The 56,356-nt window shown below is 69.1% G+C and carries 54 protein-coding genes (1 of these 54 running past the window's edge); 31 read left to right on the top strand and 23 right to left on the bottom strand.

The window, feature by feature from the left end:
* The first annotated feature begins 12 nt into the window (after nt 1–12).
* A complete protein-coding gene (locus ACXC9Q_RS13695) occupies nt 13–882 on the top strand; it encodes an exodeoxyribonuclease III (protein ID WP_457056874.1) in 870 nt (289 codons plus the stop codon).
* Entirely contained in the window at nt 882–2,000 is a 1,119-nt protein-coding gene (locus ACXC9Q_RS13690) for a hypothetical protein (RefSeq protein WP_457056872.1), read from the top strand. Before ACXC9Q_RS13695 ends, ACXC9Q_RS13690 begins: the two co-directional genes overlap by 1 nt.
* Here ACXC9Q_RS13690 and ACXC9Q_RS13685 read toward each other — a convergent pair.
* A complete protein-coding gene (locus tag ACXC9Q_RS13685; protein ID WP_457056870.1) occupies nt 1,993–2,493 on the bottom strand; it encodes a mycothiol transferase in 501 nt (166 codons plus the stop codon). The genes ACXC9Q_RS13690 and ACXC9Q_RS13685 overlap by 8 nt on opposite strands.
* Between ACXC9Q_RS13685 and ACXC9Q_RS13680 the strand changes: the two genes are divergently transcribed.
* Nucleotides 2,492–3,574 carry an aldo/keto reductase gene (locus ACXC9Q_RS13680; RefSeq protein ID WP_457056868.1) on the top strand — a complete coding sequence of 361 codons (1,083 nt, stop codon included), beginning with the start codon at nt 2,492–2,494 and terminating at the stop codon, nt 3,572–3,574. The genes ACXC9Q_RS13685 and ACXC9Q_RS13680 overlap by 2 nt on opposite strands.
* A 51-nt stretch (nt 3,575–3,625) precedes the next feature.
* Here ACXC9Q_RS13680 and ACXC9Q_RS13675 read toward each other — a convergent pair whose 3' ends face one another.
* Nucleotides 3,626–4,216: a hypothetical protein gene (locus tag ACXC9Q_RS13675; RefSeq protein ID WP_457056867.1), complete on the bottom strand. Its 591-nt coding sequence runs from the start codon at nt 4,214–4,216 to the stop codon at nt 3,626–3,628.
* 26 nt (nt 4,217–4,242) lie between these two features.
* Here ACXC9Q_RS13675 and ACXC9Q_RS13670 point away from each other — a divergent pair, with 26 nt between their 5' ends.
* A complete protein-coding gene (locus ACXC9Q_RS13670; protein WP_457056866.1) occupies nt 4,243–5,007 on the top strand; it encodes a DUF5995 family protein in 765 nt (254 codons plus the stop codon).
* On the opposite strand, the gene ACXC9Q_RS13665 is transcribed toward ACXC9Q_RS13670, so the two are convergent.
* The gene (locus tag ACXC9Q_RS13665) at nt 5,004–5,708 is read right to left on the bottom strand and encodes a M50 family metallopeptidase (RefSeq protein ID WP_457056865.1); all 705 of its coding nucleotides are present in this window, start codon (nt 5,706–5,708) and stop codon (nt 5,004–5,006) included. The genes ACXC9Q_RS13670 and ACXC9Q_RS13665 overlap by 4 nt on opposite strands.
* A gap of 112 nt (nt 5,709–5,820) precedes the next feature.
* Between ACXC9Q_RS13665 and ACXC9Q_RS13660 the strand changes: the two genes are divergently transcribed.
* From ACXC9Q_RS13660 to ACXC9Q_RS13645, 4 genes are all read left to right on the top strand, one after another.
* Nucleotides 5,821–7,938: a S41 family peptidase gene (locus tag ACXC9Q_RS13660; RefSeq protein ID WP_457056864.1), complete on the top strand. Its 2,118-nt coding sequence runs from the start codon at nt 5,821–5,823 to the stop codon at nt 7,936–7,938.
* Nucleotides 7,939–7,947: 9 nt separating this feature from the next.
* Nucleotides 7,948–9,174, top strand: coding sequence for an aconitase X (locus tag ACXC9Q_RS13655; RefSeq protein ID WP_457056863.1), 1,227 nt, complete (start codon nt 7,948–7,950; stop codon nt 9,172–9,174).
* The gene (locus ACXC9Q_RS13650; protein ID WP_457056862.1) at nt 9,171–9,593 is read left to right on the top strand and encodes an aconitase X swivel domain-containing protein; all 423 of its coding nucleotides are present in this window, start codon (nt 9,171–9,173) and stop codon (nt 9,591–9,593) included. The genes ACXC9Q_RS13655 and ACXC9Q_RS13650 overlap by 4 nt, the downstream gene beginning before the upstream one ends.
* Before the next feature lie 254 nt (nt 9,594–9,847).
* Nucleotides 9,848–10,468, top strand: a complete 621-nt coding sequence (locus tag ACXC9Q_RS13645; RefSeq protein ID WP_457056861.1) for a neutral zinc metallopeptidase — start codon at nt 9,848–9,850, stop codon at nt 10,466–10,468.
* On the opposite strand, the gene ACXC9Q_RS13640 is transcribed toward ACXC9Q_RS13645, so the two are convergent.
* Nucleotides 10,438–11,013, bottom strand: coding sequence for a hypothetical protein (locus ACXC9Q_RS13640; protein WP_457056860.1), 576 nt, complete (start codon nt 11,011–11,013; stop codon nt 10,438–10,440). The genes ACXC9Q_RS13645 and ACXC9Q_RS13640 overlap by 31 nt on opposite strands.
* A 278-nt stretch (nt 11,014–11,291) precedes the next feature.
* On the opposite strand from ACXC9Q_RS13640, the gene ACXC9Q_RS13635 reads away from it, so the two are divergent.
* A complete protein-coding gene (locus ACXC9Q_RS13635; RefSeq protein ID WP_457056859.1) occupies nt 11,292–12,056 on the top strand; it encodes a phosphatase PAP2 family protein in 765 nt (254 codons plus the stop codon).
* Here ACXC9Q_RS13635 and ACXC9Q_RS13630 read toward each other — a convergent pair.
* Together ACXC9Q_RS13630 and ACXC9Q_RS13625 are read right to left on the bottom strand one after the other, a co-directional pair.
* Nucleotides 12,008–14,194, bottom strand: a complete 2,187-nt coding sequence (locus tag ACXC9Q_RS13630; RefSeq protein WP_457056858.1) for a bifunctional SulP family inorganic anion transporter/carbonic anhydrase — start codon at nt 14,192–14,194, stop codon at nt 12,008–12,010. The two genes, ACXC9Q_RS13635 and ACXC9Q_RS13630, sit on opposite strands and share 49 nt — an antisense overlap.
* A gap of 154 nt (nt 14,195–14,348) precedes the next feature.
* A complete protein-coding gene (locus ACXC9Q_RS13625; protein WP_457056856.1) occupies nt 14,349–15,680 on the bottom strand; it encodes a nuclear transport factor 2 family protein in 1,332 nt (443 codons plus the stop codon).
* A 93-nt stretch (nt 15,681–15,773) separates the two neighbouring features.
* Between ACXC9Q_RS13625 and ACXC9Q_RS13620 the strand changes: the two genes are divergently transcribed.
* Together ACXC9Q_RS13620 and ACXC9Q_RS13615 are read left to right on the top strand one after the other, a co-directional pair.
* Nucleotides 15,774–16,154, top strand: coding sequence for a winged helix-turn-helix transcriptional regulator (locus tag ACXC9Q_RS13620; RefSeq protein WP_457056854.1), 381 nt, complete (start codon nt 15,774–15,776; stop codon nt 16,152–16,154).
* A gap of 8 nt (nt 16,155–16,162) precedes the next feature.
* On the top strand, nt 16,163–16,936 hold the full coding sequence (locus ACXC9Q_RS13615; RefSeq protein WP_457056853.1) for an SDR family NAD(P)-dependent oxidoreductase: 774 nt from the start codon (nt 16,163–16,165) through the stop codon (nt 16,934–16,936).
* Between the two features lie 2 nt (nt 16,937–16,938).
* Here ACXC9Q_RS13615 and ACXC9Q_RS13610 read toward each other — a convergent pair whose 3' ends face one another.
* Both ACXC9Q_RS13610 and ACXC9Q_RS13605 read right to left on the bottom strand, forming a co-directional pair.
* The gene (locus ACXC9Q_RS13610; protein ID WP_457056852.1) at nt 16,939–17,694 is read right to left on the bottom strand and encodes a DUF427 domain-containing protein; all 756 of its coding nucleotides are present in this window, start codon (nt 17,692–17,694) and stop codon (nt 16,939–16,941) included.
* A gap of 63 nt (nt 17,695–17,757) precedes the next feature.
* Entirely contained in the window at nt 17,758–19,809 is a 2,052-nt protein-coding gene (locus ACXC9Q_RS13605) for a fibronectin type III domain-containing protein (protein ID WP_457056851.1), read from the bottom strand.
* 209 nt (nt 19,810–20,018) lie between these two features.
* Between ACXC9Q_RS13605 and ACXC9Q_RS13600 the strand changes: the two genes are divergently transcribed.
* Together ACXC9Q_RS13600 and ACXC9Q_RS13595 are read left to right on the top strand one after the other, a co-directional pair.
* Complete coding sequence (locus ACXC9Q_RS13600; RefSeq protein ID WP_457056849.1) at nt 20,019–21,539, top strand: lysyl oxidase family protein; 1,521 nt, start codon at nt 20,019–20,021, stop codon at nt 21,537–21,539.
* Between the two features lie 133 nt (nt 21,540–21,672).
* On the top strand, nt 21,673–23,241 hold the full coding sequence (locus ACXC9Q_RS13595; RefSeq protein WP_457056848.1) for a N,N-dimethylformamidase beta subunit family domain-containing protein: 1,569 nt from the start codon (nt 21,673–21,675) through the stop codon (nt 23,239–23,241).
* Nucleotides 23,242–23,297: 56 nt separating this feature from the next.
* Here ACXC9Q_RS13595 and ACXC9Q_RS13590 read toward each other — a convergent pair whose 3' ends face one another.
* The gene (locus ACXC9Q_RS13590) at nt 23,298–24,824 is read right to left on the bottom strand and encodes an MFS transporter (RefSeq protein ID WP_457056846.1); all 1,527 of its coding nucleotides are present in this window, start codon (nt 24,822–24,824) and stop codon (nt 23,298–23,300) included.
* A 124-nt stretch (nt 24,825–24,948) separates the two neighbouring features.
* On the opposite strand from ACXC9Q_RS13590, the gene ACXC9Q_RS13585 reads away from it, so the two are divergent.
* A complete protein-coding gene (locus ACXC9Q_RS13585) occupies nt 24,949–25,821 on the top strand; it encodes a LysR substrate-binding domain-containing protein (RefSeq protein ID WP_405065571.1) in 873 nt (290 codons plus the stop codon).
* Here ACXC9Q_RS13585 and ACXC9Q_RS13580 read toward each other — a convergent pair.
* A complete protein-coding gene (locus ACXC9Q_RS13580; RefSeq protein WP_457056844.1) occupies nt 25,818–26,630 on the bottom strand; it encodes a UbiA family prenyltransferase in 813 nt (270 codons plus the stop codon). The genes ACXC9Q_RS13585 and ACXC9Q_RS13580 overlap by 4 nt on opposite strands.
* Nucleotides 26,631–26,648: 18 nt before the next feature.
* Here ACXC9Q_RS13580 and ACXC9Q_RS13575 point away from each other — a divergent pair, with 18 nt between their 5' ends.
* From ACXC9Q_RS13575 to ACXC9Q_RS13565, 3 genes are read left to right on the top strand one after another with little or no spacing between them, the layout of a single operon-like run.
* Nucleotides 26,649–27,695, top strand: coding sequence for a type III polyketide synthase (locus ACXC9Q_RS13575; RefSeq protein ID WP_457056842.1), 1,047 nt, complete (start codon nt 26,649–26,651; stop codon nt 27,693–27,695).
* On the top strand, nt 27,695–28,213 hold the full coding sequence (locus tag ACXC9Q_RS13570) for an isoprenylcysteine carboxyl methyltransferase family protein (RefSeq protein ID WP_457056841.1): 519 nt from the start codon (nt 27,695–27,697) through the stop codon (nt 28,211–28,213). The genes ACXC9Q_RS13575 and ACXC9Q_RS13570 overlap by 1 nt, the downstream gene beginning before the upstream one ends.
* Nucleotides 28,214–28,268: 55 nt before the next feature.
* Complete coding sequence (locus ACXC9Q_RS13565; protein ID WP_457056840.1) at nt 28,269–29,366, top strand: NAD(P)/FAD-dependent oxidoreductase; 1,098 nt, start codon at nt 28,269–28,271, stop codon at nt 29,364–29,366.
* 294 nt (nt 29,367–29,660) lie between these two features.
* Here the strand turns inward: ACXC9Q_RS13565 and ACXC9Q_RS13560 are convergent, their stop codons facing one another.
* Nucleotides 29,661–31,208, bottom strand: a complete 1,548-nt coding sequence (locus ACXC9Q_RS13560) for a helix-turn-helix domain-containing protein (RefSeq protein WP_457056839.1) — start codon at nt 31,206–31,208, stop codon at nt 29,661–29,663.
* Between the two features lie 90 nt (nt 31,209–31,298).
* On the opposite strand from ACXC9Q_RS13560, the gene ACXC9Q_RS13555 reads away from it, so the two are divergent.
* The 3 genes from ACXC9Q_RS13555 (at nt 31,299) to ACXC9Q_RS13545 (ending at nt 34,337) form a co-directional block, all read left to right on the top strand.
* On the top strand, nt 31,299–32,564 hold the full coding sequence (locus tag ACXC9Q_RS13555; RefSeq protein ID WP_457056837.1) for an NAD(P)/FAD-dependent oxidoreductase: 1,266 nt from the start codon (nt 31,299–31,301) through the stop codon (nt 32,562–32,564).
* 262 nt (nt 32,565–32,826) lie between these two features.
* Entirely contained in the window at nt 32,827–33,228 is a 402-nt protein-coding gene (locus tag ACXC9Q_RS13550) for a VOC family protein (RefSeq protein ID WP_457056836.1), read from the top strand.
* Between the two features lie 374 nt (nt 33,229–33,602).
* A complete protein-coding gene (locus tag ACXC9Q_RS13545) occupies nt 33,603–34,337 on the top strand; it encodes a hypothetical protein (protein WP_457056835.1) in 735 nt (244 codons plus the stop codon).
* A gap of 27 nt (nt 34,338–34,364) precedes the next feature.
* Here ACXC9Q_RS13545 and trxA read toward each other — a convergent pair whose 3' ends face one another.
* A complete protein-coding gene (trxA, locus tag ACXC9Q_RS13540; RefSeq protein WP_457056834.1) occupies nt 34,365–34,754 on the bottom strand; it encodes a thioredoxin in 390 nt (129 codons plus the stop codon).
* Between the two features lie 149 nt (nt 34,755–34,903).
* Entirely contained in the window at nt 34,904–35,737 is an 834-nt protein-coding gene (locus tag ACXC9Q_RS13535) for an aldo/keto reductase (protein ID WP_457056833.1), read from the bottom strand.
* 832 nt (nt 35,738–36,569) lie between these two features.
* Between ACXC9Q_RS13535 and ACXC9Q_RS13530 the strand changes: the two genes are divergently transcribed.
* The 8 genes from ACXC9Q_RS13530 to ACXC9Q_RS13495 all read left to right on the top strand — a co-directional run bounded on the left by ACXC9Q_RS13530 (nt 36,570) and on the right by ACXC9Q_RS13495 (nt 43,098).
* Complete coding sequence (locus tag ACXC9Q_RS13530; RefSeq protein WP_457056832.1) at nt 36,570–37,484, top strand: conjugal transfer protein; 915 nt, start codon at nt 36,570–36,572, stop codon at nt 37,482–37,484.
* Nucleotides 37,485–37,533: 49 nt separating this feature from the next.
* A complete protein-coding gene (locus ACXC9Q_RS13525; RefSeq protein WP_457056831.1) occupies nt 37,534–37,821 on the top strand; it encodes a hypothetical protein in 288 nt (95 codons plus the stop codon).
* Nucleotides 37,822–38,385: a hypothetical protein gene (locus tag ACXC9Q_RS13520; RefSeq protein WP_457056830.1), complete on the top strand. Its 564-nt coding sequence runs from the start codon at nt 37,822–37,824 to the stop codon at nt 38,383–38,385.
* The gene (locus tag ACXC9Q_RS13515) at nt 38,382–39,428 is read left to right on the top strand and encodes a hypothetical protein (protein WP_457056829.1); all 1,047 of its coding nucleotides are present in this window, start codon (nt 38,382–38,384) and stop codon (nt 39,426–39,428) included. Before ACXC9Q_RS13520 ends, ACXC9Q_RS13515 begins: the two co-directional genes overlap by 4 nt.
* 29 nt (nt 39,429–39,457) lie before the next feature.
* Nucleotides 39,458–40,420 carry a DUF58 domain-containing protein gene (locus tag ACXC9Q_RS13510; RefSeq protein ID WP_457056828.1) on the top strand — a complete coding sequence of 321 codons (963 nt, stop codon included), beginning with the start codon at nt 39,458–39,460 and terminating at the stop codon, nt 40,418–40,420.
* A complete protein-coding gene (locus ACXC9Q_RS13505) occupies nt 40,420–41,373 on the top strand; it encodes a VWA domain-containing protein (protein WP_457056827.1) in 954 nt (317 codons plus the stop codon). The genes ACXC9Q_RS13510 and ACXC9Q_RS13505 overlap by 1 nt, the downstream gene beginning before the upstream one ends.
* A 264-nt stretch (nt 41,374–41,637) precedes the next feature.
* Nucleotides 41,638–42,135, top strand: coding sequence for a DUF3145 domain-containing protein (locus ACXC9Q_RS13500; protein ID WP_457056826.1), 498 nt, complete (start codon nt 41,638–41,640; stop codon nt 42,133–42,135).
* A gap of 255 nt (nt 42,136–42,390) precedes the next feature.
* Nucleotides 42,391–43,098 carry a hypothetical protein gene (locus ACXC9Q_RS13495; protein WP_457056825.1) on the top strand — a complete coding sequence of 236 codons (708 nt, stop codon included), beginning with the start codon at nt 42,391–42,393 and terminating at the stop codon, nt 43,096–43,098.
* A 65-nt stretch (nt 43,099–43,163) separates the two neighbouring features.
* Here ACXC9Q_RS13495 and ACXC9Q_RS13490 read toward each other — a convergent pair whose 3' ends face one another.
* The 6 genes from ACXC9Q_RS13490 to ACXC9Q_RS13465 form a co-directional block, all read right to left on the bottom strand.
* The gene (locus tag ACXC9Q_RS13490) at nt 43,164–44,603 is read right to left on the bottom strand and encodes a carboxyl transferase domain-containing protein (protein ID WP_457056824.1); all 1,440 of its coding nucleotides are present in this window, start codon (nt 44,601–44,603) and stop codon (nt 43,164–43,166) included.
* 56 nt (nt 44,604–44,659) lie between these two features.
* The gene (gene fabF, locus ACXC9Q_RS13485) at nt 44,660–45,895 is read right to left on the bottom strand and encodes a beta-ketoacyl-ACP synthase II (protein WP_457056823.1); all 1,236 of its coding nucleotides are present in this window, start codon (nt 45,893–45,895) and stop codon (nt 44,660–44,662) included.
* 115 nt (nt 45,896–46,010) lie between these two features.
* Nucleotides 46,011–46,259 (bottom strand): acyl carrier protein, encoded by a 249-nt coding sequence (locus ACXC9Q_RS13480; protein ID WP_130446978.1) that lies wholly within the window; start codon nt 46,257–46,259, stop codon nt 46,011–46,013.
* Between the two features lie 78 nt (nt 46,260–46,337).
* Nucleotides 46,338–47,333: a beta-ketoacyl-ACP synthase III gene (locus tag ACXC9Q_RS13475; RefSeq protein ID WP_457056822.1), complete on the bottom strand. Its 996-nt coding sequence runs from the start codon at nt 47,331–47,333 to the stop codon at nt 46,338–46,340.
* Entirely contained in the window at nt 47,330–48,523 is a 1,194-nt protein-coding gene (locus ACXC9Q_RS13470; RefSeq protein ID WP_457056821.1) for an acyltransferase domain-containing protein, read from the bottom strand. The genes ACXC9Q_RS13475 and ACXC9Q_RS13470 overlap by 4 nt, the downstream gene beginning before the upstream one ends.
* Nucleotides 48,524–48,601: 78 nt before the next feature.
* The gene (locus ACXC9Q_RS13465; protein WP_457056820.1) at nt 48,602–49,801 is read right to left on the bottom strand and encodes a PucR family transcriptional regulator; all 1,200 of its coding nucleotides are present in this window, start codon (nt 49,799–49,801) and stop codon (nt 48,602–48,604) included.
* Nucleotides 49,802–49,929: 128 nt separating this feature from the next.
* Between ACXC9Q_RS13465 and ACXC9Q_RS13460 the strand changes: the two genes are divergently transcribed.
* The gene (locus tag ACXC9Q_RS13460; protein ID WP_457056819.1) at nt 49,930–50,973 is read left to right on the top strand and encodes a PHP domain-containing protein; all 1,044 of its coding nucleotides are present in this window, start codon (nt 49,930–49,932) and stop codon (nt 50,971–50,973) included.
* Nucleotides 50,970–51,980: a pirin family protein gene (locus ACXC9Q_RS13455; RefSeq protein WP_457056818.1), complete on the top strand. Its 1,011-nt coding sequence runs from the start codon at nt 50,970–50,972 to the stop codon at nt 51,978–51,980. Before ACXC9Q_RS13460 ends, ACXC9Q_RS13455 begins: the two co-directional genes overlap by 4 nt.
* On the opposite strand, the gene ACXC9Q_RS13450 is transcribed toward ACXC9Q_RS13455, so the two are convergent.
* Nucleotides 51,946–52,479 carry a hypothetical protein gene (locus tag ACXC9Q_RS13450; protein ID WP_457056817.1) on the bottom strand — a complete coding sequence of 178 codons (534 nt, stop codon included), beginning with the start codon at nt 52,477–52,479 and terminating at the stop codon, nt 51,946–51,948. The genes ACXC9Q_RS13455 and ACXC9Q_RS13450 overlap by 35 nt on opposite strands.
* A 73-nt stretch (nt 52,480–52,552) precedes the next feature.
* On the bottom strand, nt 52,553–53,083 hold the full coding sequence (locus ACXC9Q_RS13445; RefSeq protein WP_457056816.1) for a MarR family winged helix-turn-helix transcriptional regulator: 531 nt from the start codon (nt 53,081–53,083) through the stop codon (nt 52,553–52,555).
* Between the two features lie 66 nt (nt 53,084–53,149).
* Between ACXC9Q_RS13445 and ACXC9Q_RS13440 the strand changes: the two genes are divergently transcribed.
* Entirely contained in the window at nt 53,150–54,172 is a 1,023-nt protein-coding gene (locus ACXC9Q_RS13440) for an alpha/beta hydrolase (protein WP_457056815.1), read from the top strand.
* Between the two features lie 793 nt (nt 54,173–54,965).
* On the opposite strand, the gene ACXC9Q_RS13435 is transcribed toward ACXC9Q_RS13440, so the two are convergent.
* Nucleotides 54,966–55,610 (bottom strand): hypothetical protein, encoded by a 645-nt coding sequence (locus ACXC9Q_RS13435; protein WP_457056814.1) that lies wholly within the window; start codon nt 55,608–55,610, stop codon nt 54,966–54,968.
* Nucleotides 55,607–56,356, bottom strand: partial view of a DUF222 domain-containing protein gene (locus tag ACXC9Q_RS13430; protein ID WP_457056813.1) — the 3' portion only. The gene runs 849 nt beyond the window's last position; 750 of the gene's 1,599 nt are visible here — the last part of the coding sequence; its start codon lies off the right edge, out of view; it ends in the stop codon at nt 55,607–55,609. Before ACXC9Q_RS13430 ends, ACXC9Q_RS13435 begins: the two co-directional genes overlap by 4 nt.

Here is a 56,356-nt window from a genome sequence, read left to right as displayed (position 1 = left end):
TACCTTGGTCCAGTGCGAGTGGCGACCTGGAATGTGAACTCGGTGAAGCAGCGGCTGCCCCGATTGCTGGGCTGGCTGGACGAGCGGCAGCCCGACGTGGTGTGCCTGCAGGAGACGAAGCTGGCGGACGACGCGTTCACCGCCTTGCTCGGCGATGAGCTGGCCGGCCGCGGCTACGAGACGGCCCTGTACGGCGAACCGCAGTGGAACGGCGTCGCCCTGCTGTCGAAGGCCGGATTGGAGGACGTGGTCACCGGCGTCGCCGGAGCGCCCGGGTTCCCGAATCCCGAGGCCCGGGCGGTCGCGGCGACGTGCGGTGGCATCCGGATCCACTCGCTCTACGTGCCCAACGGCCGCGTCCCGGACTCCGATCACTACCACTACAAGCTGGCCTGGCTCAAAGCCCTCAGAGACGTCGTCGCCTCCGGCCCGGCCGACCAGATCGTGTGCGGCGACATGAACATCGCCCCGGCCGACGCCGACGTCTTCGACCCCGCGGCGTACGTCGGCCAGACGCACGTGACCCCGCCCGAGCGGCAAGCGCTGGCCGACCTGATGGCCGCGAAGGATCTGCACGACGTCGTCCGTGACCGCTGGCCGGATCAGCGGGTGTTCAGCTACTGGGACTACCGGGCCGGTATGTTCCACCAGGACCTCGGGATGCGCATCGACCTGATGCTCGCGACCGACCCGGTCGCCGCGCGGGTGAAGGCGGCGTGGATCGATCGCAAGGCTCGCAAGGGGACCGGGCCGAGTGACCACGCGCCGGTGATCATCGACCTCGACACCGCGCCCGACGGCGACATCGGCCCGGTCGTGCCACCGCCGTCTGCGCCGCGGACCGGCCGGAAGAACACCACCAAACTCCCGCAGAGCCGCTGATGCGACGCCTGTTCGCAGTCGCGCTGCTGCTCGCGACCATCGCCGCCTGTAGTCACGAGAAGCCTGCCGCCCCGCCGGCGGTCGCCTGGTCGAAGGTCGACGTCGGTGCGGCGGAACCCGTCACGCTCACCGCCTACGACGACCAGCTGCTCATCGGCCTGCGCCATCGCGGTGCCAAGGTCGTCCCGGAGCTCCAGCTCCTGGACCACACCGGTCAGCGCAAGCCGATCGTCGCGAAGCCCAACCCCGCGAGCCCGTACGCCACCGAAGCGATCTGGTACTCGATCGCGTACGACGGCAAGCAGCTGCTCGCGCTCGGTGGAGCAGCCGGCGGAGCCCACTCCAACACCCGCTGGACGGTGTGGACCGGCACGCCGCAGACCGGACTCATCGAGCGTCCACAGGAATTCTGGACCTTCGGCGGAGAGACCGCAGGCGACCTCTACAGCGCGGTCATCACCCCGAGCGGCCGCGCGTTGCTCGGCTCGTGGGGCGGTGTGGAGACCGGCAACGACGCCATGGTGTGGCTGCCGGAGGGCGACGCCAAATGGACCCGGCAGGACCCGACGAAGACCGCGCTCCAGAGCACGCCATCCCTCCTGGTCGGTCCCGGCTTCGGTACGACGCTCGGCGAGAGCATCGTCCTGGTCGGGTCCCAGGTCCGCCTCGCGCCGAACGTGGTCGCCCAGGAAGCGGCCGTCTGGCGATCCACCAAGCTCAACCAGGGCTGGTCCCGGATCGCGCTGCCGGAGCCCGGCAACCGCAGCCAGGCGAACACCGCGACCTGCAGCAAGGACTGTGTGATCTCCGGGTACGTCGACGGTCAGCTCGCGATCTGGCAGCTCGACGCCTCCGGTACGGCGAAGCGGCTCCCGGGTGTCCCGTCGATCCCGGTGGGGGACAAGGACAAACTGCCGCCGCCGGTCGTCGACGGCGGCAAGATCGTCCAGATCGTTGCTCAGGACAACAAGGTGAAGGTGCTCACCGGCCAGGACGGGCACTGGACCGTCCGGGAGTCACAAGGTCCGGAAGGTCAGGTGACCGACGCCGTGCAGATGCCGGATCACAAGCTCTACCTGATCGCCGGCACCTCGCTCTGGCAGACCACCCTCAGCTGATCAGGCCCTTCACGTATGCCGCCTGGCCGGCGTGCTGGGCGCAGTCGTCGATCACGCTGACCAGTCGCACGCCGAGTGTGACCGGCGGGGTCCACCGGCGGTCGACGATCCGGTCCAGACCGTCGTCGGTGACCGTCTTCAGGAACTCGACCGTGCGCGCGTGCACGGCGTCGTAGTACCCGAGCAGCTGCTCGGCCGAGAGCTGGACCAGCGCGACCTGCTCCGAGCTGTGCGCGTACCCGGTGTCGCCGGCGGACAGCGGGAGGCCGAGCCGCTCGTGCCAGCCGTCCGCGGTGTGCACCTGCTCGTAGCCGCCGGCGTCGGCCAGATGGTCGTCCTGCACCCGGGTCAGGTGCCAGACCAGCCACGCGATCGAGTTGGCCGTGTCACCGGGCCGGGTCGCGAGCGTCTTGTCGTCGAGACCCTCCACGACGTCGTGCAGCACCTCCTGGACCCGGCTGTGTGCGTCGATCAGCAGTTCACTCGTCTTCATGACCGCCACCGTAGTCTGCGGGTGGGACAGTTCCGAGGAAGGGATCATCGTGGAATATCGCACCCTGGGCACGAGCGGCGCCGTCGTCTCCACCTACGCGCTCGGCACCATGACATTCGGCAGCGAGACCGACGAGGCCGGCTCACACGTGCAGCTGGACCGGTACGTCGAGGCCGGCGGCAACTTCATCGACACCGCGGACGTGTACTCGGGTGGCGGGTCCGAGGAGATCGTCGGCCGCTGGCTCGCGAAGAGCTCCGCCCGCGACGACGTCGTCCTCGCCACCAAGGGCCGGTTCCCGACCGGCGGCGGACCGAACGACGTCGGGACGTCCCGACGGCACCTCCGCCGCGCCCTGGACGCGTCGCTGCAGCGTCTCGGCGTCGATCACATCGACCTGTACCAGTTGCACGCGTGGGATCCGGTCACGCCGCTCGAGGAGACGCTCGGCTTCCTCGAGGACGCCGTACGCGGAGGGAAGATCTCGTACGGCGGCCTGTCGAACTTCACCGGGTGGCAACTGCAGAAGGCGTGCGATCTGATCGAGCATCGCGGCTGGTCACGGCTCGTCACCCTCCAACCGCAGTACAACCTGCTGGTGCGGGAGATCGAGTGGGAGATCGTGCCGGCCGCGCAGGAGAACGGTCTCGGCCTGCTGCCGTGGTCGCCGCTGGGCGGTGGCTGGCTGACCGGGAAGTACTCCTTCGACGAGGAGCCGACCGGCGCGACCCGGCTCGGGGAGAATCCGGACCGCGGGGTCGAGTCCTGGCATCGCCGGAGCCGCAACCAGCGGGTGCGTGATGTCGTCGAAGCGGTCCGGGAGATCGCGGCGGCACGCGGCAACTCGATGGCGCAGATCGCTCTCGCCTGGCTGGTCGACCGTCCCGCGATGACCTCGGTGATCCTCGGCGCCCGCACCCTGGAACAGCTCGACGACAACCTCGCCGCCGCGGACCTCCACCTCACGGCGGACGAGACGGCGAAGCTCGACCAGGCCAGCGACCCCGGCGCGGCCGACTACCCGTACGGCGCCCCCGGCGTGACCCAGCGGGGCCGGCCGATCATCGGCGGCCGCGGCTGACCTGGAATGGCTCCGGGCCGGCCGGTGTGTAGCCGGCCGGCCCGTGAAGCACTAGCGCTCGACAGCAGCGCGGAGAGCGGCGTACGACGCAACCAGCGCACGCCGCTCGGCCGCGAGCAACGGGTCGTCGCGATGACGGCCTGCCTGGACCCATCGGTCGGACAGGTTCATCGCCTCGACCCGTTTGCTCGCGGCCGGGCGGAGCGTCTCGCGGTCGGCGGCGCCGTACACATAGGCGTAGAGATCGATCAACGCGTCCTCGAGTTGCTCTTCGGTGACCGACTCGTCGTGCTGGTTGGCCCGGTGGACGCGCCACCACTCGACCTCCAGGCGCGCGGCTCGCGCCGGGTCGAAGTGGAGACCGTTGGCGCGTGCGACCAGCTCGTAGAAGCGGCGCATGTACGCGCGGGCCGCGTCCGGCTGGTTGTCCGGGAACGGCGACCACATCTGGTTGGCGCGCAGTACATACCAGGCTCCGGCGAGTGTGCGGCCCGGTGACATCCCGAAGCCGGCCGCGACCATCCCGACCGACGCGACCATGAACCGCCGCCACTCGTGCCGGTAGTAGGCCGCCCAGGCGTCCGTCTCACGGTTGCCGACGACCACCGGGTCGAAGGACAGTGGATCTGTTCTGCCCCGCATTGATCCCTCCCCCCTTGGGAGATCCGATGAACGATGGTAAACCGGTGGCCGCTGTCGTCGCGCGAATGCGGCAGCGGCTGGACGACCTGCCGGAGCACCTCGCGCACCGGCGGATCTTCCTCGGCACCTATCTGCGCACGACGCAGGCGGTCGGTGACGCGATCGATCGGGCCCGGTTCGAGGACCCGGCGTGGGTCGAGGACTGGGACGTGAAATTCGCCGAGCTCTACCTGCAGGCCCACGACGCGGATCTCGCGGGGAAGGTCGCGGGAGACGAGCGGCGTAGCCCCGTGGCGAGGCCGTGGCGGCTTGCGTTCGACGCCCCGCCCGACCTGCCTGCCCTGCGGCACGTGCTGCTCGGGATCAACGCGCACGTCAACTACGACCTGCCGCAGGCTCTGCTCGCCGTGATCAGTGACGACGACTTCGGCAACCCGTTCCTGATGGACCGCCGGCGCCGGGATCACGAGCGGATCGACGGCGTACTCGCGGAACGCGTGGGCGCCGAGGACGACGAGCTGGCGGCATCGGGTGCGAAGAGTCTGCTCGACGCGGCGTTGACACCGCTCAATCGCCTGTCGTCACAGCGTTTCCTGCGCGAGTCCCGGCAGAAGGTCTGGCACAACACCATCGAACTGCAGCAGGCCCGCGTGCAAGGTGGCTATGCACAACGTCTGGCGGAGCTGGAGTTGCTGAGCGCGGCGAAGATCGCCGACCTGCTCAGACCAGGGCAGGTCCTGCTCCGCCTGGCGATCACCGGCTTCGGAGTGACCCTGCCGCCACCGGGCTAGCCCGGCAGTACCCCGGACCACACGACCCCGAGCGCCAGACACGCCAGGGTCACCAGGCCGAACATCCCGACCCACAGCAACGCCGGTACGCCGGTCAGTCGCCGCAGCTGATCCGCATCCGAACTCCGCCCCTGCCCGCCTCGGCGTGAATGCTGCAACTCCAGCACGGCCCGTGGCGCGGCCAGCAGGAGAAACCATGTGAGCAGCTGAGCGAACGCGGACTGCACCGACGGCGATCCCCACCACGACACGCCGAAGACGACAGCACCGAAGACCACGACCGACCAGAGCCCGTAGAGGTTGCGGATCTGGAGCAGCAGGATCACCAGCGCGACCAGCAGTCCCCAGAGCAGCGCAACGGCGTACCCACGACTCAGGACGAACGCGGCGGCGAGGCCGAAGAGCGCGGGCCCGGGATAGCCGGCCAGCAGTACGGCGATCATCCCCGGACCGGTCGGACGGCCACGGGACACGGTGACGCCGGACGTGTCCGAATGCAGCCGGATGCCGGCCAGCTTCCGTCCGACCAAGGCGGCGATCAGGCCGTGCGCACCTTCGTGCGCGATCGTCACGACCTGCCGGGTCAACCGCCAGAACGGCCGCCATGCGATCAGCACGAGCGCGACCGCACCCGTGCCGATCACCACCTTCAGCGACGGGTCCGGCTGCGCCGACGTGATGCTGTCCCAGAACTCACTCACCCGCCCATCCTTGCAAGCCAGGTGGTCAACCGCTGGCCGTTGACATCACCACATGCGCGGACGACGGTGGAGGCATCGCGGCCCGGGGAGGGGCCGCCGTATTGGGGGAGCGATGTCTCAGCCACGCAGCACGAAAGGCACGGGGAAGAAGACCGCGGCGAAAAAGACCGCCGCTGCGAAGAAGACGGCCGCGGCGCGGAAGACCGCGGCGTCGCGGACCACCGCCCGGCAGGAGCCGGCGAAGACGGCCACGGCGACGAAACGCGCCGCCCGCAAGTCGATCGCGAGTACGACGGCAACCCGGCGGACCACCACGACCACGAAGGCGGCCGCCGCGCAGGCAGCCGTCGTACCCCTGCCGGACTTCCTCGCATCGGCCGGCACCCTGACGCTCGACCAGCGCAAGCTCCTGGTCGACCAGGCGCTCCTGCTGCTCGGCGAGAACTACGCGCATCTTCCGCTGAAGGTCGCGATGCACGCGGTCAACCCGTTGCAGCGCCTGCGCGTGATGCGAGCCCACATGGAGCGGCAGACCAGCGACACGATGGAACCGGAATGGATCTTCCATCGCGCGATGTCGAGTATCTTCCACTCGGTCCGCGACCTGCACACGAACTACCTGCTGCCGGTCCCGTTCGCCGGGAAGATCGCCTTCCTGCCGTTCATGATCGAGAAGTGCTACGACGCGGCCGGCGCCGAGCACTACCTGATCACCCAGACCATCACCGGCTATCAGGCGCCGCAGTTCGGCAAGGGGGCCGAGGTGACGCACTGGAACGGTACGCCGATCGCTCGTGCCGTCGCGTTGAACGGTGCCGTGTTCGCCGGCAGTAACGACGCCGCCAACCTGGCGCGCGGTCTGGAGTCGCTCACCCTGCGACCCCTGGTGATCCAGGCACCGCCGGACGAGGACTGGGTGACACTGACCTACACCGGTCTCGACGGTTCAACCCAAGAGCTGCGCGAGCAGTGGAAGGTCACCACGAACCTCCCGCCGATGACGGATCTGGACGCGGTCAACGCGACCTCCGCCTCGATGGGCCTCGACCTCGACTCCGACGAGAAGGCCCGCGCGAAGAAGACGCTGTACGTCCGCGACGTCGTCGACCTCGAACGCGGCCAGAGCTCGGCCGAGCTGCGCACGCCGGCCGCGGTCAGCGGCGCCGACGTGCCGACGACGATGCCCGGTGTCTTCAGGGCCCGCGAGGTGGTCACACCGTCCGGGACCTTCGGGCACCTGCGGATCTTCACGTTCAGCGTGCAGGACCCGGTCGCGTTCCGGGACGAGTTCGTCCGGCTGGCCGCGATGCTGCCGCAGAACGGCCTGATCGTCGACGTCCGCGACAACGGCGGCGGGCACATCTACGCCAGCGAGTTCACCCTGCAGACGATGACGCCGCGGCACATCGACCCGGAGCCGGTGCAGTTCATCAGTACGCCGCTCAACCTCCGGATCTGCCGCCGGCACAAGGACAACCCGGCCGGCATCGACCTCGGTCCGTGGTTCGACTCGCTCGACCTGGCCACCGAGACCGGCGCGGCGTACTCGGCGTCGAAGCCGATCACGCCCGAGGACGGCGCCAACGACCTCGGTCAGACGTACTTCGGCCCCGTGGTGCTGATCACCGATGCCCGGGTGTACTCGGCGACCGACATCTTCGCCGCCGGGTTCGCCGACCACGCCATCGGCACGATCCTCGGCGTCGACGACAACACCGGCGCGGGCGGCGCGAACGTGTGGACCCACGGTCTGCTCGCCTCGCTGCTGAACGAACCACCGCCACCGGACGAGACCTCGCCGTACGTGGCGCTGCCGAACGGGGCGAACATGCGGGTCGCGATCCGGCGGACTCTGCGCGTCGGCGCGCTGTCCGGCACACCGGTCGAGGATCTCGGCGTCAAGCCGACCGAGACCCACAAGATGACCCAGGCCGATCTGCTCGAAGGCAACGTCGACCTGCTGAACAAGGCCGGTTCGCTGCTCGCGGCGAGGCCGGTCCGCCGGCTCGACCTGAAGACGACCTTCACCGGTACGACGCTCACCGTCGCGATCGATGTCCAGGGCATCGACCGGGTCGACATCTACCTGGACGACCGCCCGATCAGCTCCGAGGACCTGACCGGGATGCCGCTCAGCATCGACATCCTCGAGGTCACCCCCGGCCAAGGCCTACGCGCCGACGGCTACGAATCGGGGGCGCTGGTCGCCTCGCGCCGGCAGAAGGTCTAGCTTCGACGCATGCAGAGTCTCCACCTGACCGCCGAGGAAGAAGAGATGCTCGGCGGTCAGGGCGGAGACGGCGTCGCGCTCGCGATGCGCGTGATCGTGGGGCAGGCGCGGATCTCCGACGCGCCGCGGCTGGTCGAGATCACGTCCGCGCACGTCGACTCGTGCCTGTACCACGGCCAGGTCAGTCTCGACTTCGCGCACCGGCTGGCCGACCTCGGTGCGAAGGTCCGCGTCCCGACCACGCTGAACGTCGGCTCGATGGATCTCCTCCATCCCGGGCTGGTCCGTGACCGGGACCTCGCGACCGCGGGTCGTGAGCTGATGTCGGCGTACGTCGCTCTCGGGTGTACGCCGACCTTCACGTGTGCGCCGTACCAGCTGCCGAACCGGCCGGGTCTCGGCGAGCACATCGCGTGGGCGGAGTCGAACGCGATCGTGTTCGCGAACTCCGTCCTCGGCGCGCGGACCGATCGGTACGGCGACTTCCTCGACATCTGCGCCGCCATCGCCGGGCGCGCGCCGTACGCCGGACTCCAGACGACCGGGGCGCGGCGGGGGACCGTGGTGTTCGACTGCCGTCCGCTGGGTCGATTCCTGGAGTCCGACCTGGCCTATCCACTGCTGGGGCATTATGTCGGATCGGTGGTCGGTGCCGAGATCCCTGTGCTGGTAGGGATTCCGGCGGATGTCGGTGAGGACGAGCTGAAGGCCTTCGGCGCGGCGGCCGCGTCGGCGGGGGGAGTCGCGTTGTTCCACGCGGTCGGCGTGACGCCGGAGGCGCCCACCTCGCTCGATGGGCTGCCGGTGCATAAGGTCCACCTCGCCACGCTGCGGGAGGTCCGGCGGGGCTTGTCGACGTTCCGCGAAGGCAAGCTCGATGCGGTCAGCGTCGGTACGCCGCACGCGTCGTACGCCGAATGTGCTCGACTGGCCGCCCTCGTCGGGAACGGACCCGCGCTGAAGGTGCCCTTCTACCTGTCGACCGGTCGGGCGACGCGGGCGCGGGCGGCGGAGACCGGCGTACTGCAGGTGCTGGAAGGCGCGGGCGTGACCGTGGTCGTCGACACCTGCACCTATGTGACGTCGATCCTCTCGCCCGGCTGGAAGAACGTGATGACGAACTCGGGCAAGTGGGCGCACTACGCTCCCGGCAACATCAACGTCTCCGCGGTCCTCGGATCGCTGGAGGAATGCGTCGCCTCCGCCCGCGCCGGCCGAGTCGTGCTGGACTCATGATCCTCACCGCCCGCACACTGCACCCCGGCACGGCTTCCGGCGAAGTCATCCGCCTCACCGCGCCATTGTCCTTCTGGGGCGGCACCGACGAAGCCGGTCGCATCATCGACGCCCACCATCCGCAATGCGGTGCGATCCTCGCCGGACGCGTCCTGGTGATGGAATCCGGCCGCGGCTCCAGCTCGGCCTCCAGCGTTCTCGCCGAGCAGATCCGCACCCGGACCGCTCCCGCCGCGATCATCCTCGCCCGCGCCGACCCGATCATCCCCCTCGGCGCCCTGATCGCCCACGAGCTGTACGCCCTCGCAACCCCAGTCGTCGTCGCCGACCAGTACGACGCGCTCCCATCCGACGGACTAGTCCAGATCGTGGCCCGTCCTGACCAGGCCACGATCACCTGGTCTACAGTCGGTCGGTGAACACAAGGGGTGCGGCTGCCCTCTGCGCTGCCGCTGTCGTCCTGCTCTCCGCTTGCACACCGACCGATGGTTCCTTGCCCGCGAGGAAGTCATCCGCATCCGCGACGGCTAAGGTGCGATCGCTCATACCGACGAAGGTCCCGACGACGGCGCCGACCGCGCCGGTCTCCAGGCCACCTCAGCCGGCGGCGCTCACGCGGAATCCGATCTACCGCGCCGGGAAGCTCACGGCGCCGCGATGTGTGGAGCCGGCGATGCCGCCGACCTCGCTGCGGAACGTCCAGACCTACTACGCCGAGTTCGTCGCCTGCCTGAACAAGGCGTGGGCACCGGTGGTCCGGAAGGCCGGGTTCACCTTCACCCCACCGAAGCTGGCCGTCGTACCGGGCATGACGCCGACCTCGCCATGTGACGGCGACGACGTCTGGGCGTTCTACTGCGGGGACACTATCTACCTGGGCGCACAGAAGAACCTGGACGACTACAAGCGCCGCCCCGGGGTGGCGCTGGCCTGGATGGCGCTGACCATCGCGCACGAGTACGGGCATCACGTCCAGGCGCTGGCCGGGATGCGCCTTGCGAAGTACGAATGGGGGATCACGGCCAACGGGGCCGACGCGCAACGGGAGGAGAGCCGGAGAGTCGAGCTTCAGGCGGACTGCTTCGGCGGCGCCTACTTCGGTGCCGACCAGGCGTCCTTCCCGGTCGACGGCGAATGGCTCGACCTGCGGAACAAGGCCATTCGGAACAGCATTGATCCCGACCACGACCACGGGGGCGTGGCGAATATGGCGCTGTGGCACTTCAACGGCTTCGAGGCGGCCGGCCCGTCAGCCTGCGACACCTACACAGCGGACTCGACCGTGGTCGGCTGACGCATGAGTACGGCGGTTGCCGCGAACAGGACCGCGCACGCGGCGAGGGCGAGGGGCAGCGTGGTCAGCCGGGCGATCGCGGCGATCGTCACTCCGCAGACGATCTCGCCGAGGTACTCGAGCTGGGCGAGAAACGAATGGGTGGTGGCCCGGACGCCGGCGGTGGTACGGGCGTTGACCCAGATCGTGCCGATCACCCGGGTGAGCGGGTTGACGATGCCGGCGAGCAGTACGACGGCGATCGCGCCGACGACTGGATCGCGGGCGAACGCGAGCAGGAGCATGCTGACCACACCGGCGACGGCCGCCAGGGCGTAGTCGGTGCGGGCGTGGTCGCCGTCGATGCGCCGCGCGACCACGCGCAGGGCGATCGCGCCGACGAACAGGCCGACGACGCCGAGACCGGTGAACCAGACGATCGGGTCGGGGTCAGTGGGTAGGCCGAGGTCGAGGAGTTGCTTCTGGGTGAGCCGGCCGGCCGCGTCCGAGGCGCGCTCGTCACCAGCCACCACCCGTTGTGCAGGAGCGCCCGCATCCACGTCCACCGGATGAGCACTGTCTCCATACCCGCACTCTTCCGGCGCTGAGCCACCACCGTCCACAGGTTTTGTGAGTTGCTTCATATTCTTCGCAACTATCAGCAGGTTGCGATAATTTGAAAGAGTGCCAAGAGTCACAAGGGAAAACGAATGACCGTTCTTGATTTTCGGGCGGCCGGCGGAGCAGGGTGGAAGTTCGGAGAACGAGCGTTCGGTTTGAGCTGGGGGTCGGCGTGGCGCAGATGACTCTGGAGCGGGTGGGACAACCGTCATCACGTCCAAAGGTGACCAGACCGCCGGGCGGAATCTGGCGGATCGTGCGGGAGATCGCACTGCTGGCGGTGCTGTTCGGGGTGTACAACCTCGGCCGGTTCCTGTCCGCGGAGCACACCGGATCGGCGTACAAGCATGCCGATGAGCTGATCCGCTGGGAGAACTGGCTCGGCCTGCCGAGCGAGGCGGTCGTGCAGCACCAGGCGTTGCGGGTCCACGGTTTGGCCGACGTCGCGAACGTGTTCTACGCGAGTGTGCACTTCCCGCTGACGGCCGTGGTGCTGCTGTGGTTGATGATCCGGCGGCCGGTCGAGTACGGGAAGGCGCGTTGGGCGCTCGCGTCGCTGACCGGACTGGCCTTGATCGGGCACATGTTCTTCCCGCTCGCGCCGCCGCGGATGATGCCGGGCTGGGTGGACACCGGCGTACTGCTCGGCCAGTCCGTGTACGGAGCGAGCACTGACTCGGGAGTCGCGAACCAGTTCGCCGCGATGCCGAGCCTGCACGTCGGCTGGGCGTTCATGGTCGCGGTGTTCCTGATCCGGGCCACTCGCTCGCGATGGCGCTGGTTGTGGATGGCACACCCGCTGCTCACGTTCACGGTCGTCGTCGTGACCGCCAACCACTACTGGCTCGACGGCCTGGTCGCGATCACCCTGGCACTCCCGCTGCTCCTGATTTTCGACGCACGGCGGATACGCATCCCCGCCGACGCCTCGCAGCTCGTTCAGCGTCTGCCAGTGGTGGCGAGTTCCTCGTCGGCGCGGACCAGGTAGGGCTCGCGGTCGAGCACCAGCCGGGCCGCGGCCGCACCGATGTCGAACCACAGCCCGATCAGTTCGAGCCGCCCTTCGTCCTCTGCCGTGCGGACACAGGCGAAACTGCGAAGGTTGGCCAGTTGTACGCCGACATTCGCGACGGACAGCTTGTCGGCCGGGGACAACTTCACGCCGGTCGCCGGGTCGACGATATCCGGCAGCCCGACCGCACGGCGTACCGAAGGCTCGAGGTGGCGTAGCCAGTTCTGCAGGCCGGAACCGGCCGGGACGTTCGCGTCCAGTGCGGCTGCCGCGGCGCCGCAGTGCGAGTGACCGCAGACCACGATCGACTTCACGCCGAGTACGTCGACGGCGTACTCGATCGCGGCGTCGACGGAACTACTGTTTGAGCCCTTCGGCGGAACGAGATTGCCGATGTTCCGCACGCAGAACTGATCGCCTGGACCGCTGGTCGTGATCATCGTCGGCACGATCCGCGAATCCGCACAGGTGATGAACAGCTGCGCCGGCCGCTGCCCGTCCGCCGCCAGCTTCGCGAGCATCGGCCGGATCAGCTCGGCCGAGGCCTCGAACTCACGGATCCCGTCCAGCATCGAGACCCGCCGGTCGGGCTCGGGGATGACCTGGGGATGCCAGGGCATCAGCCGCCGCGCCGGATCGGAGTGCATCGCCGCCCGGAACGCCGCCCGGTTGAGCTCGACCGAACCACCGCGGGCAATGTGCCCACGCCGCCAGTCCTCGATCGCCTCGTACGCCGCGTGGTCGAGATGGTCGACGTCCAGGTCGACCCGGACGCGGGCGCCGGCCGGGATCGACCGCAGTGTCCGGACCAGCGATGCGACCCCGAGGAACACGAGTGTGCCGCGGATCCGCACGGTCCACAGCCCGTCGTCCTCGGTTGCGGTCACTGTCGCGCGGGCGAGTCGGTACAGCACGCGCACGATCGCGAGCGCCAGTCCGATCAGGACACCTTCGGCCAGTCCGAGTACGGCGACGCCCGCCGCGGTCACGACGTACACGAGCAACTCGTCGTGCCGGCGCAGCGTGCGGATGTGGGCGAGCTGAACCAGGCGCAACCCGGTGACGAGCAGGACGCCGGCCAGCGCGGCCATCGGGATCAGCTCGAGCATCGAGCCGGCCGCGAGGACGAACGCGGCGATCCAGAGGCCGTGCAGGATCGCGGCGGCGCGGGTCCGCGCACCGGCCGCGACATTGGTGGAGCTGCGCACGATCACGCCCGTCACCGGCATGCCGCCGAGCGCGCCGGACACCGCGTTCGCGGCGCCCTGGCCGATCAACTCGCGATCGAGGTTGCTGCGGCTGCCGCGATGAAGCTTGTCCACGGCAACGGCCGACAGGAGCGACTCGACACTGGCGACCAGGGCAACGGTCAGCACCGCGGTCACGATCTCCCACGGCGTGCCATCGGGGATCGCGGGCATGATCAGTTCCTGCAGAGGCCGGTCGGGTAGATCGACCCTGGCGACGTCGACCATGAAGACCGCGGCCAGTGCGGTCACTGCGACCACGGCGACCAGCGGTGCCGGAATCACCTTGACCTTGGGCAGTCTGGGCCACGCCAGCACGATGGCGACGGTCAGTACGCCGACCACGACGGAGTGACCGTGATGAGCGATCAGCTGCGCGGGCAGCGCCGCCACATTCTCGATCAGGGAACTCTGTGCCTTGCCGCCGAGCACGACATGCACCTGCTGGACGGCGATCGTCACGCCGATGCCTGCGAGCATGCCGTGCACCACGGCGGGAGACAGGGAGAGGGCGAGCCGCCCGATCCGGGTGACGCCGAGCAGGATCTGCACGAGGCCGGCGGCGCAGGTGATGCCGGCGGTCGCGGCCCAGCCGAACTGACCGACCAGGCCGGCGACGACAACGGTCAGGCCCGCGGCCGGGCCGCTGACCTGTAACGGGGATCCGCCGAGCACACCGGCGACCACCCCACCGACCACTGCGGCAACGAGGCCGGCGATCAGCGGGGCGCCGGAGGCGGCGGCGATCCCCAGCGAGAGCGGTACTGCGATCAGGAAGACCACCAGCGAGGCCGGGAGGTCGTGGTGAAGAACGGACCGCCAGGAAACGCGTTCAGCGGCGGTAGGGGAAGGTGACGTGGTCGGCACGGGTCCTCCGGCGTCGGGTGCTCTGGGCAACTGCTCGGGCATCAGGCGTCGAAACAAAGAGTGTCGATCTGGTCACCCATCGTACTGACCCGATCAAGGCCGGAGTAGCGCCAATTCCAATTCGTTGCCTAGGGCGCCGAAAGATGACGATTGCTCAGGGCATCGATTCGCCGGCGAACAGGACCCGGCGGGCGTGGTCGGTGTCGAGGTACTCCCGGACCGCGACGATCAGGCCGTCCCGAACGGTAAAGACTCCACCACATTTGTTGTCGTAGGCACCACCGGCGCGAGCGGTCGCCTGTGCGGTCCACTCGGCGAACACCTGCTCGCCGTCGGCGATGACGTTGACCAGCTTGATCGTCACCGGCGTACGGGGGGCGAAGAGGTTGCCGGCGGCCGCACCGAGGAACTCGTCGACGACCATGTCCCGTCCCTTCCAGTCGCCGGACAGCGGGAGGTCACCGGGATACGTCCACACGACGTCGGGCGCGAAACTGGCGCGGATGGTCGGCAGATCACCCGCCGCCACAGCCTCGACGTACCGGGTCACAATGGTCTTCGGATCCATCGGTGTTGCCTCCTCCTCATGCAGGGTCAGTACAGCGTTGCCGCGGATGCGACGCTCACGCAGGTCGTCGAGTACGGCGTCCGTCCGGGACCAGTCCTCGACGCGGCCGAGCTCCGGGTGAAGCCGGCCGGCCGTGACCAGCCGGACCAGCGTGGCAAGATCCTCGTCGTCGCGGCCGTGGACGTAGTGGAAGTGCCGGATGCGCGCTGCCTCGGGAGCGGTGAAGAAGTCGAAGAAGTCGAGCGTCACCGGCTGCCGGCTGACCTCGCCGAACCAGACCAGGTCACCACCCGGGACCAGCTTCGACAACGCGACCGGCAGGCTCTCGCCACCGACGGATTCGAAGACGAGGTCGTACGGTCCGGGTGCGTCCGCGACGTCGTAGACGAGATCCTGGGCACCGAGTTCGAGCAGTCGCTCGCCGCGGGCGGGGGACGAGACGACGGCCGTGACGGATGCGCCGGCGCCGGCCGCGAGTTCGGTGAAGTAGTGGCCGACTCCGCCGGACGCGCCGGTCAGGAGGATCCGCCGTCCGATCACGCTGCCCGCCGTACGCAGCAAGCGCAGCGCGGTCAGCCCGGCCAGCGGGAGCGCGGCAGCCTGCGCGAAGGAGATGGTGCCCGGCAGTACGGCGACCTGGGTGGCCGGTGCGGTCACGCGCTCGGCCCAGCCCGAGTGTGGGAGATGAGCGACCACGCGAGTGCCGACCGGCGGACCGTCAGGGGTGGCCTCGATCACCCGGCCGGCGATGTCCTTGCCCGGTCGCCACCCGTCCCGCGGCCGCTCCAGCTGGAACGTCTCACCGCGGTTGATCGAGAACGCCGCGACCTCGATCACCATCTCGTCCGCGCCCCGCCGGACGTCGTCGACGTCCGCGAACCCGATCCTGCCGGTGTCCACCGGAACCACTGCTCTCATGGCCGTCCTGCTCCTTCACCTAGACTCGGCAATGACGCTACGAACCGATCGTGGCGGGCGGAAGACAGCACTAATTACTGCCATAGGCACCGAATGGATACCGACCAGGTCAGAGGTAGGTGGGACGCCACGAAAGGCGCCTGCCCGACGCGTCAGGTGCTCGGCCGGATCGGCGACACCTGGACGATGCTGGTGATCAGCACGCTCGAGAAGGGCGGCACGCTGCGCTCCGGCCAGCTCAAGTCGATCATCGAGGGCATCACCCAGAAGATGCTCACCCAGACGCTGCGCAACCTCGAGCGGGACGGCGTCGTCCGGCGTGATGTTCTTCCTACTGTGCCGGTGACGGTCAGCTATACGCTGACCCCGCTCGGCCGGAGCCTGGCCGCCGCCGTCGCGACGATGCGGACCTGGGCCTACGACCACATGGACGAGATCGCCGCCGCCCGCGACGAGTACGACGCCAACACCTGAGGAGTCACGTGGATCTGCAACTGTCGGGGAAGACCGCGGTCGTCACCGGAGCGAGCAAGGGCATCGGCCTGGCCTGTGTGGAGGCGCTCGCCTCGGAGGGTGCGAAGGTGATCGGGATCTCCCGTGACGCCGGCAACCTGGCCAAGGCGCAGGAGGAGCTTGCGGCCAAGGGCCTGAGCTTCGAGGTGCAGGCGGTCGACCTCACCGATGCCGACGCGACCACGGCGGCCTTCGAGCGGATCGGCGCACCGGACATCCTGATCAACTGTGCGGGCGCGGCCCGGCGGACGCCCGTCGACGAGTTGGACAGTACGACGCTGCACGCCGCGATGGAGGCGAAGTACTTCACCTACATGCACGCGACCGAGGCGGTCATCCGAGGGATGGCCGAGCGGGGCAGCGGCGCGATCGTGAACGTGGTCGGCCAGGGCGGCCGCGCGGCGAACCCGCTGCACATCGGCGGTGGCGCGGCCAACGCGGCGCTCATGCTGGCATCGGTCGGCTACGCCAAGGCGTACGCCGCTCAGGGCGTCCGGGTGAACGTGATCAACCCCGGCACGACCCGCACCTCCCGCGTCGACGAAGGCCTCGAGGCGGCGGTCCGCGCGACCGGCCGCCCCAAGGAGGAACTGCTGCAGGAACTCGTTGCCGAGATGCCGCTCGGCCGCGCCGGCGAACCGAGCGAGGTCGCCGACGTCGCCGTCTTCCTCGCGTCCCCACGGGCCAGCTACGTCACCGCCTCGATCGTCACGATGGACGGCGCCACCACCGCCTCCATCTGAGCTCAGTTCGGGGGACCGGCGCTGATCTCGCGGTCGGAGAACGGGGTGACGGGCCGGGCCTTCGGCTCGCCGTCGATCGTCAGGTCGACCTTCTCGTTGAAGAAGGAGACGAGGCCGGTGATCGGCAGCAGCGCAGCGGTCGGGAAGTCGTAGGACCAGGCGAGATCGCGGCGGTCGCCAACGGACCAGTAGTCGGACGTCCGGCCCTTGTACGGGCACGCGCTCCGGGTGTCGCTCGGGGTCAGATGCTCGAAGTTCACCTCGGTCCGCGGGAAGTAGTAGCGCGGTGGTAGCCCGGTCTCGAACACGATCACCGTCGAGCGCGACTCGGCCAGCAGCTTCCCGTCCAGTTCGACCGTGACGTGCCGGCCGGACCGGATCGCGTCACAGCGGGCAAACGGGTTCCGCGGATGGACGAAGACTTCCTCGTCTTCCTCGAACCAGCTGTCGAGGGCGTCCCATTGGAACCGCACCCGGTCCTTTGCGACGCCCTCGTCGTACACCCAGGCCTTGCCGGATCCGGCCGTGTGCACTCGCGCGACACCGTGGTCGAACTCCTTCGTCTCGCCGGTGTCGGTCAGCACGCCGTCCGCCACGTCCGCGAGCGGGATGTAGTACTGCGGGTACGGCGGGAACTCCCACAGATAAATCGCGTCCGTCGTGTCGAGAACGACGCGGTTGCCAAGGGTCGCGCGCACCCGGCGGGGGACCGGAGCGGTTCCGCCGGGTGGCACGAGTGCTTCTGGATAGGCGCTCATGAATCCATCGTCCGTCATACCCCGCCACTACGGCAGACGTCGTACGAACGGTTCCGGAACGGGTCAGACGGTGATCCAGTCGATGTCGGCGATGTAGCCGGCCGGGTTGCTGACCTTGATGGAGTTGGCTCCGGCGGTCAGCTTCATCGGGAGGTAGGTCACCTGCGGCGTCCCCCAGTCGTTGTCGCCGAGACCGGAGTAGTTGGCCCAGTAGGTGTCGGTGCCGTTCACCGTGAGCATGCTCTGCCGGCTGGTGTCGCCGTCGGTGTAGGCGATCTTGACCAGGTACGTGCCGGTGGCCGGGACCGTGATGTTGTTGAGCGTCACCGTGGCGTCGTACCCGATGTTGCCGATCTTCGCGCCACCCGAGCACAGGGTGCACCCGGAGATGCCCGCGTTCCCGGTCAGCGTGCTGGTCGGCGCCTCGGCCTCGTACCGGACCGGTCCACCCGACTTCGCGGTGAACATGGTGACCGGAGCGCTGGCATCCGACGTACGGCCGCCGTTCACCCCCTTCACCGTGAAGGTGTACTGCGTCTGCGGCAGCAGCCCGGTCACCACGGCGCTCGTGGTCGAGCTGGTCGCCACCTGCTTGCCATTGGCAAACACCTTGTACGACGAGGCGCCGGTGCTCGGCCGCCAGGTCAGCGACGTGGTGGTGCGGCCGACGTCCGTCGCGGTCAGGTCGGCCGGCTTGGTCGGACCTGATGTGTCGTTCGGCGTGATCTTGTACAGCTTCGACCCGTGGGCCGGCAGTGCGGCGGACACCTGGCCGGACACGTTCCGGGTGTTCTGGTCCGCCCAGATGTCGCGGACGGTCGCCTTGCCGGTGATGCCCAGCTGGTCGAAATTGCCGGTCACCGTGGCCGGGGCTTCGGCCAGGTTGAACAGTGCGACCGTGACGCTGCCGTCGGCGTTCTTGGCGTACCAGGTCTGCTGCAGCTGGTCCTGGTTCAGCGGGCGGGCCGGGTTGCCGGACTGGTCGATCGCGATGACTTCGCGGTTGGTCAGTAGCTTGAGGCCGTACGCGTCGAGCTTGGTCAGGTCGTCACCAGCAAAGACCGGTGCGGCGTTGATCGCCCAGAAGGTCATGTAGCTCTGCCGCTCGGCGTCGGTGAGGCCGTCCATCGCGCCCACGCCGACGTTGATCGCGTCCAGGTTGTTCCAGTGCCCGGGGCCGGCGTCGTCGATCCACTGGGGGAGGTCCCACCAGCGCGCCTTCACCGAGCTGTCCCAGCGGACGATCGTGTCGCAGTAGCACTCCACGTCGGTGTCGATCCGCCAGCCGTTCGAGTTCTGCTTCCAGACATCGGCGTACCGGTGACTGAGGGACCAGGACAGCGTGTACATCATCGGGCGGCCGGCGTTCTGCACCGCGCGCCACCAGGCCTCGATGTCCTCGGTGTTGTTGTGGTTCGGGTCGTCCGGAGCACCCTTCCAGGAGCCGGGGCCGACGCCGTCCATCTTGATGAAGTCCACGCCCCAACTCGCGAAGAGCTTGGCGATCGAGTCGGCGTACTTCTGCGCGCACGGGCTCTCGTAGTTGATCTTGTACGCCGCGTCCCAGCCGTTGGTCTTGCGCAGGTCCGGGTAGACGATGTCGCGGGTGAAGCAGCCGGGTGCGTCGTAGATCGGCGTGTTGCCGTCGCGGTAGACGTCCGTGCCGAGGCCGACGGTGGTGTAGATGCCGAACTTCAGCCCGAGCTTGTGGATGTCGTCGCCGACCGCCTTCATCCCGCGGGGGAAGCGCTTCGCCATGGCGACCGGGCGGCCGTACTCGTCACCGCCGTCCTGCCAACCGGCGTCGACGTTGACGTACTCGTAGCCGTACGGCTTGAGCTTGGTCGCCAGCGCGTGTGCCTCGGTGAGGATGTTCTGCTCACTGATGAAGCTGCCGGGGCCGTCCGGGTTCACGCCCGGGTAATTGGTGGACTGCAGACTCCAGCTGCTCCAGCCCATGTACGGCTTGGCGGCGACCTGTGGGTACTTGGCTGGTAGGGGCTTCTGGGCTTGGACGACAACGGGTTGGGCTGCGTCGGCGGGGGCGATGGCGGCTGCGGTCGACACCAGGGCGACGGCGGCCAGGACGATCGTGCTGCGGTTGCGGAGAGACATTCGATGATCCTCCAGGGGAGGAGAGGGCGGACCCGGCCGAGCCTAGGGTCGCTTAATTTACTGCGTCAAGTATTCAGGTCCCCTGACTTCCTGTGACACGACTGCCATCGAACCTTCATCAACTTCGTTCCGCGGCCCGGACGTCGTACGAGCGAAGAGACCGGCTCGTGAGGATGCCGGTCCGCAGAGCAGGAGGGGGTTCCATCATCGTGAAGTCAAGGACACTCGGCCGGACGGCGATCGCCGCGGCCGGTGCGGCCGGTGCGGCCGGATTGGTCGCGATCGCGGCACTCGGTGCGTCGGCGGCGTCGCCGCGTACGACGGCGACCGCACGGCCGGCGCTGAAGTTGGTTGCCGGAAGCACCGATGTCACGCTGGACAGCATCCCGGACTACGGCGTTGACCTGGATCTCGGCACCCACGTGGTGGCCGGCGACGCGCCGATCGAGGTGCGGACGACGCGGGCGTCGTACAGGTCGCCGGTCGTTGCGAGGCAGTACGTCAACGGGAAGCCGGCGCGCGTCCTGCCGAAGGGCTTGGTCACGGACTTCTCCGGGCTAGGGAAGTTCCTGCACGTCACGATGACCGATGCGTCCGGCAAGAAGGTGCTCGACCAGGATCAGTCGGTCTGCCTGAACGGTGAGGGGTCGCGGACCCGTCCCGATGCGCCGGCGACCTCGCCGTACCCGGAAGGCTGTTCGGCGAACCCGTTCACGCAGGGCGCGGTCTGGGGTCTGCAGACCGGCTGGTCGTCGAACACGTTCAGCGGGTACGGCGCTCCGGTGAAGCTTGCCGTGGGCAAGTACAGGGCGACTGTCACGGTCAGCAAGGTGTATCGCGACTTCTTCAAGATCGGTGCGTCCGATGCGGCACTCACCTTGAGCGTGACCGTGCAGCAGAGTGACGGCTGTGGCGACGGGCACGGTGTCCGAGGCTGCTTCGCCGCCGCTCAGCAGAAGACGGCCGCGGCGGGCTCGGTGGCGCCGAAGCCGAACGCGACCCGACCGACCGGGAAGCCGAGCGTGCCGAACGGCCCGAAGCCCGACCTCCGGCCGGTGCCCGCGTGGGGCATCGAGGTCCTGCCGGGCGACGAAGGCACGCCGGACGCGCAGAAGGACTTCCTGCAGTTCTCGGCGACCGTGTGGAACGCGGGTCCGTCGCCGCTGGTGCTGGACGGGTTCCGGCAGCAGGGCAAGGACCTGATGGACGCGTACCAGTACTTCTACGACGCACACGGCAAGCAGGTCGGCTACCAGAACACCGGCACGCTCGAGTGGGACGGCCGCGACGGCCACAACCACTGGCACTTCACCGACTTCGCCCGCTACAGCCTGCTGAACTCGAAGCAGACCGAGGTGGTCCGCAGTCAGAAGGAGGCGTTCTGCCTGGCCGCGACGGACTCCATCGACTACACGGTGAAGAACGCCAACTGGCACCCGCAGAACACCGACCTGCACACGGCCTGCGGCAACCGCGGATCGCTCTCGGTCCGCGAGGTCCTGGACGTCGGCTCCGGCGACACCTACGTGCAGTCCCTGCCCGGTCAGTCCTTCGACGTGACCGACCTGCCGAACGGCACGTACTACGTCCAGGTCACGGCCAACCCGGAGAACCGCCTGTTCGAAGCGAGCACCAAGAACAACGTGGCGCTCCGCGAGGTCGTCCTCGGCGGAACCAAGCACCACCGCACCGTCAAGGTCCCGCCGGTCGGCGTGATCAGCGTTCCCTGATGCCGCCCACGCTGGTCGGTCGACCAGCACCTCGCGCCCCCGGTTCGGTCCGGCCGGGGGCGCGAGCCTCTCAGCGTTCTCCAAGGCATCCTGTGACTACGATGCTCGAACGCCGATCCGGAGGAGTGGGATAGTGCGCCCCTGGGTCTTGGTGACGGTACTGGCCCTGGTCGCCGCTGCGGCCGGGTGTCACTCCGCCACTCGGGAGCCGCCGGCCGCGTCGGTGCCGACGAGTCGCCCGAGCTCACCGCCGGCGCCCCCGGTCCGCGCCAGTGGCGGGTCCGCCCTCGCTGAGAATGCGAAGCTCGGTACGACGCAGTGGGTTCTGCCCGCGAATCGGCTGGCCGGCCCCGTCGAGCTCGCCGGGTACACCGAACGGGTCAGTGTCCGCAGCGGCCAATCGTTCCGGCTGTATGCGACCTCGACCGCCGGCGCCTTCACCGTGCGTGCGTTCCGGATCGGCTGGTACGGCGGAAAGGGGGCGCGACTGGTGTGGACCTCGCCGGCCGTTCCCGGCCTGGTTCAGCCGGCGCCGACCGTGGGTGCCGACCGCATGGTCAGCACGAATTGGCGTCCCTCGCTCACCGTGCCCACGACAGGCTGGCCGGCCGGCGCCTACCTGCTGCTGCTCACCGCGGCGAACGGCAAGGAGAAGTACGTCCCGATCACGATCCGCTCGGAATCGACGCGCGGTGCTGTCGTCATCGTCGATGCCGTCAACACCTACCAGGCGTACAACGCTTGGGGTGGCTACTCGCTCTACCACGGCCCGCACAACTCGTTCGCGACTCGCGCGTACCGGGTGAGCTTCGACCGGCCGTACGACCGTGATGGTGCGCATCTCCTGGTGCAGTCCGAGTTGCCGCTGATCCAGCTCGCCGAGCAGAGCGGCGTACCGCTGGCTTATCTGACCAGCTTCGATCTGGCCACCGATCCGCACGCGCTCGCAGGTGCGCGAGGGATCGTGTCGGGTGGTCATGACGAGTACTGGACCACCGGGATGCGGGCAGCCGTCACCAAGGCCCGCGACGCGGGCACGAACGTCGCGTTCCTCGGCGCCAACGCGGTCTATTGGCGGGTCCGCTACGAACCTGGCCGACTGGGCTCGCAGCGCGTGCTGGCCGGCTACAAGGATGCTTCCGCGGATCCGCGGAAGAATCGGCCGGACACGACGGTGAAGTGGCGCAGCGTTCCGTTCCCGAGTCCGGAGAACAGCCTGACCGGCATGCTGTACGAGTGCTTCCCGGCGGAGGGATCGTTCGTCGTCCGGGATCCCGGGTTCTTCCTGTTCGCCGGGACCGGAGCGGCCAGGGGATCGTCGTACCCAGGCCTGGTGGCGACCGAGATCGATCGTGCCTATCCGATCGCGGGTACGTCGGCCAACCTCCAGGTGGTGGCGCATTCGCCGGCCACCTGCGGGCCGGGGCGACGTACCTTCTCGGATGCGACGTACTACACGGTGCCGTCCGGAGCCGCTGTGTTCGACACCGGTTCGATGGAGTGGGTACGCGCGCTCCACGGGCCGGACTCCAAGCACTCGCTCAAAGCGCCGACGGTCGCGTTCGCCCGGACAGTGACGCTGAACCTGGTTCGCGCGATGGCGACCGGTCCGATCGGCCATGGCCATCCCGCCCGCGGGGACCTGGCCGCGCTGGGCGCGTCGACGGACACGTCCACCGGTACCGGTGGCCGCGTCGGCTGATCAGCGATTGTCCGGGACAGGGCCGAGAGGCAGCTTCGCGGCCCTGTCCCGGACGGCTAGTGGTGTTGCGGGCGGCGGCGCGGCCGCAACGGCCGGGTGTGCGGGTCCGTGCGAGCGTGCTGACGGCGTCCGATGACGAACGGGCGGGACGTCCGCGGCGCCGGGGTGCCGGCGGGGGCCGAGAGCTGGATCGAGGTCTGCTCGAGGTTGAGGCGGACCGGGGCCTGGTGCCAGGGCGAGCGGGTGCGGACCACGACCAGCCTGAAGCGGCCGTCGCGGCGGAGCCGGAGGGCGATCGCAATGGTTGCCATAGCCGGGATCAGACCGGCGAGCAGCAGCGCCGAGCGGGCGCCGAAGTGCTGGGCGAGGAACCCGACCGTCGGACCGCCGATCGCGCCGCCGCCGATGAACACCAGGTTGTAGATCCCGGACACCCGCCCACGCAGTCCGTCCGGCGTGGTCAGCTGGACCATCGACTGCGCCGCGGTGAGGAACATCAGGGTCGCCATGCCCATCGAGGCCAGCACCGGGATGAAGGTCCACAGCGACGGCTGGATCGCGGCCAGCACCTGGGTGATCGTGAGCAGGCAGGCGATACCGATCAGGTTGCGCAGGCGCGTCGGCCGGACCCGGCGCGCAGACAGCAACGCACCGGTCAGCGCCCCGGCCGCGACCACCGAGTTGAGTACGCCGTACCCCGACGCGCCGGTGTGGAAGACCCGGTCGGCGAACGCCGTCAGCGTCACCGGCAGGCTGATCGTGAACATCCCGTAGATGCCGACCAACGCGATCGCCCACCGGACCGCCGGCTCCTGGAACGCGTACCGCACACCGTCGCGCAGCCCGTCCCGGATCCGCATCCCGGCGCTCGCCCTGCGGGCGGCGTGCAGCCCGGGCATCTCGCTCTCCCGCATCCGCAGCAGGGCGCTGATCGAGGCGAAGAAGGTGCAGGCGTTGAGCGCGAACGCCCAGCCGGTGCCGATCGAGCCGAGCAGCAGGCCGCCGAGCGCCGGGCCGATCAGGCTGCCCAGCTGGAACGTCGACGACACCATGCTGATCGCGTTCCGGACCCGGTCCTTGCCGACGAGTTCGGTGACGAAGGACTGCCTGGTCGGATTGTCGACAGCGGTGGCGAAGCCGAGGAACAGGGCCATCGTGTACACCTGCCAGACCTGCACCTGGCCGGTGAACGCGAGGGTCGCCAGTACGGCGGCCGCCATGCCCATCGTGGTCTGGGTGCAGAGCAGGACCTTCCGCTTCGGGAAGCGGTCCGCGATCACACCGCCGAACAGGCCGAGCAGGAGGGTAGGGAGAAACTGCAGCGCGGTGGTGATGCCGACCGCGGTGGCGCTGCCGGTGATCGTGAGCACCAGCCAGTCCTGCGCGATGCGCTGGATCCAGCCACCGGTCGAGCTGACCAGCAACCCGCTGACCAGGAGACGGAAGTTGCGGACCTGCAGTGCGCTGAAGGTGTCCTTGAAGCCGGGACGCCGCTGGGACTCGCGGAGTTCGGCCGGATTGGTGGTGCGGTGGGTGTGGAAGTCGGGGACGGATGGGACAGAACCGGTGGCCCGGGTGGTCAAGAGCGATCCCTACACGAGTCGTCTGGTCAGGGGAGGACATCTCCATCCTCAGGGTTCGGTCCTGAATTCTGACAGCGAATTACTCCTATTAGTCTTATTGCGTCACGTAATGGGAGGTGCATCGATGTACGACCCGGACCAGCTGCGCACGTTCCTGGCGGTGGCCCAGTCGCTCAGCTTCACCCAGGCCGCCGACCGGCTGGGTATCCGGCAGCCGACGGTGAGTCAACATGTCCGCAAACTCGAGGTGGCCGTCGGGCGGCCGTTGTTCGTGCGGGACACCCGGACGGTGACGCTGACCGCGGACGGCGAGGCGATGGCCGGGTTCGCCCGGACCATCCTGGCCGCGCACGAGGAGGCGGCCGGGTACTTCACCGGCTCCGAGCTGCGTGGCCGGCTGCGCTTCGGCGTGACCGACGACCTGGCGCTCACCCCGCTGCCGCGGATCCTGCGCGACTTCCGCCAGCTCTACCCGCGGATCGACCTCGAGCTGACCGTTGCCCAGAGCCCGAACCTGCTCCGCCGGGTCGAGTCCGGCCACCTCGACCTCGCCTACGTGAAGCACGGCGCCGGCGGCGGCTACGAGCCGAACGGACGGCTGGTACGGCGGGACCCGCTGGTCTGGGCCGGGATCTCCGGGACCCGGATCGCCCCCGACGGCCCGGTTCCGCTGGTCGCCTATCAGGCGCCGTCGCTCAGCCGGTCGCTCGGTGTGCAGACGCTCGAGCAGGCGGGCCGGTCGTGCCGGATCACCTGCATCGTCCGGGGTGTGAACGGCGTACTCGCGGCAGTCCGGGCCGGACTGGGGATCGCGATCTTCGCCCGGTCGCTGATGCCCGCCGACCTGGTCGAGCCGCCGCCGAGCGCCGGACTGCCGGAGCTCCCGTCGATCGATCTGGTGCTGATCACGAACCCGCGGGCCGCGAAGGAGCCGGCCGAGGCGCTCACCGCCGCGATCCTGGGCAGCAACGCACCGCTCAAGCCGGACGCCGCCTAGACGAGTGCGTCGCCGCGGAGCACCAAGCTGATGATGCTGACCGCGGCGATCGCGATCGTGACCAGGAACGGCGCGTCCCGCCACGCCACGATCACGACGAGCAAACCGGCGACCACTACGAGCGCGATCCACCCGATCACTCCGACCGCACCGGCCGGCGCGATCACGAGGAGTGCGGTCGCCGCCGCGAGCGGCAGCGGCGCGATCAGCCGGGCATAGGGGCCGAGCCGCTGCGGCCAGCCCCGCACACCGGTCGCCAGGTCGTCGTCCAGATCGGGTACGACGTTTGCCAGATGGGCACCGATCCCGAGTAAGGCGCCGGCCGCGGTCGCCCACCACGGAGCCCAGACATCGGCCGTGCCGAGCGTGACGAACGAGGGCAGTGCACCGAACGCGACGGCGTACGGAAGCCAGGAGATCGCGGTCGATTTGAGCCCGAGGTTGTACGCCCAGGCGCAGGCGACGAAGAGCAGATGCATCAGGCCGGCCGCGATCCCGTTCGCGAGCGAGAGCGGGATGGTGACGACCAGCATGACGCCGGCGCCGACGGCGAGGGTACGGCGACTCACCAGTCCACGCACCACTGGTTTGTCCTGACGGTTCACAATGGTGTCTCGGGCGGCATCAATCGCGTCATTGCTCCAGCCGATCGAGAGGTGGCCGGTGAGGATCGTTGCTGCGACGAGGAGACACCCGGCGGGGCTTCGCCCGGTCGACCAGGCGAGGGCCGTGACCAGCACGGTGACGGCGACCGTCGGCCCCGGGTGGCATGCGAGGGCGAGACCACGGACTGTCCGCACGATGCTCACCGACGTAACGATGCCACGATGACGCGGATCGCCGCGGTCCGGCCCGCGTTGCCCCCGAACCGCTATCCGCAGTCCGAGCTGACCGCCGCCTTCGCGGACATCTGCCTGCCGGACGGCAAAGGGACCGCGCTGCTCCGCCGACTGCACGCGAATGCCGGGGTCTCGTTTCGGCACCTCGCGTTGCCGCTGGAGGAGTACGCCGTACTCAAGGACTTCGGGGACGCGAACGACGCGTGGATCGCGACGGCCGTGGACCTCGGAGCCGAGGCGATCGCGGGAGCGGTGGCGGACGCCGGGCTGACGCTCGACGATGTCGATGTCCTGATGTTCACCACGGTGACCGGGGTGGCCGCGCCGTCGATCGACGCACGGGTGGCGGTGCGGCTGGGGTTGCGGGAGGACGTCAAGCGGCTGCCGCTGTTCGGGCTGGGCTGTGTGGGTGGGGCTGCGGGCATTGCCCGGTTGCACGACTACTTGCTCGCCTGGCCGACGCATGTCGCCGTACTGCTGTCGGTGGAGTTGTGTTCGCTGACCCTGCAGCGGGACGACTCGTCGTTGCCGAACCTGGTGGGTGGGGCGTTGTTCGGGGACGGTGCGGCGGCTGTGGTGCTGACCGGCTCGGAGCACCCGCTGGCGTCGGGGCCGTCGGTGGTGGCGACGCGGAGCCGGTTGTATCCGGATTCCGAGCGGGTGATGGGGTGGGACGTCGGGTCGGGTGGGTTCCGGATCGTTCTCGGGGCGGATGTGCCCGATGTGGTGCGGACCTACCTCGGTGGTGATGTGCGGAGCTTTCTCGGCTCTCACGGGTTGACCGTGCCGGAGATCGGGACCTGGGTGAGTCATCCGGGCGGCCCGAAGGTGCTGGAGGCCGTGGCGGAGACGTTGGAGCTGCGGCCGGGAGCGCTGGATCTGACCTGGAAATCGCTAGATGCGGTCGGCAACCTGTCGTCCTCCTCGGTCCTGCACGTCCTCGGTGACACGCTCGGGCTGGATCCTTCAGGCACGGGCCTGCTCCTCGCCATGGGCCCGGGGTTCTCGTCCGAGCTCGTCCTCCTGGAGTGGTGATGTCGTCCTACGCCTGGTATGTGGTGCTGGTCCTGCTCGTCGGCGGTGAGCGCGTGGCCGAGCTGGTGGTGTCGCTGCGCAACGCCAAGTGGAGCTTCGCGCACGGTGGTGTGGAGTCGGGGCGCGGGCACTATCCGTTCATGGTCGTGTTGCACACCGGTCTCCTCGCCGGCTGTCTGGTGGAGGCGGCGCACCGGCCGTTCATCCCGGCACTCGGATGGACGATGTTCGCCGTCGTCCTGCTGTCGCAGGGCCTGCGCTGGTGGTGCATCACGGTCCTGGGGCACCAGTGGAACACCCGGGTGATCGTTGTCCCCGGCCTCCACTTGGTTGCGCGCGGCCCGTACCGCTGGATCCGCCACCCCAACTACGTGGCGGTCGTCGCCGAGGGCATCGCCCTCCCACTGGTCCACACCGCCTGGATCACCGCCCTGGTCTTCACCGTGCTCAACATCCCCCTCCTCGCCATCCGCATCCGCTGCGAAGACGCGGCCCTGACCGCCGCCCTGGTCAAGTGATCGCCCCCGGCCCACCCACATGACGCACCCCGGCACCGGCTCGGTTCGACCCGATGTGGATCTCCTGGTTGCGGGCGCCGGCCCCGCCGGCGCGGCCACGGCGATCCGCGCGGCGCTGGCCGGCTTGTCGGTCGTGGTCGTCGAGCCCCGCTCGGCTCCTATCGACAAGGCCTGCGGTGAGGGGATCGCCCACAGTGCCGCCGACTACCTCACGCGTCTCGGTGTGGAGCTGACCGGACGCCCGTTTCACGGCATCCGCTACCTCGACGCTGTGCACCAGGTGGACGCTCGGTTTCGGGCCGGCCCGGGCTTGGGCGTTCGCCGTACGACGCTCCATCAGGCTCTGACTGATCGGCTGGCCGAGCTCGGCGTGCCGGTACTTCGGACCCGAGTAGGGCCGATCATCCAGAACACCAGCTCGGTCACCGCCGCCGGCCACACGGCCCGCTACCTCGCGGCCGCGGACGGCCTGCACTCACCCATCCGCCGCCAGTTGGGCCTCGCCCGCCATCCGGCCGCCGCCGACGGCCTGCACACATCCATCCGCCGTCAGCTGGGCCGCGCCCGGCCGGACCGCTCCACTCGCCTCTCCTCGCCCACCTCCGATGTCCGCCGCGGGCTGCGGCAGCACTTCTTCGTCTCACCCTGGACAGACCTCGTAGAGGTCTACTGGTCGCAGCTGGGGGAGGCGTACGTGACACCGGTCGCCGAGGACCTCGTCGGGGTTGCGATCCTCACCTCGGCGCGCGGAAGCTTCGAGTCGCACCTCGACGCGTTCCCGGCGCTCAAGCGTCGCCTGCACGACGCCCGCCCCGCCGGTGCCGTCATGGGCGCCGGCCCGCTGCGCCAACGAGTCCGCGGACGCGTGGCCGGCCGGATCCTGCTGGTCGGGGACGCCGCCGGGTACGTCGACGCGCTGACCGGCGAGGGGATCGCGGTCGCACTCCGAACGTCGGCGGAGCTGGTCGAGTGCGTCCGCAAGGATCGCCCCGAGGATTACGAGGCCGCCTGGCGCCGCGTCTCCTGGGAGTGCCGGTTCCTCACCGGTTCGTTGCTCTGGGCCCGCAACCGGCCGTTGCTGGCTCCCCGGATCGTCCCCGCCGCCGCGCTGCTGCCCGGCGTCTACTCGACGATCGTGAACAGGTTGTCCTGAGCAATTAATCGGGGCCTGGCGATCGCTCAGACAATCGCCGGGCCCACGAGAGGCCCGAGCTTCCTGGTGAAAAGCTCGGACCGGCCGTTCCAGCCTCCTGGTGAAAGGCTGGACCGGTGCCCCAGCTTCCTGGTGAAAAGCTGGGACAGTCCTTGGGGGTGGTGCTCGGTGTTTCTGAGGAAGACTTAATCAGCCCGATGTTGCTCAACCGTTGCCGGAATGTGAAGCCTTGTTACACAGGGCTGTGGCGAAGATCTCAGCGCTGTTGGGAACTCGTGAGAAGCGCTCCGGGACTCAGTGTTCGGTGCGCACTGCCGCGATCTGCAACTGCAACGCCAGGCGTTCGCGCGGGTCCGCCAGATCGAGTTCGGCGATCTCGCCGATCCGCTTCATCCGGTGCCGCAAGGTGTTCGTGTGCAGGTGCAGCTCCCGCGCGGCCCGCTGCGGCTGACCCGGATAGTTGAGCCACGCCTGCAACGTTTCCACGAAGCCGGTGTCGTGCTCGATGTCGTAGCGCAGCAGCGTCGCGAGCGGACCGTCCATCTTCGTCGTGTCGAGCGAAGTGACCGCTCGGTGAACAGTCAGCACATGCCACGCCTCTTCCACCCGCAAGACCGGTCCGGGCGCCACACCCCGTCGTACCAGGCCCAGCAGCTCGATCGCCTCGGCTCGTGAACTCGGAAGGTCGGCCGGTCCGCGGGCCGGACCACCTGCGGCGGCGATCGTGCCCGGTGTGGTCTTGGCCTGTTCCACGACGAGCTTGCGCAACCAGTTCCACGACCCAGGGCCGTCGTTGTCCGTGACGACGGCCAGAACGGTCCCGTCGAGGTCCGCGAGCTGTGGCTCGCTCCACCCGTACCGACGACCGGTCGACTCCCACAGGTCGAGTTGCTGCGGTACGTCGTACCCCTCTGGCGACCCGAGTGCGACCACACGCCACGGCTGCGGTGGAAGCCGTACGTCGACCGGATTGTCGGGGGAGAACTGCCGGAGGATCGTCCGCAGCCGGTCGATGGCACTCCGCCGCGCCACGTCCGCCTGTGCGCGCAGTCGGAGCAGGTGCAGCGCGAGTACCGACGCGGCGTTGCTGAGCTCTGCAGTGACTTCATCACTCACTGGACCGTCCACCACAGCCCAGATGGACCCCAGCCACTCGCCACCAGCCCGCACCGGTACGACGAGACGCGGGCGGATGCCGTTCGGCCCGTCGGGCACCAGGAACGGCTCGCTGGACCGCGCCAGCCGGCGGAAGATGCCACGGGCCCGGAAATGCGCGATCACCTCGGCCGGGACGCGGCGGCCGACGATGGTGGAGACGCGGGTGGGGTCGGTGAAGTCCTGACCGGAGGAGTACGCCAGGACGCGCGACTGGTTGTCCTCGATGGTGACTGGCGCGTCGACGATCGCGGCGGCGGCATCTGCCAGTGCGAAGAGCTCCTGGTGCACGCCGGCGTCACCGGCGGCGGGGGAGTCCGGTGCGGCGGCTCTGTCGATGACACCGCGCAGCAGCCAGACCACGTGTGCCCAGGTGACGCTGGGCTGCAGCGCAACGAGGGTGAGCAGCTCCCTTTCGGCAGCTGCGACCACGGTCGGCTCGTGGGCGAGCGCCGTACGCAGAACCACGCCTGAGGCGCCGCCGGCCGCGCAGCGCTCCACCAGCTCGACGGCGTCCTCGGCGTCGCGCAGGCCGAGGCCCAGGACCAGATCGCCGGGCTGACCTGTCGCGGGCTCCTGGGGGTCGGCCAGGAAGACGTCGCGGACCTCTCCGTCGCCCTTCCCGGTCACCACCACCTCGAACAGGGCTGGGCCGACGGCGACGACCAGGTCAGGCGCGGTGATCATGAGGTTATTGTGCGCTGAGCACAGTGATTTGTCCCGTCAGTGGTGTGATCGCACCATGACAGGTGCGCGATGTGGCTGCACCATCGATACATGGTCGCTGCTGGTTCCACTCACATCGTTCCCGATCGCGTCGCTGTCGTCGGCGCGGGCATGGTCGGACTCGCCACCGCCTGGTTCCTCCAGGAGGCCGGCGTCGAGGTCACCGTGCTCGATCGCGAAGGCGTCGCCGCGGGCGCGTCCTGGGGCAACGCCGGCTGGCTCACGCCGGGCCTGGCCACCCCGCTGCCGGAACCGGCCGTCCTCAAGTACGGCGTCCGCGCGGTGCTGAGCCCGTCCTCGCCCGTGTACGTGCCACCGACCGCGAGCCCGCGACTGCTCAAGTTCCTCACCCGCTTCGCTCGCAACAGCACCGCCGGACGCTGGAAGACCGCGATGGAGTCGCTGGTCCCGATCAACCGGCAGGCCCTGAGCGCGTTCGACCTGCTGGCCAAGGCCGGCGTCGAGGCGGAGACCTACGAGGCCAAGTCGTTCCTGGCCGCGTACCGGACCGAGGCCGAGCGGAGCGTGCTGCTCGAGGAGATCGAGCAGATCCACGCGGCCGGCCAGGGCATCGAGTTCGAGGCGATCACCGGTGACGACGCCCGTGAGATCGAGCCCTCGCTGTCGGACGAGATCGGGGCTGCGATCCGCTTGCACGGGCAGCGGTTCATCAACCCGGGCGAGTACGTCCAGCTGCTGGCCGACTCGGTGATCGCCCGCGGTGGGCAGATCATCAGCGGGGTCGACGTGGTGGACATCGTGGACGAGATTCGTGGCGTCCGGCTGGTCACCGGCGACGGCGAGACCGACCCGTTCGACGCCGTCGTGATGGCGACCGGCGCGTGGCTGAACGATCTGGCTCGGGACTTCGGCGTACGCACGGTTGTCCAGGCCGGGCGTGGTTACAGCTTCAGCGTGCCGATCGCGCACGTGCCGGCCGGTCCGGTGTACTTCCCGGCGCAGCGGATCGCCTGCACGCCGCTGGGCGACCGGCTCCGGGTCGCCGGGATGATGGAGTTCCGCAAGCCTGAGGCCAAGCTCGACCCGCGCCGGATCGACGCGATCGTCGACGCCGCCCGGCCGCTGCTGCGGGACGCCGACCTGGACGCGCGGACCTTCGAATGGGTCGGGCCGCGGCCGTGCACCCCTGACGGCCTACCGCTGATCGGTGCGACCGCGTCACCGCGCGTGTTCGCCGCCGGCGGGCACGGTATGTGGGGCATCACACTCGGCCCGGTGACCGGTCAGCTGCTGGCCGAGACCATCACCACCGGCCGGACCCCGGTTGAGCTGCGGCCCTTCAACCCCCTGCGGTAGGGGTGTGACTGCCGAGGTCGCGCGCCACAGCCACGCGATCCTCCCGGCACCACCCCTCCCTCGGCTGACCGGCGCCTCGGGCTCCAGGTGATCCTTCCGGACGGTCCAACCACCCCGTCCGCCAGCCTTACCGCCGGTCACCTCGGCGCCCCCGGTCAGCCCCGAGCGGGCCTTGGCTCAGATCCCCTGTCCAGGGCCCGCTCGCCGTTCTTGTCGGCGGCCCGTGGCATGGTGTCCTCCCTGACGACGAGGGAGGACCTTCATGGTGCTGCGGTGGTACACGGTCGTGATCGACTGCGACGACGTCCGGAAGCAGGCCGCCTGGTGGGCGGAGGCGTTCGGCTGGCAGACGATCATCGAGACCGACGACGAGTGTGTGAACGTCCCCGGCTGGGTGACCCTGGATTCCATCCGGGACATTCCGTGGGAGCGGATCGGGCCGGGGATGGTGTTCGTCCCGGTGCCGGAGGGCAAGACGGTGAAGAACCGCCTGCACCTCGACTTCGCGCCGCACACCAGCCAGGACCGTGACGCCGAGATCGCCCGCCTCGAAGCCCTCGGCGCCCGCCGCGTCGATGTCGGCCAGCCTGCCGACGCATCCTTCACCGTCCTCGCCGACCCCGAAGGCAACGAGTTCTGCGTCCTCAGCTCCCGCGACTCCTGAGACCCTCCACGCGCCCGCGTTCTGAGCGCTTCCGCGACCGCCCGACCGCCGGATGCAGGCACCGCACCAGCCGCCTCATCCGGGCGGGATGGTTACCGAATGCCCGCTCACGGAGCACCATCGGCAGCACGCCGACGAGGTGAGAGGCAACCCCGATGCCCGACCCGAACGAACGTCCCGCAGGACCGGAGCGCGGATCGACGACCGGACCGACCAGCTCCTGGGCGCTCACCCAGGAGTCGATGCCGCCTGGCGCCGATCTTCCGACGACCGAGCTGAACCAGGGCGGCGGGCCACAACGCCCGGCCCAGGGCTCCCTGCGGCCGAGTGCGGACCCCTCGCGGCGGCCTGTTACTCCCTCGCAGTCCCGGCGTGTGCGACAACCGTGGGCGGAGTCGGCGGGCAAGCGCCTGGACGTCATTGCGCGCATCGCCTGCCTGTCAGCCGGTCTCGCCTTGCTGGTCGCGGCGATCGTCGCCCTCTTCGTCGACAGTGACGACGCGGCGCTGATCCCCATCCTCGCCGCCGGATTCCTGCTCGTGCTCCTGCCCGCAGTCATGGACCGCCTCCGCTCGCGGAGGGCCGGGTACTTCGAGGTCCACCTCGTCGGGCAGATCGCCGCGAACGCGCGCAAGAGTGCCGAAGCGCTGCGGCGACTCGGGATGGACCGCGAGCTCGACGCCTACGCCACGATCTACAACGAGCTCCGTGGGCCCGAGCTGGTCGTCGTGCGCGGCGAAGTGCTCGACCGGATCGTTCAGCGCGTCGCGAACGCGTCCGTGATCGAGAAGTTCGAGAAGGACGAGGTCAAGGAGTTGTTCCTGCACGGCTCGCCGATCGTCCGGGTGCTCGCGCTGGGCCTGATCGAAGGCGACCTCTCGCTGATCGACAGCTCGGTCCTGCTCGACGCGATCGACCGATCGCTCACCGGCAACGAGCAGTATCACGCGCTGAAACTCGTCCGGAACGGCTGGGGACGGCTCTCACCCGACGAGCGTGGCCGGCTGCTGTCGGTCATCGACGCCGATCCGCAGATCCAGCGGGGGCCGAGCAGAAGTGCCCTGGCACAACAAATCCGGGAGCTCGCTCAGAGCTCCCGGATTGGTTGAACTGTTTGAATCAGTGCGTGTGTTGAATCAGTGCGTGTGCGGCTCGGCGCCGTGCTCCGCTTCGTGCGCGGCGATCTTCGCCCGGACATCCTCCATGTCGACCGCGCGCAGCTGGCCGATCAGGTCCTCCAGGTTCGCCGCCGGCAGCGCGCCGGGCTGGGAGTAGAGGACGACGCCGTCACGGACCGCCATCAGGGTCGGAATGGACCGGATGTCGAACGCCTGTGCCAGCTCGACCTGAGCCTCGGTGTCCACCTTGCCGAACGTGATGTCCGTGTGCTGCTCGGACGACTTCTCGAACACAGGTCCGAACATCTTGCACGGGCCACACCACTCTGCCCAGAAATCCACCAGGATCAGGCCGTCGCTACCGACCACCTCGTTGAAATTCTCCTGGGTCAGCTCGACCGTTGCCACTACAACCTCCGAAAGTAGACGAGTACAGCGCTTTCAACACCGGACCGTCCCCGAGTGTTCCCGGGAGTACAGCGGTCACACCGCGCCACGTCGTACGCCGTACGAGATGACCGGAATGCGGATCGGAGGCTGTGACCTGGGCCACTCTGTCAGATCGGAATGTCCACGAAGGGTGATGCGTAGTCGTGCACCTCCTCGAGGATCGCGGCGGCGGCCTCCGGCGTGAGGTCGGCCCGTTCGCGCTCCGCGACAACCATCTGCTGGAGCAGCCGGGTCTCACCGGCCGTCGCCAGGCCGGTGATCTCCGAGTGACCGTTCAGCAGCCAGGCGGTCGCGGCGGTAATGTAGCGCTGCTCGTCGAACGGCCGGTACCAGGTGTCGTACGCCTTCTCCTCGCCCTCGTGCCAGTTGCGCCGGGCAATCATCTTGATCGTCATCAGCGCAGCGTCGGAAGCCTTGACCGCTTCCACCAGGGCCGCGTAGTCGGCGGCGTACTGCGGATCGGTCGAGAGGCGATAGTTCAGCGGCGTCAGGACGCTGTCGAAGTCGAACCGGCGCAGGCCTTCGGTGTGCACCGACGGCGCCTGTGCGGTGTGCCCGGTGATGCCGATCGCCCGGACCAAACCTTCTTCTTTGGCACGGATCGCGGCCTCCAGCGAACCGCCCTTGCCGGTCACGAGATCCAGGTTCTCCAGGTCGCAGACCGCGTGCATCTGGATCAGATCGACATGGTCGGTCTGCAACCGCTCCAGCGATCGGTTGATCTCGCTCCAGGCCTCCTCGGAAGTCCGGCGGCCGGTCTTGGTGGCGAGGAAGATGCGATCGCGGATCTCCGGCATCCGCGGGCCGAGCCGGAGCTCGGCGTCGCCGTAGTCCGCGGCCACGTCGAAGTGGTTGATGCCGGCATCCAGGGCCTCCTGGATCGAAGCGTCGGCCCGATCCTGGTCGACACCGCCCAGTGACGCGGCACCGTAAATGAGCACCGAGCTCTCGTGCCCGAGTCTGCCCAGTCGGCGAGTTTCCATCCTGGTCCTCCAGGGGTAGCAGGGGTTACCCCGACCTTATGCCCCGGCGGGGCACTGGCAAGCGATTGTCCACAGGGATTCTGACCCCTTGCCACGGGAGAGTTTTCCGCAGGCAAGCGTGGGGTATCGGTTACTATGTGTGATCATTTGATGCATTCTTTACCATATTGTTCGCACGGATCTTCGAACCTTGCGAGCCGCGTGTGGCAGGGTGGCGCTGCCCGATCGACCGGAACGGGCATGAGAGAGGAGCTATGAGGACGGTACCGAAGGTGGCACTCTTGCCCGATGAGGGTGAGACTGCCTGCGAGTGGGGTGACGGTGTGGCTGCGGGGGGCGATGGAGCATCCGGATCCTGGTCTCAGGTCTCCCAGTGGACAGTTGCTTGCCGTATCCTCTCGGCTACTGTCCGCGTAACTGCTGTCTGAGGGGCAGGTAGGCGATGAGTTGGTGGCGAACGCTGCTGAATCTGCCGCCAAAAGGCGAGCATTGGTCGGAACAGCGGCGTACGAAGAAGCCGGGCAAAAAGCGCCCGCAGAGCACCGCACCGGAGTGGTGGGCCCACCCCGATGGTCCGGTGACGCCTACCCCTCGCCAGGCGCAGGGCGTAGCGGCGCAATACTCGGCACCACAGACCCCGCCGCCGGCCGGTGGCGTGATGGCCCCGCCCCGCCGTCCAGCCGCCCGTCAGCCGGAGCCGTCCGGTGCCCGTCCGCCGGATCAGTCCGCCGGACATCGTCCACCCGAACGTTTGAAACAGCGATCGCCGCATGGTGCTCGCTCGGCTCCGGTGCCGGCCCGGGATGTGGTCGAGCCAGGGCAGGCACCCTGGTCGACCGAGTCCGAGTCGTCGTTCTCGACGTGGGCGAGGCGGTTTTTCCGCGGCCTGGTGGTCGTCGTACTGCTGCTGGCTGCGATCAGCGGCGTTCGCTCCTGGATCAGCCCGAACCGGACACCGGAGACGGTTGTCAGCGGGCAGAGCAGCTTCCCGGCCGACGAGGCCCGGGCTGTCGCGACCCGGTACGCCGTTGCGTACCTCACGTGGGACGAGGACAATGCGGACGCCCGTCCCAACCAGATCGGTCTCGACCTGGCCGCCGGCCTGGACAGCCGCGCGGGGTGGAACGGTCGCGGCAAGCAGACCGCCGACATCGCGTACCCGGGTGAGGTCAAGCCCGACTCCGACGGAGTCACGGCGGCGGTCGACGTACGCGTCAAGGTTCATTCGTTTGTCAAGCAGGGCAAGAACTGGGCGGCCGGTCCGGTCACCTGGGAGCGACTGTCGGTCCCGGTCGCCCGGACCGATTCACGGGTGGTGGCCAGCGGGCCGCCGACGTTCGTACCGGACGTGCGGGCAGCGCTGCCCGACAACATGCCGGAGGCAGGCGCACCGGACGACGATCTGACCGCGGCGACGCGGAAGGATGCGGAGGCCTTCTTCAGTGCGTACGCCGAGTCAGACAACAAGGTGTCGGCGGTGACCTCACCGGGTTCGACCATCCGCAGCCTGAACGGTGCGGTGAAATTCGGCGAACTCAAGGACTGGCAGGTCTTCACCGGCAACGACGACGAGCGGCGGGCGACCGCGGCCGTCACCTGGGACGGGGCGGGTGACACCACCCTCGACCAGACCTACACGCTCACGCTGAGGCGTACTGTCGCCACGGACGGAGCCCAAAGATGGCAAGTGGCCGCCCTCGGATGACACCAGCGACCAGCCGTCGGATGACCGAGGTAACAAGGGAGACACCGCAATGATGACGCACGAACTGGCAGCGAGCGTTGTTCAGCTCGCCGTGCCCCTGGCCAACAGCAACGTCCCGACGGGCGCGGATTTCAAGGACTGGGTCCTGGTCATCGCGGGGAACATCTTCATCGCCATCCTCGTGCTGCGCGCGATCGGGCACTACTTCAAGCGGGAGTGGGGTGAGCTGTTCGGCCATATCGCGGCCGGTGTGCTGGTCGGCGGGCTGATCTACGCCAATAACCAGACCATCAATGTGCTCAAGGGCTTTTGGGGATTGGTCTCCGGAGGTAATTGAATGCGAGTCGGTCGTACCCTGACCCACCACTTCGAGATCGAGACCCGGCAGTACGACCTGCTCGGTATCGACCTGGGTGAAGGCGCCCGGCGCCGGATGATCATCTTCGGTGCGGTGATCATCCTGCTCTGGATCGCGTTGCTGTTCCCCTTCATCGGGGTGCCGCAGAAGGGCACCGTCAGTCTGTACGTCGTGCCGCCGTTCGTGATCACCGCGTTCGGCTGGCGCGCCGGAAAGTTCCACGAACGCCGCCGCCGCGTGACGGAGTGGGCGCTGGCCGTCCGCTATGCGTTGCGCGCCCACCGCCCGATCATCGGTCTCGGCGCCCGGGCCGCCGACAAGACGGAGTACCTGCCATGGCGTGAGCGCATCGCGACCCAGAAGGTGGCGAACCTGGCGAAGGCCAGAGTCACCCCGGAGTGGGAACGCGAGGTCGTGGTCGAACTGGATCCGATGGTCCGCGCCGGCGCGGACATCGCGGTGAACCAGCGTGCCCGCCTGCTCGGGGCGGACCATGTGCAACGGGTGAGTCGCAGGACGTCGTCTGGGAAGAGGGACAGATGAAGATCGCTGACAAGCTCCTGAACCTGGTGGGGGTCGGCCGCGAGCGCGGCCTGCCGCCACCTCGTCTCGTCGCCATCGCCGACGGTCTGCTGGTGACCGAGCGCAGCGCGGAGGCGTGGTTTCTGATCTCGGTGGCGAACACCGACCTGGCCACCGAGGCCGAGCAGGACGCCGCGCTCGACGCGGCCGTGAGCGCCGCCGCGACCATCCTCGGCGACCGCCTCAGCCATCTGAAGGTGGTCTGGGGCCGCTCCACCGGTCAGGACTACATCGACTCCGTGGCCGGTCACTACCGGCTCGGCGACCACGAGGACTGGGCCCAGACCCGGGCCGACCGGATCGACGAGATGCGGATGCCCGAGCGGTACGTCGCCCTCGGCGTACATCTCAGTGACCGCGACCCCCGCGCCACCGCCCAGGTGCGGGGTTCGATCAGCGACGCCCTCGGTACGACGTCCTGGCGCGTCAGCGCCCGTGAGCTCGCCCACCTCGACGAGCGGGTCCGCAAGCTCGGCCGGCAGCTCGGCTCGACCGTCTGGCGGGCGCACACCGCGCCGGCCGAGGTGATCTCCTGGCTGATCAGCCGCGAGATGCACCGTGGTGCGGTCGCCGCGCCGCGTCGCGGCCTGATCACCGGTGCCTCGCTGGCCCGGCTCACCTCCGGCCGCGTCGTGCCGTACACCGATCACCTGCGCATCTACGACGCGCGCGGCCAGATCGCGGCGTACACGACCGTCCTCGCGATGACCGACTTCCCCGAGGAGCTCGAGACTCCGGGCGCGGGGGAGTGGCTGCGAACGCTGTCGGAGATCAAGGCGATCGACGACGACGGCGATGAGATCGACGTGACCGTCGAGGCGTCCGTCCGGTTCCGGGTGCTGACCAAGAAGACCGCGCGGAGCCTGGTCGACGAGACCCGCAAGAGCGCCAAGGAACAACGGAGGTCTGCAGCCAAGGGCACCGCGGAGGAGACCGCCGACGAGATCGTCGAGACCGAGCGCGTGATGCGCGAGGTCAAGCGCGACATCAACCGCAGCGGTTGATGCCCAACCGCCGCGATCCACGAGCTGCGATGACGATCTCGCAGCTCGCTCCCGAACGTGCGCTCCGGCGGCTCGAGCTGACCGTCGTACGGCGTCTCGAGGGCTATCTGCACGGAGAGCACCTGGGCCTGCTGCCCGGTCCGGGCACCGAGCTGGCCGAGGCCCGCGAGTACCAGGTCGGCGACGACGTACGGCGGATGGACTGGGCGGTGACCGCCCGGACCACGATCCCGCACGTCCGGGACCTGATCGCGGACCGTGAGCTCGAGACGTGGGCGCTGGTAGACCTGTCCGGGTCGATGGACTTCGGTACGTCGCAACTCGAGAAGCGCGAGCTGGCAGTCGCAGCCGTGGCCACGGTCGGGTTCCTGACCCACCGGCTGGGGGACCGGTTCGGCGGCCTGATGTTGCGCGACTCGGCACTGCGGCGCTGGCCGGCGCGGTCCGGGCGGCTCGCGCTCTACGGTCTGCTGCGGGCACTGCTCGCCGAGCAGTTCAGTGGCGACGAAGAGGCGCACCGTAGCGACCTGGCCGCCGCGCTCGAGTCGATGGCCCGGACGCAGCGCAAGCGTGGTCTCCGGGTCGTTGTGTCCGACTTCCTCACGCCCGAGGACGGCGAGGTCGACAGCCGGCTCGAGCCGTCCTGGGAGCGCGCGATGCGCAAGCTCACCGCGCAGCACCAGGTCCTCGCGGTGGAGGTCGTCGATCCGCGGGAGCTGGAGCTGCCCAACATCGGCGTCGTCACCATCGGTGATCCGGAGACCGGTGCGGTGCGGGAGATCGACACCCGTCGGCGCAAGGTCCGGGAAGCGTTCGAAGTGGCCGCGCTGGCGCAACGGGAACGAACCAGGGCCGCTCTGCGTAGGGTAGGTGCGGGGCACCTGGTCTTGCGGACCGATCGCGACTGGGTCGCCGACACCGTGCGGTTCGTCCTCGCCTACCGGCGAGTGGCGCCCCGCCTGCACCAACCGCCGAAGGGAGTGGCTCGCTGATGGAGTTCCTGTCTCCGGCCAGGTTGTGGTTCGTGCTCATCATCCCGGTCATCGTCGCCGGATACATCTACCTCCAGCACCGCCGGGCGCAATACGCGCTCCGTTTCACCAACATCGCCCTGCTCGACCGGGTCGCCCCGCGCCGCCCGCAGTGGCGCCGGCACCTGGCCGTTACGCTGGCGCTGCTGGCCGCGCTCTCCTGCATCGTGGCGTTCGCGCAGCCGAAGGACCAGGTCAAGGTGCCGCGGGAGCGGGCCACGATCGTGGTCGCGATCGACGTCTCGCTGTCGATGATGGCGACCGACATCGAGCCGAACCGGCTGGAGGCGGCGAAGGAGTCGGCCAAGGAGTTCATCAACTCGCTGCCGGCCAAGTTCAACGTCGCGCTGGTCAACTTCGCCGGTACGGCGTCCATCATCGTGCCGCCGACCACCGACCGAGCCACTGTGCTGCGCTCGATCGACGGACTCGAGCTGGCAGAGTCGACCGCGACCGGGGAGGGCATCTTCACCTCGCTGCAGGCGCTCACCCAGGTCCCGCCGGACCCGGAGCACCCGAACGACCCGGCCCCGGCCCGGATCGTGCTGCTGTCCGACGGCAAGCGGACGGTCGGCCGGACCGCGCAGGAAGGCGCCCAGGCCGCGAAGGCGAAGAACACGCCGATCTACACGATCTGCTTCGGCACCGACTCCGGCTTCATCGAGATGGACGGCATCCGCCAGCGCGTCCCACCGGACCGGACCGAGTTGCGCGCCATTGCCGAGACCACCGGCGGCGAGGCGTACACCGCCGAGTCCGCGGGTGAGCTGAAGGACGTCTACAAGGACATCGGCTCCTCGGTCGGCTACGACAAGGTCGACAAGGAAGTCACCGCCCGGTTCGCCGGCATCGCGATGCTCTTGACCCTGGCCGCCGCCGGTGCCTGCATCGCGCTGGCCACCCGCTTCCCGTAGGCCGGCTCAGCCGCCGGCAGAGCCCGGCCCGCTGATCCTGCCGACCCGCCTGGTTCAGCGTTCCTCCGCCTGATCAGAATCGCGACACGACGGTGATGTAGTTGACACGGCGAGGTTGCTGGTGTTGGAGGGGGCGGTGGTGCAAGATGTACGCAGTGTTCCGCGGGGTGTAGTTGTGCTCGGTGGGATGCTGGTACCGCCGGGTATCGACGACGGTTGTTCGAGAACGCTGGGGAAGGCGCCCCTCGAGCACAGGAGGTCCCGGTGGCGACGACTCGTGGCGTTCTTTACGTCCACACGGTGCCGTCAGCGTTGTGCCCGCATGTCGAGTGGGCCGCGGGCGGCATCCTTGGCGTGCCCGTGAAACTGGACTGGACGCCGCAGCCCGCGGCCCAGGGTCAGTACCGGGCCGAGCTGTCGTGGCAGGCCGAGGCCGGGACCGCGGCGAAGCTGGCGTCCGCCCTGCGCGGATGGCAGAAGCTCCGGTTCGAGGTGACCGAGGAGCCGAGCAACGGTGTCGAGGGCGAGCGGTACTCGTTCACGCCCGCGCTGGGTGTCTTCCACGCCACCACCGGTGTCCACGGCGACATCATGGTGCCGGAGGAGCGCCTGAAGGCGGCGATGCTGAAGGCGGTCAGCGGCGAAGCCGACCTGACCGAGGAAGTCGAACGCTTGCTGGGCCGGCCGTGGGACGACGAACTGGAGCCCTTCCGGTACGCCGGTGACGGTGCGCCGGTGCGGTGGCTCCACCAAGTCGTCTGAACAGTTCCTGAGAACTTCAGAAGAAAGCTGTGAACGGCAGGACATCCCCGAACTTTTCGATGAGACTGAGCATCAGAGTTCTCACCAGGGTGGGAGGGGCCGTGGCCGCTGGGCCACCGGGTGTCGGGACACCCCCGGTTGTCGCACAACAGCGGCCGCACCACGTGAAGGGCGCGGACCTCAGGGTCCGCGCCCTTCGTGCGTCGTGACCAAACCGCCGCTGACGTGGGCGGACGGCCGACCTATGGTGGGTCGATGGAGTGGATCCTCGTGGTCTTGGCGGGTGGGGCGCTGGTCGGAGCTGGGCGGCAACTGCTGGTACGGCGGGCCGCCCGGAAGGTCGACTCGGAGGAGCTGACTCAGATCGAGCGGCTGGCCGGGGAAGACGTGACGGAGTTCGGGGAGGAGCTGGCCCGGCTGGGGGAGCGGGTGCAGGCGGACGAGTTGGACGCGGACGGGCGGCTCGACTATCAGCGGGCGCTGGCGGCGTACGAGGCGGCACAGCAGGCTCTTGCCGAGCTCCGATCGGCGAACGACGTCAGTACGATCACCGACACACTCGCCACCGGGCGGTATGCGATCGTCTGCGTGCTCGCGCGGAGTGCTGGTCAGCCAGTGCCGCAGCGTCGGGTGCCCTGCTTCTTCAACCCGCAGCACGGCCCCTCGACCACGGACGTCGTCTGGAACCAGCCGAAGCACGGGACCCGCAAGATCGCGGTCTGCGCACAGGACGCGGCGCGGCTGCACGAGGGCGAGGAGCCCGAGGTCCGCATGGTTGTCATCGGCAACCGCCGGGTTCCGTACTGGGAGGCGGGCAAGGCGGTCCTGCCCTACAGCTCGGGCTATTTTGCCCAGGGCGGCGGCGCCCAGTACATCTCCGAGGCGAAGATCACGGGTCCGCTTCATCGGATCGGCGACGGCGGCATGGCCAACGGAATGGGCGACATCGGCCCCGGCCTGTAGCTTCCGCCGGCGTCAGGGGCATCGGCGCCGGCCGTTGGTCCGGCGGGCCACGGCGGGTGGTGCGGCTACAGCGGGATGTTGCCGTGCTGCCCGCGGATCGTGCCGGTGGACTCGGCCTTCGCGATGGCGGTGGCCAGGGCTGAGCGGGTCCGTTCGGGGACGACGACCTCGTCGACGACGCCGATCTCGCGGGCCCGGTCGAGGCCGCCGGCGATCTTCTCGTGTTCGGCGGCGAGTTCGGCCTCGACCTTCGGGCGGAGCTCGGGGTCGACCTCGGCCAGCTTGCGCCGGTGCAGGACCCGGACCGCGGCGACCGCACCCATCACGGCGACCTCGGCCCGCGGCCAGGCGAACACCCGGGTCGCGCCCAGCGATCGTGCGTTCATCGCGATGTACGCCCCGCCGTACGTCTTCCGCGTCACCAGCGTCACCCGCGGTACGACGGCCTCCGCGAAGGCATGGAGCAGCTTGGCGCCACGCCGTACGACGCCGTCCCACTCCTGGCCGACACCCGGCAGATACCCGGGTACGTCGACCAGCACGACCAGCGGGACCCCGAACGCATCGCACATCCGGACGAACCGCGAGGCCTTCTCCGCCGACAAGGCGTCCAGGCAACCACCCAGCCGGAGCGGATTGTTGGCGATCACGCCGACCGTCCGCCCACCGAGCCGGCCGAGCGTGGTGACGATGTTCGGCGCCCACCGCTGATGCAGTTCGACGGAGGAGTCCTCGTCGAGCACCCCTCCGACCAGCGGATGGACGTCGTACGCACGCTTGGCCGACTCCGGCAGGAATCCGGACAGATCCGTGTCCGGAACGTCCGTGGACACCGTGCCCTGGTTCGCGAGCAGGTCCGTGAGCTGTCGGGCCCGCTCGATGGCCGCGGCCTCGGAGTCGGTGGTGATGTGGACGACCCCGGAGCGCCGCCCGTGCGGCTCGGGCCCGCCGAGGCGGAGCATGTCGACGTCCTCACCGGTGACCGAGCGGACCACGTCCGGGCCGGTCACGAAGATGCGGCCCTCCGGACCGAGGATGACGATGTCGGTCAGCGCCGGGCCATACGCCGCTCCGCCCGCGGCCGGACCGAGGACGACGGAGATCTGCGGGATCTTGCCCGACGCCTGGGTCATCGCGTAGAAGATCTTGCCGACCGCGTGCAGGCTGAGCACGCCCTCGGCCAGCCGGGCCCCACCGGAGTGCCACAGACCGATGATCGGCACCTGCTCCTGCCGCGCGACCTCGTACGCCTTGACCACCACGTCGCAGCCCTCGTCGCCCATCGCACCACCCATCACCGTGGCGTCGGAGCAGAACGCGATGACCGGTGCCCCCGCGACCGTCCCGCGCGCCGCGATCATCCCGGACAGATTGTCCGGCGTGATCAGCTCCAGGCTGTCCGGGTCGAGCAGGTTCGTCAGCCGGGTGACCGGGTTGCGCGGGTCCTGCTCGCGGGGCAGCTTGGTGGGTTTCGGCGGTGCGGGTGCTGCGGGGGCGGTGGTCATGGCGTCCTCCGGGGGAGAAGGGAACTGCTGGGAGTGCTGCTAGACCGTCTTGCTGCTCATACCGTCTTGAAGGCAATTGCGGCGTTGTGGCCGCCGAAGCCGAACGAGTTGTTCAGCGCCGCGAGGTCCCCGTCGGCCAGTTTGCGCTGCTCTGTCGCGACGTCCAGGTCGATCTGGTCGTCGAGCTTGTCCACGTTGATCGTCGGCGGCACCACCCGGTGGTGCAGGGCGAGCACGGTCGCGATCGACTCGACCGCACCGGCCGCGCCGAGCAGGTGGCCGATCATCGACTTCGGCGCGGTGGCGACCGCGTGGTCGGCGTCCTTGCCGAGCGCCAGCCGGATCGCCAGCGACTCCGCGATGTCGCCCTGCGGGGTCGAGGTGGCGTGCGCGTTGATGTGGAAGATGTCGGCCGGGGTGAGGTCGCCCTCGACCAGCGCCCGCTCCATCGCGCGGCGTGCACCGGAACCGGTCGGGTCGGGCTGCGCGATGTCGTGGCCGTCGGCGGAGATGCCCGCTCCGGCCAGTTCGGCGTAGATCTTCGCGCCGCGCGCCTTGGCGTGCTCGTACGACTCCAGCACCAGGACTCCGGCGCCCTCACCGAGCAGGAAGCCGTCGCGGTCCACGTCCCACGGCCGCGACGCCCGCTCCGGCTCGTCGTTGCGCTTGCTCAGCGCCATCATCTGCCCGAACGCGGCCAGCGGCAGCGCCATGATCACGCCCTCGGTGCCACCGGCCAGTATGACGTCCGCGCGGCCGAGCCGGATCTGGTCCAGGCCGAGCGCGATCGCCTCGTTGCCGGAGGCACAGGCGGACACGGGGGCGTGCACACCGGCCTTCGCGCCGAACTCCAGGCTCACGTACGCCGCGGCCGAGTTCGGCATCAGCATCGGGATGGCCAGCGGCGACACCCGGCGGGGGTTGGTCTTCAGCGCGTCGTAGTTCGACAGGGTGGTGCCCAGGCCGCCGATGCCGGAAGCGACCGCGATGCCGAGCCGCTCCTTGTCCAGCCCGGAGTCCTCCAGGCCCGCGTCGGCCCACGCCTCACGGGCGGCGACTACGGCGAGCTGCGCGTTCCGGTCCAGGCGTCGGGCCTTCACCCGCTCGAGCACCTCGGTCGGCTCGACCGCGGCCGGAGCGGCGATCTGGACCGCGAGGTTCTGCACCCAATCCTCGGTCAGCCGCCGGGCGCCGGAGCGACCGGCCAGCAGGCCTTCCCAGGTGCTGGACACGTCACCCCCGAGCGGGGTGGTGGCTCCGAGCCCGGTGATCACGACTCGGGTCTTCGACATCTTTACCTCATCCTTTGCGAGAGATCTGGGGACAGGAGCGAGGGGTGGGTGCGCCGGTGCTGGTGTTCATCGGACCTGGGCCCGATGAACACCGGCCAGCACGGGTACGGCGGTGTCAGCCGTTCTGGGCGCGCTCGATGAACGCGACCGCGTCGCCGACGGTCTTCAGGTTCTTCACCTCGTCGTCGGGGATCTTCACGTCGAACTTCTCCTCGGCGGCCACGACGACCTCCACCATGGAGAGCGAGTCGACGTCGAGGTCGTCGGTGAAGGACTTGTCCAGCTGGACGTCCTCGACCGGGATGCCGGCGATCTCGTTCACGATCTCGGCGAGGTTGGAACGGATCTCTTCGGTGCTGGCCATCTTCTCGGTTTCCCTTTCGGATTCTCTTGGCTGGCTACAGCCGGGCCGGCCACCTGAGCCGCCCCGGACAACTATGGGCTACGGGAGGCGGATCACTTGCGCGGCGTACACCAGTCCGGCGCCGAAGCCGATGATCAGCGCGACGTCGCCGCTCTTCGCCTCGCCGGACTCGCGCATCGCGGTGATCGCGAGCGGGATCGACGCGGCCGAGGTGTTGCCCTGCCGCTCGATGTCGCGGGCCACCTTGATGTGTTCGGGCAGCTTGAGCGCCCGGCGCATCGCGTCGGTGATCCGCATGTTCGCCTGGTGCGGCACGAACAGGTCGAGGTCCTCGGCCTTCACACCGGCCACGTCGAGCGCGTGTTGCGCGGTCTTCGCCATCTCGAACGACGCCCACCGGAAGACCGGGTTGCCGTCCATCTGCAGATGCGGCCAGTTGGAGCTGCCGACCGCCTCCTGCCACGACTCCGTCTGACTGATGACCTCGTGCTGGGTCCCGTCGGAACCCCACACGACCGGGCCGATCCCCGGCTCGTCGGTCGGCCCGACCACCGCGGCGCCCGCGCCGTCGGCGAAGATGAACGCCGTACCGCGGTCGGTCCGGTCGGTGATGTCACTGAGTCGCTCGACCCCGATCGCCAGCACGTACTTCGCACTGCCACCGCGGACCATGTCGTTGGCCATCGCGATGCCGTAGCAGAAGCCGGCGCAGGCCGCGGAGATGTCGAACGCGGCCGCGGTCGGCGCGCCCACCTCGACCGCGACCTGGGTCGCGATCGCGGGGGTCTGGTACAGGTGCGTGACGGTGGCGACGATGACGCAGCCGATCTGGGCCGGGTCGATCCCGGACTCGGCCAGCGCTTCCTTGGCCGCGTGCACCGACATCATCAGGACGGTCTCGTCGTCGCTGGCCCAGCGCCGTTCCTTGATCCCGGACCGGGTCTGGATCCACTCGTCGCTGGAGTCGATCTGCTCCACGATCTCCGAGTTCGGTACGACGCGCCGCGGCCGATACGACCCGATGCCGAGCACCCCGGCGTACGTCGCACCAGTCGAAGCAGTGATCGTGGTCATTGGGGGCCTCCGTTGGGGTGCAGGCGGACCAGGGGCTGGCCCGGGGCCACCGGGTCGCCTTCTTCGACGAGCCACTCGACCACGATGCCGCCGTGCGGGGCCTTCACCTCGAGCTCGTCGCGCAGGCTCTTCACCTTCGCGACCACCTCGCCGCTCTCGACCGTGTCACCGGACTCGCGGCGGACCTGGTCGGTGCGGGTGAAGGTGCCCTTCATCGGTGCGACCAGCAGCCGCCACGTCGGCGAGGCGTCGATCTCGGACGGGCTGCCGTGCTTGTCCACGAACGCGCGGGCGTCGTCGAGCTGGTCCGGTGTCTTGAGCGCGAACGTCTCGACGCCCTTCAGCGCCCGGCGCGCGATGCCGGTCAGCGTGCCGGCCGGCGGCAGTTCGAGGATGCCGGTCACCTGGAGATCGGCCATCGTCTCCATGCACAGATCCCAGCGGACCGGTGCGTTCACCTGCGTGACGAGCCGCCGCAGCACGTCCTGGCCGTCGTGCACGACCTGGCCGTCGCGGTTCGAGATCAGGCGGGTCCGCGGGTCGTGGGTGCTGATCGCGGTCGCGTACTTCGCCAGCGTCTGGACCGCGGGCTCCATGTGCCGGGTGTGGAACGCGCCGGCGACCGACAGCGGGATCAGCCGGGTCTTCGCCGGCGGGTCCGCGGCCAGTGCGGCCAGCTCCTCGACCGTGCCGGCGGCGACGATCTGGCCGGGGCCGTTGTCGTTCGCCGGGGTCAGGCCGTGCTCGGCCAACTTGGCCAGGACCTCGTCGCGGTCGCCGCCGAGAACGGCGGTCATGGACGTCGCGGTCTGGGCCGCTGCGGCGGCCATCGCCTTCCCGCGCTCGCGGACCAGCACCATCGCCTGCTCGGCTGTGAGTACGCCGGTGCCTGCCGCGGCCGCGATCTCACCGACGCTGTGTCCGGCGACGGCGCCGACCTTGGAGTAGGCGTCCGCGGGGTGCGGGATCACCGCCAGCGCCGCCAGCAGGCTGGACGCGACCAGCAGCGGCTGCGCGATCGCGGTGTCCCGGATCGTGTCGGCGTCGGCCTGGGTGCCGTAGTGGGCGAGGTCGAGGCCGGCCACCGCGGAGAGCCAGTTGAGCCGGCTCTCGAAGGTGGGGTCTTCCAGCCACGGCTCGAGGAATCCTGGGGTCTGGGCACCCTGACCGGGCGCGACGATGACGAGCACGTGACAACTCTCCCTCAGGCGGGCCTGTTCCGACCCGGGAAGCAGCACGAATTCTACCGGGCAACACTTGTAGGGATCCTACAAAACGTAGCTTCCCGGCTCAGGATTGAGCAGGCGGCCCAAGGCCAGTGCGACACGAAGTGTGAAAGCGTCTCGCGGGTCCAGCGGGTTGTAGCCGGTGATATCGCCCACACGCTTCAATCGGTACCGGACGGTGTTGGCGTGGATGAACATCGCCCGGGCGGTCGCCTCGATCGAGCCACCGGAGTCCAGATACGCCGAAACCGTGTCGAGCAGTACCCCTTCGCCTACGGTGAGTGGACCGTAGACGTCGGTGGCGAGTTGGCGGCGGGCGTGACCGTCTCCGGAGAGTGACCGTTCGGGCAGCAGTTCGTCGGCCTGGACCGGCCGCGGCGCACCTGGCCAGGCGGGTGCGGCGCGGAGCCCGGCGACGGCCGCCCGGGCCGACGTCACGGCCGCCATCAGGTCTTTCACGATCGGGCCGACGACAATCGGTCCGGGTCCGAAAAAGTGCGCCAGTTTTTGTACGATCTCCACAGGTTTGCTCGTCCCGCCGAGCACCACCACGAGGCGGTCGCCCTGCATCGCACACAACGCGTCGGCGCCTGCCTCGCGGGCCGCGTGCCGGACCGCGTCGGCCACGTTGGCGGTCCCTTCCGGGGCCCGTCCGACCACGACGGCGACCTCCGCGGATCCCGTCGTACCGGCGGCTCCGGACCAGCCGAGTGCGGAGGCGCGGGAGCGGACCGACTCGTCCGCCTCACCGCGGATCACCGAGTCGACGACGAGCGCCTCGAGTCGCGCGTCCCAGGCGCCGCGCATCTCGGCGGCCTGTGCGTAGACGGTGGCGGCGGCGAAGGCGACCTCGCGGGCGTAGCGCTGGATCGCGCCGTGGACCATCGGGATGTCCTCGGCCGGCAGCAGGTCGCCGACGGTGTCCTCAATCGTCTCGATCGTGGTGCGTACCAGGTCGACGGTCTGGTGCAGCGAGATCACCCGGGTGAACTCCCGCGGCGCGGAACCGAAGATCCGGGTCGGCATCGACGAGTGCGCGTCGGGGTCGCGGAACCATTCGACGAACGCCGTGATGCCGGACTGTGCGACCAAGCCGATCCAGGAGCGGTCCTGGGCGGACAGCTTCCCGAACCACGGCAGGTTCGCTTCCATCGCCGCCATGGCCGCAGTGGCGAGCGCCCCGGTCGCGTTCTGCAACCGCTCCGCTCGCGCGAGATGCGCCTCGGCCGTCCGCTGTGCCACGCCCTGACCTTAGCTCTCCGGACCGCCACGCCATCACAATCGCGGACCTGGCGCGCGGCCCTGGCGTGGACGGTTTCGACGAACGCATTTGTGATGGCCTGGGCGTCCGCACTGCCATGATGGACGGCATGAGTGACAAGGCTGGGGTTGCTGACGCGGTGGCGGCGTTGCGGGCGATCGGGTACTACCTCGAGCGCGACCAGCAGCCGACGCATCGGGTCAAGGCGTACCGGCGCGCGGCCGACACCATCGGGGCACTGCCGGCGGCCGAGGTGCGCGCCCGCCGCCGAGCCGGGACGCTGACCGAGTTGCCGGGGATCGGGCCGAAGACCGAGGCCGTGATTCTCGAGGCGATGGACGGCGCGACCCCGTCGTACCTGGTCAAACTGGAGGAGGCCGCGGGCGCGCTGACTACGGCCGGTACGGCGATGCGCGCGGAACTGAAGGCCGACCTGCACCTGCACTCGGAGTGGTCCGACGGCGGCAGCCCGATCGAGGAGATGGCCCGGACGGCGCATCGCCTGGGCCACCAGTATCTGGCCCTGACCGACCACTCACCGCGGCTCACCGTCGCGAACGGACTGTCCCGCGAACGCCGCCTGCAGCAACTCGAGGTCGTTGCCGAGCTCAACAAAAGGCTGCAGGACGAGCTGGACGGGTTCACGATCCTGAACGGGATCGAGGTGGACATCCTCGAGGACGGTTCGCTGGACAGCGACACTGAGATCCTGGCCCGGCTCGACGTCGTGGTCGCCAGCGTGCACTCCAAGCTGCGGATGGCCGCCGAGCCGATGACCGAGCGGATGGTCCGCGCGATCGCGAACCCGCACGTCGACATCCTCGGCCACTGCACCGGCCGGCTGATCACCGGCGGCCGCGGCACCAGGCCGGAGTCCGAGTTCGACGCCGAGGTGGTGTTCGAGGCGTGCCGCCAGTTCGGTACGGCGGTCGAGATCAACTCCCGGCCGGAGCGTCTCGACCCACCCAAGCGTCTGCTGTCTCTCGCGGTCGAGACCGGATGCATGTTCTCGATCGACACCGACGCCCACGCTCCCGGCCAGCTCGATTGGCAGGTCTACGGCTGCGAACGCGCCGAGGACTGCGGCGTCACTCCCGACCGCGTCATCAACACCTGGGATCAGCGGCAACTCGTGGAATGGACAGCGTCATGAGCGATCTGGAGAAGGATCCGGCTGAGGGCGTCAGCACTTGCGGGGACGGGGACGGGCCGATGCTGGAGTTGCTGGAGCCGCGCGAGGTCGTGCTCGGGCGGACGACGAAAGTACGGCGGCTGTTGCCGAACAAGAACCGCCGGATGGTCGGAGCGTGGTGCTTCGTCGACCACTACGGACCGGACGATCTGACACACCGGGTCGACTCGTACGACGTACCGGGGGAGCGGGGAATGCTGGTCCCGCCGCATCCGCACACGAGCCTGCAAACCGTCAGCTGGTTGTTCGAGGGTGAGATCGAGCATCGCGACAGCGTCGGGTCGCATGCGTTCGTGCGGCCGGCCGAGCTCAACATCATGACCGCCGGCAACGGCATCGCACACTCGGAGGTGTCGACACCGGACGCGCCGCCGATGTTGCACGGCGCCCAGTTGTGGGTCGCGCTGCCGGACTCCGCGCGGACGACGGTCGCCCCCGCCTTCGACGCGTACGCCGACCTGCCTGAGGTGGACTTCGACGGCGCCCACGCCACGGTGATGATCGGCACGGTCGCCGGCGTCACGTCACCAGCCCCCGCCTACACGCCACTCGTCGGCGCCGACATCACCATCGACCCCGGCCGCACGTTGTCGTTGCCGCTTACGCCGTCGAACGAGTACGCCGTACTGATTGTCGACGGCTCGCTCTCGGTCGGGGACCTGGCACCGGGCTTCGGTGAGATGGCCTACCTCGGCGATCGCCGGGAGTCGGTCGAACTGGTTGCCTCCGACAACGGTGTCCGCTTCCTCCTGCTCGGCGGCGAGCCGTTCGAGGAGCAGCTGGTGATGTGGTGGAACTTCATCGGCCGTTCGCACGAGGAGATCGTCGCCGCCCGCGAGGCCTGGCAGTCCGCCATCGCCGCGCACGGCAACGACCGCTTCCCGATGGTGCCCGGGTACGACGGCGATCCGCTGCCGGCCCCGGCGTTGCCGGCTATCGCGCTGAAACCAAGGCCGCGGGCGCGCTGACCCGGCGCCGGTAGTAGGCCCAGGTGACCACGAGGAGGGCTGGTCCCCACAAGTACAGCGGGGCGTAGCACGTGATCATCAGCGCCTTCCATCCCGGGCTGGAGAACGGGATGAAGTGATCGGTGAACACGTCGCGGAAGGCGAACGTCCAGATGGCGATCAGGGACAGCGATCCCAGGACGGCCGGGACGATGGCGGCGTACGGGTGGACGCGGCGGCCGCCGATGAGCGGGAGCCACCCGGGCGCGATCTCACCCCAGCGCTGGACCAGGCCGAGCGCGGTCAGGGCGACGAGTTCCGAGAAGATCGTCAGGCAGACGACGTACACCTTGCCGCCGAGACCGACGAGGTAGGCCGGCTGACCGTCGGTGCCGAGCATGCCCATCGACGAGCCGAAGACCAGCCCGAGCCGCCACAGCCCGGACGGCAACGTCAGGAACGGGATCGCGTGAGCCAGGCGGTAGACCCAGCGGGGGACAGGACGCTCAGTCGTGTTCACCCCCCGAGCATCCTGTGTGGCACCGCGCCCGCACCTCACCCGCAGGAGTGAAGGGTCTCCCTCCCGAGAGCGTTCAGCCCCGGGCCCGCGGCACCGTCATGAGCTCAGTGCCGTCCGCTTCGGCGGCCAGCACCACCTTGCGGAGCAGCTTCGTCATGGTCTGCCGCTCCCGCTCCGACAGCGGCGACAGGAGAGTGTGCTCGGCGTCGGCCTGCGAATCGATCGCCGACTCCCAGGCACGCTGACCCTGCTGCGTCAGGACGACGACTACGCTGCGCCGGTCCGTCTCGTCGCGGCTGCGGTCCACCAGCCCCGCGCGGGTCAGCCGGTCGAGGCGGTTGGTCAGCGTCGCCGGGTGCGTGTCGAGCGCGACCGCCAACGCGGTCGGCGTCACCCGGTACGGCGGCCCGGCCGCCCGCAACTGCCACAGAACGTCGTACTCCCACGCGCGCAGCCCATGCTCCTCGAGCGCCTCGGCCCGCCGTTGCCGCAGATGGCGAACCAGCATCTGCATCCGCGTGACGATCCCCTCGACCTCGTCGTCGAGGTCCGGCACCTCGTCCCGCCAGTACGCGATATGCCGATCGATCGAGTCCTCAGCCACGCCCGTCAGCCTACTACGAATTCATATACTATGATTTCAAAATAAACCCTTGAGGAGGCCATGCGTATGCCGGACGCTCTCGAGCTGACCGGCCGGATCGACGACGGAGTCGTCGACAGCCATCTGTTGCGTGGCAACCCGCTGGGCGATCCGCACCAGCGACCCATCTGGGTCTACACACCACCCGGGTACGACGGCGGCACCGACCGCTATCCGGTCGTCTACCTGCTCCTCGGGTACGGCGGCACGCTGCCGCTGTGGCGCAACCGGATGCCATACCGCCGGCCGGTCCCGGAGCTGATCGACCTCCTGTTCGCCCGCCGCGACGCCCCGCCGATGATCGTGGTCTACGTCGACGCGTTCACGAAGTACGGCGGGAGCCAGTACGTCGACTCGCCCGGCACCGGCCGGTATCACTCGTACCTGTGTGACGAGGTGGTGCCCTGGGTCGACGCCCGGTACCGGACCGTTGCCGACCGCAACCATCGGGCGATCGCCGGCAAGTCGAGTGGCGGACTGGGCGCGATGATCACGTCGATGCTGCGGCCGGACCTGTTCGGTGCCTTCGCGACCCACTCGGGCGATGCGTTGTCCGAGGCGCAGTACATCCCGCACTTTCTCTGGGCGGTCCGCCACCTGCGCGCATACGACGGCGACATCCTGCGGTGGTGGAGCGGCTTCTCCGAGCGGGTCGCGTTCACCAGGCCCGAAGACGAGCGGTTGCTCGAGCTGCTCGGCGTATCGGCCTGCTTCTCGCCCGCGCCGGACGGCACGCCCCGACTGCCGTTCGATCCCCGGACGGGTGCGCTGCGACCGGAGGAGTGGGCGCGCTGGCTGCGCTGGGATCCGGTCCGGATGGCGTCCGGCCACGCCGAGGCGCTCCGGTCCCAGCGGGCGATCTGGATCGACGCCGGCACGAGCGACGAGTGGTTCCTCGACCTGGGCGCCGAGGTGTTCCGTCGTACCCTCACCGAGGTCGGGGTTCGCGATGAGACCGTGCATTTCGAACTCTTCGACGGTGGGCATCGCGCGGTCGAGTATCGGCAGCCACTTGCGATCGCCTGGCTTGCTCATCGCCTCGCGACTTAGGGCGGGTGATCAGGGTGTGTGCGTCCGGGGCGCAGCCGGGTGGCATCGGGTCCTCGGCCTCGATGAACGTTCACAGGGGTGCCCAAGGCCCTCGCCAGAAGTCGGTCGACTCGTGAGTTGCCTTATCCACAGGGGACTGGTCGACAGGACGTGTCCGGGTCGGCGGGCGCAACGCACGCTCAGGTGACCGGCTGTTGCCACTTCAGTGGATGTATACGTCCTGTCGAGCTGCACGCGCCCTCTTCGCCTGGGCGGGTGTGGATGCCGTTGCCCGCTTGGGGATCTCGACATCGCCGCCAGGGCTCGGCAGACGGCTTCTGGGTGGTCCTCACGCACCCGTCGGTTGTCCTGCCGCAACTGCGCGGAGCTCGTCTTCTCGCTCGTGATCAACCCGCTGGCGCCGGCGTCGCGCTCGGCCCGCTTCGGTCACTCCCGCACAGCGGTCTCGGCCAGATCGAAGAAGGCATGACGACCGGGATTGAGAACAGCAGTCCTTCGCGAACGCGGTGAGCTTCGGCTCGCGCTGGTCCCACCTGACCAACCGACCGGTTACCGCGCTGACGCAGCTAGACGATCTCGGACTCAGACGTGAACGAACGACGAGGCCGCGGCTTCGTCTTGCCCATGGACTCCCTGATCAACATCCTCCCGGAGCACAAGCTCCTTAGGGGAAACCGTGCATGAGGATCACTGGCGATCTCGGATGTCCGTGAAGCCGGTGCAGCTCCAGTGAAGGCAGCGGCCAAGAAGCTGACCAAGCCCGGCCGCTCCGGGTGGGGTCGAGTTTCGGGTGTCAGCTGGCGAGACCGTTGTCCGGCCCGTACTGCGCCGGGACCGAGTGCCGTTGCCACCAGTGGTGGGAGTGCGGTGAGGATGTCGGGTGTGGATACGTCCCGTCGTGATTGGGGTCGTTGACATCTTCGCTTCGTGAAGTTGCGGCCTCTTCGCTTCGTGAAGTTGTGGCCTCTTCGCTTCGTGAAGTTGTGGCCTCGCCCCACGGCTCGAGCGCGCCGCTGTCATCGGTCCCGAGCGAGGTACGGCGATCGATGGTGGCGATCGACTTCACATCGTCGCCCCACGGGTCGGTACCCGCCTCAACTGGATCCTTGACAACGCCGGAAGGCCGGTCGTCGGAGCCTTCACCCCAGGGATCGACGTCGGTGGCGGGTGGGCGCTTGGCGCGGGTGGGTCGTTCGTCGGGCGCGTCGCCCCAGGGATCGAAGTCGGTGGCGGATGAGCGCGGCCGGGCACGCGCGGGTCGTTCGTCGGGGGTGTCGCCCCAGGGATCGACGTCGGTGGCGGGTGGGCGCTTGGCGCGGGTGGGTCGTTCGTCGGGGGTGTCGCCCCAGGGGTTGAGGCGTGCGGTGTCGTCGGGGGTGATCCAGGGTGGGTCGGTGTCGCGTGGCCAGGCGCGGGCGGGTGCGCCGGGTGTGGTCACGCCGAGTGTGGTCGCGTCGGCTGCTCCGCGCGGGGATGAGCGGGGTGTCGGTTGGGTGTGGTGGTTGGTGGCCGGTATCTGTCGCGGGGGATGGGGTTGGGGGTGGCCCAGGCGGGGCGGGCGACGTCGACGATGCCGTTGGTGATGTGGATGTCCCAGTGTCCGGCGTGCAGGTCGCGGTGACACCGTTTGCAGAGCAGTACGAGGTTGGTGATTTTGGTTTCGCCGCCGTCGATCCAGCTGATGACGTGGTGGGCGTCGCAGTAGATGGGTGGGGCGCCGCAGCAGACGCAGCCTTTGTCGCGGGTGATGAGGGCTTTGCGGATCGGGCCGGTGGCGAGTCGGACGGTGGTGCCGACGTCGAGGGGTTGGGAGTCTGAGCCGAGCACGATCGGGAGGATGTGGGCGTCGCAGGCCAGTCGCCGGATGGTGGCCGCGGACAGGGCGTCGCCGTAGGTCAGGTGGCCGAGTTTGTCGGCGGTGGCGGCCTTGAGGTCGTTGTAGTCGATGGTGACGGTGATGTGCGGCTTCGGGCCGTGCCCAGGGATGAACCCGGGCGGGCGATCCTTACCGGCACCGATGTCGCTGGTGGTCGACGGTGAGCGGGGATCGGTGGGCCTGTGCGGCAGCATCACGTCGGGGATTCGCGCGGTGTCGGTGGTTGCGGCGGAGGTGCGCGGGGTGTCGGCGGCAGTGGAGGCGCCCGTGGAGGCGCCCGCAGAGGCGGCCGTGGCGGTGTCCGCGGG

Source organism: Kribbella sp. CWNU-51, from assembly GCF_054073265.1.
The sequence above is the reverse complement of the archived record's forward strand: the minus strand, read 5'-3'. Positions and strand labels throughout refer to the sequence as shown.

What these genes read in the sequence shown, in the direction of transcription:
- ACXC9Q_RS13575 (WP_457056842.1), top strand. Translation starts at nt 26,649, where the DNA reads ATGACGCGGATCGCCGCGGTCCGGCCCGCGTTGCCCCCGAACCGCTAT.
- ACXC9Q_RS13670 (WP_457056866.1), top strand. Translation starts at nt 4,243, where the DNA reads ATGAACGATGGTAAACCGGTGGCCGCTGTCGTCGCGCGAATGCGGCAG.
- ACXC9Q_RS13515 (WP_457056829.1), top strand. Translation starts at nt 38,382, where the DNA reads ATGAAGATCGCTGACAAGCTCCTGAACCTGGTGGGGGTCGGCCGCGAG.
- ACXC9Q_RS13550 (WP_457056836.1), top strand. Translation starts at nt 32,827, where the DNA reads ATGGTGCTGCGGTGGTACACGGTCGTGATCGACTGCGACGACGTCCGG.
- ACXC9Q_RS13490 (WP_457056824.1), bottom strand. Translation starts at nt 44,603, where the DNA reads ATGACCACCGCCCCCGCAGCACCCGCACCGCCGAAACCCACCAAGCTG.
- fabF (WP_457056823.1), bottom strand. Translation starts at nt 45,895, where the DNA reads ATGTCGAAGACCCGAGTCGTGATCACCGGGCTCGGAGCCACCACCCCG.
- ACXC9Q_RS13475 (WP_457056822.1), bottom strand. Translation starts at nt 47,333, where the DNA reads ATGACCACGATCACTGCTTCGACTGGTGCGACGTACGCCGGGGTGCTC.
- ACXC9Q_RS13520 (WP_457056830.1), top strand. Translation starts at nt 37,822, where the DNA reads ATGCGAGTCGGTCGTACCCTGACCCACCACTTCGAGATCGAGACCCGG.
- ACXC9Q_RS13645 (WP_457056861.1), top strand. Translation starts at nt 9,848, where the DNA reads ATGCCGCCGACCTCGCTGCGGAACGTCCAGACCTACTACGCCGAGTTC.
- ACXC9Q_RS13655 (WP_457056863.1), top strand. Translation starts at nt 7,948, where the DNA reads ATGCAGAGTCTCCACCTGACCGCCGAGGAAGAAGAGATGCTCGGCGGT.
- ACXC9Q_RS13495 (WP_457056825.1), top strand. Translation starts at nt 42,391, where the DNA reads ATGGAGTGGATCCTCGTGGTCTTGGCGGGTGGGGCGCTGGTCGGAGCT.
- ACXC9Q_RS13650 (WP_457056862.1), top strand. Translation starts at nt 9,171, where the DNA reads ATGATCCTCACCGCCCGCACACTGCACCCCGGCACGGCTTCCGGCGAA.
- ACXC9Q_RS13690 (WP_457056872.1), top strand. Translation starts at nt 882, where the DNA reads ATGCGACGCCTGTTCGCAGTCGCGCTGCTGCTCGCGACCATCGCCGCC.
- ACXC9Q_RS13625 (WP_457056856.1), bottom strand. Translation starts at nt 15,680, where the DNA reads ATGAGAGCAGTGGTTCCGGTGGACACCGGCAGGATCGGGTTCGCGGAC.
- ACXC9Q_RS13455 (WP_457056818.1), top strand. Translation starts at nt 50,970, where the DNA reads ATGAGCGATCTGGAGAAGGATCCGGCTGAGGGCGTCAGCACTTGCGGG.
- ACXC9Q_RS13570 (WP_457056841.1), top strand. Translation starts at nt 27,695, where the DNA reads ATGTCGTCCTACGCCTGGTATGTGGTGCTGGTCCTGCTCGTCGGCGGT.
- ACXC9Q_RS13685 (WP_457056870.1), bottom strand. Translation starts at nt 2,493, where the DNA reads ATGAAGACGAGTGAACTGCTGATCGACGCACACAGCCGGGTCCAGGAG.
- ACXC9Q_RS13610 (WP_457056852.1), bottom strand. Translation starts at nt 17,694, where the DNA reads ATGAGCGCCTATCCAGAAGCACTCGTGCCACCCGGCGGAACCGCTCCG.
- ACXC9Q_RS13585 (WP_405065571.1), top strand. Translation starts at nt 24,949, where the DNA reads ATGTACGACCCGGACCAGCTGCGCACGTTCCTGGCGGTGGCCCAGTCG.
- ACXC9Q_RS13620 (WP_457056854.1), top strand. Translation starts at nt 15,774, where the DNA reads ATGGATACCGACCAGGTCAGAGGTAGGTGGGACGCCACGAAAGGCGCC.
- ACXC9Q_RS13560 (WP_457056839.1), bottom strand. Translation starts at nt 31,208, where the DNA reads ATGATCACCGCGCCTGACCTGGTCGTCGCCGTCGGCCCAGCCCTGTTC.
- ACXC9Q_RS13510 (WP_457056828.1), top strand. Translation starts at nt 39,458, where the DNA reads ATGACGATCTCGCAGCTCGCTCCCGAACGTGCGCTCCGGCGGCTCGAG.
- ACXC9Q_RS13525 (WP_457056831.1), top strand. Translation starts at nt 37,534, where the DNA reads ATGATGACGCACGAACTGGCAGCGAGCGTTGTTCAGCTCGCCGTGCCC.
- ACXC9Q_RS13680 (WP_457056868.1), top strand. Translation starts at nt 2,492, where the DNA reads ATGACCGCCACCGTAGTCTGCGGGTGGGACAGTTCCGAGGAAGGGATC.
- ACXC9Q_RS13675 (WP_457056867.1), bottom strand. Translation starts at nt 4,216, where the DNA reads ATGCGGGGCAGAACAGATCCACTGTCCTTCGACCCGGTGGTCGTCGGC.
- ACXC9Q_RS13555 (WP_457056837.1), top strand. Translation starts at nt 31,299, where the DNA reads ATGGTCGCTGCTGGTTCCACTCACATCGTTCCCGATCGCGTCGCTGTC.
- ACXC9Q_RS13480 (WP_130446978.1), bottom strand. Translation starts at nt 46,259, where the DNA reads ATGGCCAGCACCGAAGAGATCCGTTCCAACCTCGCCGAGATCGTGAAC.
- ACXC9Q_RS13440 (WP_457056815.1), top strand. Translation starts at nt 53,150, where the DNA reads ATGCCGGACGCTCTCGAGCTGACCGGCCGGATCGACGACGGAGTCGTC.
- ACXC9Q_RS13505 (WP_457056827.1), top strand. Translation starts at nt 40,420, where the DNA reads ATGGAGTTCCTGTCTCCGGCCAGGTTGTGGTTCGTGCTCATCATCCCG.
- ACXC9Q_RS13605 (WP_457056851.1), bottom strand. Translation starts at nt 19,809, where the DNA reads ATGTCTCTCCGCAACCGCAGCACGATCGTCCTGGCCGCCGTCGCCCTG.
- ACXC9Q_RS13460 (WP_457056819.1), top strand. Translation starts at nt 49,930, where the DNA reads ATGAGTGACAAGGCTGGGGTTGCTGACGCGGTGGCGGCGTTGCGGGCG.
- ACXC9Q_RS13660 (WP_457056864.1), top strand. Translation starts at nt 5,821, where the DNA reads ATGTCTCAGCCACGCAGCACGAAAGGCACGGGGAAGAAGACCGCGGCG.